The sequence below is a fragment of the Rothia mucilaginosa genome (assembly GCF_001061665.1).
Lineage (GTDB): Bacteria > Actinomycetota > Actinomycetes > Actinomycetales > Micrococcaceae > Rothia > Rothia mucilaginosa_A.
Map to the genome: position 1 here is coordinate 35,349 of NZ_JVSP01000001.1, position 57,671 is coordinate 93,019.

Sequence of the window (57,671 nt, forward strand, 5' to 3'; positions counted from 1 at the left end):
AATTTCGGTACCTCCCCGCCTCGCTTATCTACACTCCGTGCAACTCCGGTGGGCACCGATGCCAGCGGAGCCCCTATTGCTCTATTCTTTTCTTTCAGCCGAAAGGAAATTTGTTATTTTTTCATGCATAAAATCTCGTTCTCAACGACCACTCGCAATGCAGGCCTTCCGGCTCCGTGCGCCTCAGTTATAACACCCCCGAATCCCCCGCCGAATCCCCTGGACCTGGGGATTTATCTCCCAGATAGCCCTTCTCCCCTCCCTATTATGTGGGGTTGAAACCCTCTCATTGCAGATTATTGCGTTTGTGTGCATATTTTTTGGGTCCCCCAACCGCTAATCAACCTTATTAGATTGACGGTCACTTTTTTGTATGATGGTTTGCGAGGGTTCCCCTCAATTCACTTCACTTCAGCGAGCGCACGCCACCGGTACGAGCCAATAAGCCGACCAGCCACACCACTACCCACCGCCGGGGTGCGATGTCGCATCCCGACCCTACCCGCGCGCCATGGCTGGCGCGTACGACCGCTCATGATTCCCCATTCAGCATCAGAACACACCCCTGCGAGGCAGGCGAACTACTCCGCCCCCTCACCCGCGAGGCAGAGCTCTCCCACCCCGGTAACGGCTGACGCCCCCTCAACCGACACCCCGAGCCAGGACCAGCTCCAGCACTACCTCTCCGTCATCGGCGAATACATCCGCCAGGCGCGCGAACACGCTCAGACGCTCCACGATTCTTACACCAATGAGGTCTATGAGCTCTGGCACGAACACATCACCTACTCCGCCGCCGCTGATGAGGCCAGTATCGCCTCCGGCTCCCTGAGCGCCGCCGAGCTGGAGGAGCTAACCCGCAAGTGGGTGCGCCTCATGCGTGAGGGTCGAGACATGCTGCACCACGAGACCACCATTGCCGCAGACCGGGCAATTGTGCAGGACGGCTTCCCCCTCAACTAGCCCCCCCCGGAAAAGACCTCGGGCCATTCTCCTCCGTGGGCCTTCCGCGACCGGGGCTCCCGAGCAACGAGCTTTTGGTATAGTTTTCTGGCACCAGTTCAGCGCACAGAAAGGGCGGGAATGTCCCACCAAAAACGCGTCCTGCGGCCTATACGTAGCGATGTCGCTCCCCCAGTTACCTCGCCACCGGTCTACCGTGGTGATATTGACGCGCGCGGCACGGCGCAAAACCTCGTCCCACGCAGCTTGTGGGTCGATTTCTGGGACACTCTCTTCTTCATCTTTGCCGGTGTGGCCTCCGTCGTGCTGACCTTCATGATTCTGGCGAATACGGTTGGCCATTCTTTCTGGGGTTTCCCCATTGCCTTCATTTTCTGGGCAGTCACCGCGTACCTGACGCTACCGCGTTTTCATGCGATCATGACCCGCATATACGTGCCCGACTACTTTATTGGGCGCACCCGTACCCCGGACGGTCGGCTCGGTGACCCGGTCAATATCGGTCTGATTGGTACCGAGGAGCAGATTCATCAGGTCATGCAGGACGCCGGCTGGACCCGCGCTGAGAACGTCACCCTCGTCTCCTCGTGGAAGATTATTATCTCCACCATCACCCGCCGTTCCTACGCGGAGGCGCCCGTCTCCCCGCTGAAAATTTTTGGCAAGACGCAGGCTTTCGCCTACCAGAAGGAAGTGGACGGCAACCCCGAGAAACGCCACCACGTGCGCTTCTGGAAAACCCCTGACGGCTGGCTTCTGCCTGGCGGTCACCAGGTGGATTGGTTAGCGGCGGGCACCTACGACTCCGGTGTGGGTTTCAGCTTCTTCACTCTGCAGGTCACACACCGCATTGACGGTGAAACCGACTTTGAACGCGACTACATTGTGGAGTCCATTCAGTACGCTCACCCGGAAACTCACGTTGAGATTCTGCACGATTTCTCCTCCGGCTACCACGCCCGTAACGGCGGTGGCGACGCGATCCGCACGGACGGCGCGCTCCCGGTCATCGTGCTGAACAATGAAGGACTGGAGCCGCAGGAGCAGGAAGAAATTCACCTCTCCAGCGCGCACGACCTGGCGTACCGCATGCCGCTGAGTCTGCTGGTCGGTTCGGGTATGCTCATCGCCGTGACCCTCGCAGACATTATCAACAGCGTCATTCTGGCGCTCAGCCGCCCGGCTCTGCGTGCCAAGCTCCTGGAGGAAGGATCCGGCGACGATCTTGATTTGCTGAGCCTATTCGATCAGGTGGATAGCGACGTGCTGCTGACCATCACCAGCGCGGTGTTGGTGGGCTTCGTAGCCGTCTATTCTGCGGTCCACCTCTTCCTGCTGTGGAGCACGCTGCGCGGCTCGTCGAAGGCTCGTCGATTGGCTCTGCTGTTGACGGCATTGAACTTCGCGGCGATTACCGGCGGCGTGCTGTGGGGGCACCACTCCCTGCTGCTGTCCACGATTTTCTTCCAGCTGGGCGTTGCGGTGTTCGCAATGTTGGCGTTCACCTCGGACGAGGCGGTCCAGTACACCGCGACCCGCACCTTCCACATGCGCGACACGAAGATTGTGCAGCGCGCGACGCACCCGAAGGTTCTGGAGCGCAGGGCTCAGCGCAAGGCGCAGAAAGCACGAAAGACGGCTTCTGAAAACCGAAGCCGCCAAGTCTGACCCGCATCCGGCAATTCGGCACCGTTAGACAGAAAGTACCGCCCGGTCAGTGTGACCGGGCGGTACTTTTATGCTCTGTTGAGGCTCTATCGCCGAGGGGCTCTGCCGAACTCGGGGTTTTCGAGTCTTGGGGCTTCAGTCCCCGGCGTTTCGAGCCTCGGAGTTTCGAGCCTCAGTTCCCGCTGTGTTTAGGCTTCGCCGTCCTCGCCGTGGAAAATCGGGCCCACGGTGCGGGGGCGCTTCAGCTCGAAGAAGCCGGGGTAGGAAGCCAGCGCCAGGGCGCCGTCGAAGAGCTTACCCGCCTCTTCACCGGCGGGGCTTGGGGAGATCACCGGGCCGAAGAAGGCGGTGCCATTAATAGAAATCAGCGGAACACCGATGTCGGTGCCACCCACGGTCTTCAGGGCGAGGTCCAGGGAAGCGCGCATCTGCTCGTCGTACTTGTCGGTGAAGGCCACATCCGCCAGCTCTGCGGGCAGGTTGACCTCCTCCAGCGCCTTGACGATTGCGTCACGGTAGGAATCAGCCTTGTTCTTGTTGTGGTGAATCTGCTCGCCCAGAGCGTCGTAGAGGGGCTTGATGACCTCGTTGCCGTGCAGCTCGCGCACAGCGGTAATGAGGCGGGTCGGCGCCCAGGACCGGTCCATCGCTGCCTGGTAGTCGGCGGGCAGGTCGCGGCCCTGGTTGTGCATGGACAGGGAGAAGGGACGCCAGGTCACCTCAATATTGCGGACCTTCTGCACCTCGCCAATCCAGCGGGAGGTAATCCAGCACCAGGGGCAAATCGGATCGAACCAGAAATCAACCTGTGCGGGGGCGTTCTCAGCCATGGGTGTTCCTCTCTTGTACGGATGCGCGTACCGCCCGTGCGGCCCGGCACCCTGTATTCACCTTTGATATCTGCACCAGCCAAGCCCGCGGTCTCTAAGTGCGGCACCTGCTAGTGAGCCGTCACCCCGTATAACCGGGGCGACGGCTTCTTTATTCCCTGGCCTCTTCGGCCGGAAGTATTCGATTAGGCCACCTTGCGCCCGGCCTTCGCGGCCTTCAGGGAGGCGGTCTTCGCCTCGCCCTTTGCGGTGCGGGTGGTCTCGGTTCCCGGATCGGGGGCCTGCAGCACGTAACGGGGCTCCGCGCCGTTGAGTACGGTGTCCTCACCGATGACGATGGATACCACGTCGGTGCGGTCCGGAATCTCGAACATGACCGGTTGCAGGATCTGCTCCATCATGGAGCGCAGGCCGCGGGCACCGGTGCCGCGCTCGGCGGCAAGGCGGGCAATAGCTGCGATTGCCGCATCGTCAATAATCAGTTCCACGCCGTCCAGGGCGAAGAGGTGACGGTACTGCTTGAGCAGTGCGTTCTTCGGTTCGGTCAGCACTCGAGCCAGCTCCTCTTCGTTGAGCTCGCTCAGGGTCGAGATGACCGGCAGGCGGCCAATCAGCTCGGGGATGATGCCGTAGTGGGCCAGGTCCTCGGGCATAATCTGCTCGAGCGGGTCCCTCACCGTACCGCCCAGGTCGGCGCCGAAACCGATGCCGCCGGCACCCACGCGGGCCGCGATGCGGTCGTCAATATTGTCGAAGGCGCCGGCCACGATGAAGAGAATATTGGAGGTATCGATCTCAATATTCGCGTGGGCCGGGTGCTTGCGTCCGCCCTCCGGCGGTACGGTCGCCACGGTGCCCTCAATAATCTTCAGCAGCGCCTGCTGCACGCCCTCACCGGACACGTCGCGGGTGATGGAGAGGTTCTCGCCACCCTTGCGAGCAATCTTGTCAATCTCGTCGATGTAGATGATGCCGCGCTGAGCCTTCGCCACGTCACCGTCGGCGGCGTTGATGAGGCGCAGCAGAATATTCTCCACATCGTCACCCACGTAACCGGCCTCGGTGAGGGTGGTTGCGTCGACCAGGGCGAAGGGCACATCCAGCTTCTTCGCCAGGGTGGAGGCCAGGTAGGTTTTGCCGCAGCCGGTCGGGCCGAGCATCAGAATATTGGACTTGCCCAGCTCCACCTGCTCCCCCGCCGTCGCCGAGAGCGTGCGGGAGGTCAGCACCGGGTTGTCCAGGTCGTGAATACGCTTGTAGTGGTTGTACACCGCCACCGCCAGGGTGCGCTTCGCGGCGTCCTGACCGATGACGTAATCGTTGAGGTGGCTATAGATCTCGCGCGGGGTGGCTAGTTGCTTGGGGGATGCGGGGGCCACCGGAGCGTTTGCCTTCAGACGCTCGTCGGCCAGGATCTCTTCGCAGAGCTCCACACATTCATCGCAGATGGAGACATTCGGCCCGAGCACAATCTTGAATACTTGTGCGCGCGTCTTCTTGCAGAAGGAGCACCGCATGCTGGCGTTGGGCGGCTCGGGGGGCAAAGTAATGTCTGTTGCCACGAGAATCCCCTTTCATTCGTGTGGTCGTCTCTCGGAGCGGCGTGCGGAGGGGCCGGGCGCTCTTTCACGGTGAGAGATGATCTCTACCTCTCTAGGCTACCGGAGTTCACCCCGGAACTCAGAATTACGACCCCCGAAGAAGATAGTCGGTACCCATATGACGAACCGGGTCAAATATGACGTTTAGGGGCGTTCCTTGACCGACCCCGTTGCGCGGGGGTTTCGGCGGGACTAGAGGAGCCGCTCAACGGCTTAAAAGCATCCCCGTGTTACGTTGCGGCATCCGTCATAATGCGTCGCATAAAGCTAAGGGACGGAACGGCGCCCGAACCCCCACGCCTGCACGGCGCTAGGGTTTCGGGAACCGTTCCGTCCCTCTCTCACAGCGGTTACCGTTCATCGCGCCCGATACTCGTTTGGCGAGCCATCGAGCCCGGTGGCGGCTTAGGTGTGGGAAATAGCGGTGTTGGTCGCGGGCTTGCGCAGCTTACGAGACTCCAGGACCTTGTCGACCAGGCCGTACTCCAGCGCATCGGCGGCGGTCAGAATGTTGTCACGCTCGATGGAGCGGTCAACTTCCTCGTAGGTCTTGCCCGAGTGCAGTGCCAGGGTCTGGGCGGTCCACTCGCGCATACGCATAACCTCGTTCGCGTGAATCTCGATGTCGGAGGCCTGACCACCCTGCTGGCCGCTCAGGGCCGGCTGGTGAATCAGCACGCGAGCGTTCGGCAGTGCCAGACGCTTGCCGGGGGTGCCGGCAGCCAGTAGCACGGCCGCAGCCGAAGCCGCCTGGCCCAGGCACACGGTCTGAATCTCGGGGCGGATGAACTGCATGGTGTCGTAGATGGCGGTCATCGCGGTGAAGGAACCGCCGGGCGAGTTGATGTACAGGGTGATGTCACGCTCGGGGTCCTGTGCCTCCAGCACGAGCAGCTGAGCCATGATGTCGTCTGCAGAGGCGTCGTCCACCTGGGTGCCCAGGAAGATGATGCGGTCCTCGAACAGCTTGGCGTACGGGTCCTGACGCTTGTAGCCGTAGGGGGTGCGCTCCTCGAAGCTGGGGAGCACGTAGCGGTTGCTCGGCATAGCCGGCGCCGAGGTGGTGATATCGTTCGGCAGGTAGTTCATGTGCATCTCCCTTATGCGTTCTTCGACTCGGGCAGCTTACCGGCGGTGGTGGCAATGTGATCGAAGAAGCCGTATTCCAGGCCTTCTTCCGCGTTGAACCAGTTATCGCGGTCGTTGTCCTTCAGGATGGTTTCCAGGCTCTTACCGGTGCGCTCCGCGGTAATCTCCGCCAGGCGCTTCTTCATGTCCAGAATCAACTCGGCCTGGGTGCGAATGTCGGATGCGGTACCGCCGATGCCGCCGAGGGGCTGGTGCATCAGGATGCGGGCGTTCGGGGTTGCGTAGCGCTTGCCGATGGTGCCCGCGGTGAGCAGGAACTGACCCATGGAGGCCGCCATACCGGTCACCACGGTCACCACGTCGTTCGGGATGAGCTGCATGGTGTCGTAGATTGCCATACCGGCGGTCACGGAGCCGCCGGGCGAGTTGATGTACAGGTAGATGTCCGCCTCGGGGTCCTCCGCCGAGAGCAGCAGCATCTGCGAGCAGATGAGGTTAGCGTTCGAGTCGCGCACCTCGGAGCCGAGCCAGATGATGCGCTCCTTCAGGAGGCTGTTGTACACGTAATCTTCCTGGGCGCCAACGATGGGGGTTGCCATCGACGGCGAGGGCGCCACGCCGGCCGCCTGGGAGGCGCCGATGGGCAGAGGCATGTAGCTGGACATTCTTCCTCTTCTTCTCTTAGGGACTTCGCGGCATCTTTGCGCACAGTGCGCGCCGAAGCGCACGCGAAAAGTTTCGTTGCTACTACCTTACCGATAGTTGCCTCTCCCCCGCTCCCCGCGCGTCGCCCGTTCGCCAGGGGGTGAAGCTCACACCTGCCGGGACGGTAACCGGCCCGCCCCGAGGCCGCTCGCGGGAAGCACACGATTGCGGGGCAGGCGCAGAAACGCCTCGGCGGGCACCCACCGAAACCGGTGAGCACCCGCCGAGGCGATGCGATATGCGCGCCAACGCGCCCACGGAGGCTACCCCGCAAGCGCCACGCGCAAGCTATTCGTGGGAGGGATTAGGCAGCTGCCTCTTCACCCTGGCCCAGGAACTTGGACAGGTCAACGGTGTTGCCCTTGGAGTCCTTGACCACTGCGGTCTTCAGGACCTCAGCCAGAGCCTTGGAACGGCGAACCTCGCCGACCAGTGCGCCAGCCTGGCCGGAACCGTCCAGCATCTGTGCGAACTGGTTCGGATCCATACCGTACTGAGAGCTCATGGTGATGATGTAGTTAATCATCTCGGCCTGGTCGACGGTCACTTCCAGAGCGTCGGCGAGGGCGTCCAGAACCATCTCGTTCTTGAAGGCGGTCTCGGTGTTCTCGCGAACCTCGGCGCGGTGCTCCTCGGTGTCGTGGCCGGGCTCAGCGTTGGGAGCGTTGAAGTGCTGCTCCAGCTGATCCTCGATGACCTTCTCGGGGACGGGGACCTCGACCAGCTCAACGAGCTTGGTCAGGACCTTGTCGCGTGCCTGGGTGCCCTGCTCGGCAACCTTAGCCTCGGCAACCTGCTTCTTGATGTCTTCCTTCAGCTCTTCGATGGTGTCGAACTCGGAAGCCAGCTGTGCGAACTCGTCGTCAGCCTCGGGCAGCTCGCGCTCCTTGACGGCGGTCAGCTTGACCTTGATGACGGCTTCCTCGCCGGCGTGCTCGCCGCCGGAGAGCTTGGTCTCGAAAGTTGCGTCCTCGCCAGCGGACAGGCCGGTCAGGGCCTCGTCGATGCCCTCGAGCATGGTGCCGGAACCGATCTGGTAGGACAGGTCGTTAGCTGCGTCCACCTGCTCGCCGTCGATCTCTGCGGCGATGTCGATGGTCACGAAGTCCTTGTCGGCGGCGGGGCGCTCGACGGTCTTCAGGGTGCCGAAGCGCTCGCGCAGAGCGTCCAGTGCCTGAACCTCGTCCTCGGGGGTCACCTCAACCTCGTCCACCTCAACCTCGATGCCCTCGTAGTTGGGCAGCTCGATCTCGGGGCGGACGGTCACGGTGATGGTCAGCTTGATGTCAGCTTCGCGGTCCTCGGTGGTGGGCTGGGACTGAACGTCCAGCTCGGGCTGTGCCAGGGGGGAGAGGTCGTTCTCGCCCAGTGCCTGTGCGTAGTAGTCGTTCAGGGCGTCGTTCAGGGATGCCTCAACGATGTAGTCGAAGCCCGCGCGCTGCTCGATGAGCTGCTTGGGCAGCTTGCCCTTGCGGAAGCCGGGAACGCTAATCTGGCCAGCCAGGTTCTTGTAGGTGCGGTCCAGGTAGGGCTTGAATTCTACGAAGGGAACCTCGACCTCAATCTTTGCGAGGGTCGGGTTGAGCTTCTCGACGGCGGTCTTCACGTCCGTGATCTCCTCATATCGTTCGGTACGGCACGGGTCTCGGGCGTGCCGCTGTTGCTTAGTGGAAAGAGCGCCACGACCCTGTAGCGTCGCGGCAACCGTTTCACGTCGGGGCGACAGGATTCGAACCTGCGATCTCCTGCTCCCAAAGCAGGCGCGTTAGCCAAGCTACGCCACGCCCCGTGAAACTAACCGCGTTAAACACCGGAGCGTTTAACACAGTCAATGTCCTAGTTTACCTGTTTTCCCGCTAAATGCCCAACAGAACAGCGGATGCGGGCGCGGGTTCAAGCAACACTCTCACGCCTCGGGTTTGACAGGTTCCACCCCACACCGATACTATGGTCAGGTTCCATGCGGGGATGTAGCTTAATGGTAAAGCCTCAGTCTTCCAAACTGATTACGCGGGTTCGATTCCCGTCATCCCCTCGAGGTTTAGGGTCTCGACGCTTTCGCGTCGAGGCCCTTTTCTTTTTCCCTCGAGGGGATGACGGGAATCCCTTCCGCATGCGGATTTGTTTCCTCGCGCGCTCGGAATCCGCACGCTCCAGCTCGTCATCCCCTCCACAAATCCCGCTCAAGGTTGCCGGGAATCGCTTACGTCTAAAAGTTCCGAAAGCTTTCGAAACTTTTAGACTCCAGCCCGTCATCCCTCGAGAACTAATCTCCGGGAATCGCTTACGGGTGAAAATACATTCCCTCGCGCGCTCGGAGCCCCCGAGAAGATTCTCGGGGGCTCCTCACTTTTCTTTTTCTACAGCTGAGTTTTTAGAACCGGCGTTTCCTACACCTGGCAGCCGGGGCACCAGTAGAGCTTGCGTCCGGCGATTTCTTCCATGCGGATGGTGGTGCCGCATCGCGGGCACGCCTCGCCCTGGTGCTTGTACACGTAGTTCGCGTGCTCGGGCCAGGCCTCAGTTTCGGGAATACCGGGGCGGTCCTCGGGCTCGGTGGTGATGATGCGACCCACGCGCACGCCAATGACGAGCAGGTGCTTGTTGTCTTCCCAGAGGCGCTTGAGCTCGTCGTCGCTCAGGCTCTTGCCGGGGCGCAGCGGGTCAATTTCCTGGCGGTACAGCGACTCGGCGCGGAAGATATTGCCCACGCCCGAAATGGCGGCCTGGTCCATGAGGATCACGCCGATGGGGCGTCCGCTCTTGCGGGCCGCGCGGTAGAAGCGTTCGGGGTCGGCGTCGGAGTTGAGCGGGTCCGGGCCCAACTTGGAGCGGACGGTGCGCACCTCCTCCGGGGTGAGCACGCGGCAAATGGTGGGCCCAACCAGGTCGGCCCAGCCGTGCTCCGAAACGATGCGGCAACGCACGGTGCTCTTCGGTTCGGGAGGACCGGCGTAGGGCTGCTCCTCCCCCGCAGCGTATTCCTTCTCACCAATCTTGCGAGGCGCGCCGATGCTCGAAGCACCCGTGAACGTCTCGTCGCCCCCGAAGGTCCAGTTACCGTAAATACCCAGGTGCACGTTCAGGGTCAGCTCGTTATCGAAGGTCACGAACAGGTGCTTGCCGTGCGCGTAGGCGCCGGCGATAACGTGCCCGTCCAGCAGGGCCGCCCCATCGGTGAAGCGTCCCTGCGGGGAGCTGACGCGCACGCGCTCGCCGGTGAAGACGTCACTGATTTGGCGGGCGATACGGTGGATGGAGTGGCCTTCGGGCACGGGTTCTCCTCGAAAACTTGTCGGCTAGAAATAGTGCGGGTGGGCCCGATAGAAATCGGGGGTCGTGAAAAACGGGGCGTGAAAACGCCTTTGGCGCATAGCCTGCGCTATGTACCAAAGGCGTTCAAAACTTTAGGCGGCGTCAATCTGCTTGCCGGCAATCGCGCCGGTCTGCTCGTACTCGGCCAGCTGGCCGATGCGGCGTGCGTGACGCTCCTCGTTGGTCCAGGGGGTAACCAGGAAGATCTTGATAATCTCCAGGGCTTCTTCCTTGCTGTGCTGACGGCCGCCCACGGCTACCACCTGCGCGTTGTTGTGCTCGCGGGCCAAGGCCGCAGTGTCGTGGTTCCAGGCCAGGGCCGCGCGGATGCCCTCCACCTTGTTGGCGGCCATCTGTTCGCCGTTACCACTGCCGCCCAGCACGATGCCGAGAGAGTCCAGGCCGGCCTCACGGTCGCGCTTCACGCCCAGGGCGGCGTTGATGCAGAACGAGGGGTAGTCGTCCAGCGGGTCGTAGTCGGCGGGGCCGTGGTCAATCATCTCGTAGCCCTCGGCGGTGAGGGACTCGATCAGGTAGTGGCTCAGTTCGAGGCCTGCGTGGTCGGTTGCGATGTGTACGCGCATGGTGCTCTCCTGGTGTGGTGTTGCGTGCGGCTCGGGGCGGCAATGGCCGGGTCGAGGCACGCCTCGCATCCTCAATTGGGATGTTTTCCCCCGATTCGGTTCGGGGTTTCTCTTAGTCTGTACCTACTAACTGTAGCGAATTCGCGCGGGTTCGGGTAATGGGGAGCCCCGCCCACCCCGCCCGCATACGGTAAACTGTGGGATATGGCACTTTGCGGTGTCCCGATGCGTAGCGCCCGCGAGAAAACACCACCCGCAGCGCTCAGACGCAACCCCGGCAAGCCCTGACAGCATTGAGCGAGTCCAACGGCGCGGCGGATGCGCACGCCCGGGCACCGCGTCGGCGTGTCAGGACGGCACGCCGCGCCACCGTCCGCCGTGTCACTTCTATGGAGAGGGAATCCAATGCCCGGCCTAAACCTAACCCGCGATGAGGCGATTGAGCGCGCATCCATTATTAAGCGCGTTCACTCTTACCATATCTTCCTCGACCTGCGCACCGATCAGGATGTCTTCACCTCGAACGTTGAAATCCGTTTCGACGCTCAGGAAGGTGCCTCGACCTTTATCGACGCCATCACCTCCTCGGTCAAGTCCATTAACCTCAATGGCGAAGAGCTCAGCACCGACCTGGCTGACGGCGAGCGCATCCAGCTGCCGAACCTGGCCGCCGAGAACGTTCTGAAGATCGAAGCCGAGATGTTCTACACCAACACCGGTGAGGGTCTGCACCGCTTCGTGGACCCCGCCGACGGCGAGATTTACCTGTACTCCCAGTTTGAGGTGCCGGACTCCCGCCGCGTGTTCCCCGTCTTCGAGCAGCCCGATCTGAAGGCCACCTTCGAGTTTGAGGTGCGCGTACCCTCGCACTGGGTGGTTGTGTCGAACCAGCCCGAGGTGAAGGTTGAGCCGAAGGACTGCGGTTGCGGCCGCGCCAACACCTGGTACTTCAAGCCGACCCCGCGCATGTCCTCGTACATCACCGCAATCGTGGCCGGCCCCTACGAGAAGATCACCAGCGAGCTGACTAACTCCGAGGGTCGCGTGATTCCGCTGGGCGTGTACGCCCGTAAGTCCCTCATGCCCTTCGTTGATGCCGAGGACATGTTTGAGCTGACCCGCCAGGGCTTCGAGTTCTACGAGGAGCAGTTCAAGACCCCCTACCCCTTCGAGAAGTACGACCAGCTGTTCGTGCCCGAATTCAACGCCGGCGCGATGGAGAACGCGGGCTGCGTGACCTACCTGGAGACCTACGTCTTCCGCTCCAAGGTTGCGGAGGCTCTGCGTGAGCGCCGCGCCATCACCGTTCTGCACGAGCTGGCCCACATGTGGTTCGGCGACCTGGTCACCATGAAATGGTGGAACGACCTGTGGCTGAACGAGTCCTTCGCGGAGTTCATGTCTACCCTGGCCGCCGCGGAGAACACCCGCTATGCCAAGGAGGCGTGGGCTACCTTCTCCGCTTCGGAGAAGACCTGGGCCTACCGCCAGGACCAGCTGTCCTCGACCCACCCGATTGTGGCCGAGATTCGCGACCTCGCCGACGTTCAGGTGAACTTCGACGGCATCACCTACGCAAAGGGTGCCTCGGTGCTGCGTCAGATGGTGGCTTGGGTTGGTCAGGAGAACTTCATGGCCGCACTGAAGGTGTACTTCGATAAGCACAGCTGGGGCAACACCGTGCTGGACGACCTGCTGGTGGAGCTGGAGCGCACCTCCGGCCGCGACGTGCGTGCGTGGAGCGCCAAGTGGCTTGAGACCGCCGGCGTAAACACCCTGGCCGTTGAGGTTGAGAACGACGAGGCGGGCAACATTTCGAACCTGGGTATCCGCCAGTCCTACGCCGAGGGCTTCGAGACCCTGCGCCCGCACCGCGCCGTGATTGGTTTCTACAACCTGGTGGACGGCAAGCTGACCCGCACCGACCGCATCGAGCTGGACATCGACGGCGAGCTGACCGTGGTCGAGGAGGCTGTCGGCAAGAAGCGCCCCGACCTGCTGCTGCTGAACGATGAGGACCTGGCCTACGCCAAGATTCGCCTGGACGGGCGCTCCATCGAGACCGCTATCAAGCACCTGGGCGACATCGATTCCTCCGTGGCTCGCGGCGTGGTCTGGGGTTCGCTCTGGGACACCGTGCGTGACGCTCAGATGCCGGCCCGCAAGTACGTTGACCTGGTGCTGAACAACATCGGTAAGGAGACCAACTCCACCGCTCTGCGCACCCAGATTAACAACCTGTCCGTTACCCTGCACTCCTTCGTGGCTCCTGAGGCTCGCGAGGAGACCCGCCACCGTGCAGCTGACCGTCTCTGGGAGCTGGCCAAGGCCGCTGAGCCCGACTCGGATGCTCAGCTGCAGCTGCTGCAGGCGTTCATCAACCAGACCCGCACCGAGGAGCAGTACGACAACGTGCAGCGCCTCTTCGAGGGCGAACTGACCCTTGAGGGCCTGGACATTGACGCCGACCTGCGCTGGAACCTGGTGTGCCGCCTGGCAACCGGTGGCCGTTTCTCCGCCGAGCAGATTGCCGAGGAGCTGGAGAACGACAACACCGCGAACGGCCAGCAGTACGCCGCCCAGGCGTACGCGTCGATTCCGACTGCGGAGGCAAAGGCCGAGTACTGGAACAAGATCATGGTGACCGGCGAGCTGTCGAACATGATTCAGCGTTACGCTATTTCCGGTTTCAAGTCCGGCAAACCCGAGCTGATCGCCCAGTACGATGAGCCGTACTTCGAGCAGATTGAGGGCATTTGGCGTTCGCGTTCGCACGAGATTTCGATGCAGATCATTGGTGGCATGTACCCGAGCGTGCCGACCGCTGAGCTACTGGAGCGTACCGAGGCGTACCTGGCTTCCCTGCCCGAGGATGCTGCGGCTCTGTACCGTCAGATTGCGGAGGCGCGCGACGGCGTGGCTCGTGCACTGAAGGTTCAGGCCGCCGATATCTAGTCGTGTTGCTTTAGGCATCAACCCGTTGGCACGGCGGTGCGCGTGAGCGGCTCCCCGAGTCGCTCGGTGCACGCCGCACCCGAGACACCCCCTCTCCCCCCAGGCATCCGCACGATGCCGGGGCGGAGGGGGTGTTTCCGTGCCCGAGATATGCCCGAGAGAGCGTCGGCTCCCGGCACCCGAGCGGGGAAACGGGGCGGGGACCGAAGGGGTTCGAATCCGGAGGGAGGGATTCGGAGGGAGCCTGAACCTGGGCACACAAATTATCGGCACTCGGGTGCATATTTTTCAGTGTTTTTGCTTAAACCCCTCGGAAAAGCTCTCCACTTGGGGTTGAACCTACCGTACACTGTAGGTATGTCTTCTACCCGGCCCCATTTCAAACGCGTCACCACGGTAGGCGCCGTCCTCGGCGTCTTCGCATTAGGTTCCCTCGGCCTCTACGCCGTCGAGGGCTCCAGCGCCCCCGACGCATCCGCGGCCACCGCCCAGGCGCTCAACCCGGAATCCCCGGTCGTCGCCTCGACGGACCCGGTGGCAAGCCCCACCGAGAGCCCCTCGGCGGAACTCACCCCCGAAACCGTGGCGCAGCAGATGGACCGGGTCGCACAGGAGGCCTTCGGGGCGGAGGGCGCGCACCCGGTGGGCGAGGCGCAGAAGCCCTTTACCACCTCCCAGGATGCCGCCGACGTCACGGTGCAGCAGTACCAGGGCGGCGTGGTCATGCATACCGCAGCCCATGGCGCGGTGGCCATGCACTCCGGCGTCTACGCGCACTGGTGGAAGCAGCGCGAGTACAGCGATTTTGCCGGCCTCGAGGGGCTGCCGACCGGCTGGCGCTCCGAGAACGGAATCATCTACACGACTTTCGAGAAGACCGAACTCTACTGGGACACCGCGATGAACGTGCCCCGAAGCACCACGACTCTGGGCGCGCAGGACGCCCTCGTCATCGGTGACTCGCAGGTTCTGCCGACCTCGTGGGTTGGCCTGGGCCTTTCCGAGGCGGGCTTCACCTCCCACATGTTCCGGTGCGGCGGCGTTGGCTTCGTGGCCTCCCGCCCCGGCGCCTGCCCCTCCTACTACCAGGGCGTAATGGAGAGCGTCTGGGCCCTGCCCGGCGGCGCCCCCGGCGTGATTTATCTGGATGCGTCCGGCAACGACATGTACGTCGACGAGGATGAGGCGAAGGCTACGGAGCAGACGCAGGACCGCCAGACACGGGTCATCCAGCAGCTGCAACGCATGTACCCCTCCTCGAAGATTGTGCTCGGCGGCGTGGTGTCGATGAGCGAATCCGCCGCGCCCGATCCGCAGAAGGCCCACAAGCGTCACACGGCCAACGAGGCGGCGAAGGTCGTGGCTCAGCAGACCGGCGTACTCTTCATGGACACCTCGGACTGGCTGACCCTGTACCTGGCCGAGGGCGATATGGCCGACGGCCTGCACCTGAAGGACGAAACCCAGTACAAGATGGCGGCCCCCTTCGCCGCGCGGATACGCGAGTTGCTGGCTTCCTAACCCCGCATCTTCTTTTGCATAGCATGAGGCGCCGGAAAGAACCTATCTTTCCGGCGCCTCACGCTACGGTCAATTATTGGGAGGGTTCATGCAGGGCTCGTCAGGAGCCGCCCTCCGATGCGTCCGGGTTATGGCCGAGACCTATAAACCGAGGAGGTCTACGCAGCCAGGCGCTGGTCCTTCTGTGCCTCGGCGCGTTCGTGGGCGCGCACGCCGTCGGCCAGGCGGCGCTGCTGGCGCTCGCGGGCGGCCTGCTTCTCACGCTGTTCGGCGGCCCAGGCGACGGGGTCAATGCCCACGGGCTCGTAATGCCACTCACCCACGTAGTCGCGAATCGGGGCCACCCAGGTCACGGGGATGCCTCGGCGCAGGTACACCTCGTGCTCGTTATCTTCAAAGGCGTGGATGATGCGGTGGCCGTCTGCCTCCAGGGAATCCAGGATGGAGCTCTTCCAGGCGGCGGTGTCGGACTGGTCGCGGCCGGGCTTGGCAATCACGTACTTGGGGTTGATGCCGGCGCGGGCGATGAACTCGTTCAGTTCCTTCATGTAGGTGCCGTCGCGGCCGGTAATCACGGCAATCTGAGCGCCGGTCTGTTCAGCCATATCGCGTACGCTATCGGCCACCTCAACGTTCACGGTGGCGTGGCGGATGGCCTTGAAAAAGCGGCGGTAGCTGGTGAAGAAACCGCTCAGATACTTGTCCATCTGGTCTCGGTTGCTGGCAAGAGTGCCGTCAATATCGACTGCAATCAGGTCCATGAGGGGTCTCACTTTCAACCCGCGCGGGAGGATGCGCCCGGTGACGGCGCGGCGGAAGATTCCCGTGCGGTGTGGCTGGTTTATCGGTGCGTTTGCCACACCCCGGTGTGGGTGTAGCCTTTCTAGATTACCTCTTTCCGTAAAGTTTTGTCTCGTCAGCGGTCATATATTAAGCCGTGCTGATCGCTTTTTGGACGCATCTCACCCCCTTGCAGACCGGGGTCCGCGAGGGAGGTGAAGGACAGAAGCGGGCGCTACGGGCCCGAATACGACGATTATGCGCCCTAGAGCGAGGAACTAGAGCAGGGAACCGGAGCCACGGCGCACCAGCACCATGCCGGCCGGTGCCACGATGCGCAGCCACTCGTCCGAGCCCACGCGGGCGGCGAAGACGGGAAGCTCACCGGTAAAGCCCTCGGGGATGAAACCGTACACGCGCAGAGCAAAGGCGGCACCGGTGGGAACCTGCACGCCGTCAAAGGCAGGCAGGTACTCCAGCACCATGGGCGAGGACCAGATGCGAGAGCGTACCGTCGTCAGAACCGCAGCCCCCGGGTTCTCGGGCAGGGCGCGGTCCACGGCCTCCAGGCCCTCGGCGGTGGCTCGGGCAAACTCCTCGACCGGCACGGTGCCCACCTCGGACCAGCCGCGCACGGGGGTTGCCTTACCGGTCCAGCCGGCGTTGACGGTCACCGGGGGCATGTAGAGCACGAGCTCGGGGTTCTGCTGCCCCTCGGCGCTCTGCTGCTCGGCTCCCTGCTGTTCGGCCTGCTTCTGCAGCCGAGCCAGGCGTTCCTGCAGGGCCTGGGCCCGGACCGTCATGTCCAGGGCGGATTCGGCGGCGAGGTGCAAGGCGCGCATCCCCATGATGACGGGTGCGGTCGAGGAAGCGTCCTCGGGCTCCAGGGAGCAGGCGAAGACTGCCAGCACGCGGCCGCGGGCGGTCAGGCGGATCGCCGCATCCGGGTTTACGGCCAGAGCGCGGGAGATGTAGGTGGCCAGGTCCTTCACCACGGCGGCGCCGTGCGCGCCTCCGGGTAGGATCAGGTAGGGCTCCTCCACGCCTTCGTGGGGGTTGTACTTGAGCTCGATGGGGGCGCGGGTGCCGTCTTCAGCGGCGGGTGCGGGATTCTTCTCGGACGGGGTGCTCATCGTAGCTCCTTGGGTTATTCTCTATCTCTTCGCTCCGAGGCGGTCGGTGCAGGCCGCGCGCGTCTCAGAGTGTGCCTTCCCACTCTACGCCACCTTCGGCCCCTCTGAAAACGTGGGAAAATGAAAGCATGATTAAGCCCACTGTGACTCAGAACCTCATGCGGATGCTGGACCTCTCCCCCGTCGAGGCGGCGCCCGCCTCCTTCGGCAGCGATGAGGTACTCAGCGGCGTGACGCTCACCCGCGAGCAGCCTCGTACCTTTGGCGGCCAGGTGCTCGCCCAGTCGATTATTGCCGCCGACCGTACGGTTGAGGGGAAGGCCCTGCACTCCATCCACGCGTACTTCCTGCGCCCCGGGGATATTGAACGGGAGCTGTTCTTCTCCACGCAGCGCCTGAACGATAGCCGCTCCTTCTCGACCCGCCGCGTGCAGGTGTTCCAGGATGAGGCACCCATGTTCTCGGCGATTATGTCTTTCCAGGCTGAGAGCCGCGGCCCCGAGCACACCGCAGTGACCATGCCTGATGTCCCGGACCCCGAGTCCCTGCCGAAGGTCAGCGACTACCTGGGCGAGTTGCCGCATCCGATTGCGCAGGCGGTGGCGTGGGAGCGCCCGATTGATATGCGCCACGTGGATGCGCCCCTGTACACTCAGCCGGATTCCTCCTCGACGGAGCCGCGTGCCTGCGTGTGGTTCAAGACCTTTGACCGCCTGGTGCACGCTGATGGTTCTGAGGCCTCGGAGGCGGAGCACCGCGCCGCTATCGCCTATGCTTCGGATTATCTGCCGTTGGAGCCGGCTCTGCGCCGTCACGGCAAGTTTTGGCTGGAGCCGGGCCTCAAGAGCGCCTCACTGGATCACGCGATGTGGTTCCACCGTTCGGCGCGCGCCGACGAGTGGTTGCTGTACGTGCTGGATTCCCCGAGTGCCCAGGGTGGCAGGATGCTCGCGCAGGGTTCGATTTTCAATCGTTCCGGTGAGCTGGTGGCGACCGTGGCGCAGGAAATGATGTTCCGTCTGCCGGAATATCGATAAAGCGGAGCACCGCTAGAGTTTCGGCGCTACGAGAGCGTAAAACGTCAGAGCATACAGAAAGACCGTGTGAGGTGGTTGTCTCACACGGTCTTTCTTATGTTCTAGTGTACGTTCTAGACGGGGCGAAGAAGCTCTTATTTGGCTTCGACGTCAATCACACCGTCCGGGGAAATGTGCACGGTGCTCTTGGTGCGGCGGGAAACAAAGAAGTCACCCACGAATACCAGACCGGTCACCAGAAGACCCAGTGCTGCCATCCATACTGCCGCCACGCCGAAGAACATCGGGAACAGCACCACGAGCAAGCCCAGAATAAGGGTACCAATAGCAGAGAGCTGCAGGTGGCGTCCGGCGGCGTAGCTCAGGTATTTCATGGCCTGGGCAGTCATCAGACGAATCAGCGCCCACATAATCATCCACGCACCCACAATGGTCGGGATGAAGGTTGCCTGTTCACCCACCGAGGCAGTCAGCAGAATCAGGCCAGCCACCACGGTCAAGATGCCGTCAACCAGGTCCCAGCCGGTACGTGCCTGCTTTGGCGTGCCGAAGTAACGCACCAGTTCAAACACGCCACCAAGCCACACCGAAATGGAGAACACATAACCCAGAACTACCAGCGGAATAGCGGGATTGGCGAACATGTAGATTGCCGCTGCAATCAGCAACAGACCGGTAACCAAGGACATCCAGTTATATTTTGAAAGCATAATGCTCTTCTCTTCGTAATCACATGTGTCAGTTGCACTTACGTGCATACCCATTATAAACCGTGAATATGAAATCCGCCACGATATATCGGTCGCCACTGAGCGAACTATTTCTACCGACGAATAACCCACCACGTAGCGGAACAACACGTGAGATAGCAGGACTATACCCCTTCCCCAGCAGACACAGCGAAGCCCCGCCTCCTGCGTCATAACAGCATCAGGAGGCGGGGCTCACCACCAAACCCTATCGGGTCAGCTTGCGGTGCACCACGCGGTGCGGCTTGGCGGCCTCGGGGCCGAGGCGCTCAATCTTGTTCTTCTCGTAGGACTCGAAGTTACCCTCGAACCAGTACCACTGATCCGGGTTCTCATCGGTGCCCTCCCACGCCAGGATGTGGGTTGCCACGCGGTCCAGGAACCAACGGTCGTGAGAGACGACCACGGCGCAGCCGGGGAATTCCAGCAGCGCATTTTCCAGGGATGCGAGGGTCTCAACATCCAGGTCGTTAGTGGGCTCGTCGAGCAGCAGCAGGTTACCGCCCTGCTTGAGGGTCAGCGCCAGGTTCAGGCGGTTGCGCTCACCACCGGAGAGCACGCCGGCCTTCTTCTGCTGGTCCGGGCCCTTGAAGCCGAACGCGGAAACGTACGCACGCGAAGGCATTTCAACGTTGCCGACCTGGATGTAGTCCAGACCGTCAGAGACGACCTCCCAGAGGCTCTTCTCCGGGTCGATGTTCGCGCGGTTCTGGTCAACGTACGAGATCTTCACGGTCTCGCCGACCTTCAGCTCGCCGCCGTCCAGGGGCTCCAGGCCAACGATGGTCTTGAACAGGGTGGACTTACCCACACCGTTAGGACCAATCACACCGACAATGCCGTTACGGGGCAGGGAGAAGGACAGGCCGTTAATCAGGGAACGGCCGTCGAAGCCCTTCTGCAGGTTCTCAGCCTCGATAACCACGTTACCCAGGCGGGGTCCCGGCGGAATCTGGATCTCTTCGAAGTCAAGCTTGCGGGTCTTCTCGGCCTCCGCAGCCATCTCCTCGTAGCGGGCCAGACGAGCCTTCGACTTGGCCTGGCGGCCCTTCGAGTTCGAGCGGACCCAGTCCAGTTCCTCGCTCAGGCGCTTGGCGAGCTTGGCGTCCTTCTTGCCCTGAACCTCAAGGCGGGAGCGCTTCTTCTCCAGGTAGGTGGAGTAGTTACCCTCGTAGGGGTAGAGGTTACCGCGGTCGACCTCTGCAATCCACTCGGCCACGTGGTCGAGGAAGTAACGGTCGTGGGTCACGGCGATGACGGCGCCCTCGTAGGACTGCAGGTGCTGCTCCAGCCAGAGCACGGACTCTGCGTCCAGGTGGTTGGTGGGCTCGTCGAGCAGCAGCAGGTCGGGCTTCTGCAGCAGCAGCTTGCACAGCGCCACGCGGCGGCGCTCACCACCGGAGAGGTGGGTGACGGGCGTGTCGGCGGGCGGGCAGCGCAGCGCCTCCATAGCCTGCTCCAGCTGGGAGTCCAGGTCCCACGCGTTGGCGGCGTCGATAGCCTCCTGCAGCTGACCCATTTCCTCCATGAGGGCGTCAAAGTCGGCGTCGGGCTCAGCCATGAGGGCGGAAATCTCGTTGAAGCGGTCGAGTTTGGCCTTAATCTCGCCCACGCCCTCCTCAACGTTGCCCAGAACGGTCTTCTCTTCGTTCAGCGGCGGCTCCTGCAGCAGGATACCCACGGTGTAGCCGGGGGTCAGGCGTGCCTCGCCGTTGGAGGGCTGGTCGAGGCCAGCCATAATCTTGAGGATGGTCGACTTACCCGCGCCGTTCGGGCCAACCATACCGATCTTGGCGCCGGGGAAGAACGACATCGTCACGTCGTTAAGGATGACCTTGTCGCCCACGGTCTTGCGGGCCTTGATCATCTGATAAATAAATTCAGCCATAGTTACCTATTTTAGCGTGGATTCGCCGGGTGTTACGAGAGATTTGGCGAAGGGCACTAGACTCGAAAGTATGAGTACCCGACAGTATCGCCCCGAGAGCATCGACCGCTCCCCCGCTCGCACCCCGGAGGGGGTCACGGATTCCGTCCCCGGGGAGCCCGAAACCTTCGGAGCCCCCGGAGCAGGCGGAGCAGGTGGAGAGCTCACCGCCGAGTCCCTTCAGCCGGTTCTGCACCGCCTCGCGCTCGCCATGCCGTTGGCAACCTCCGACCAGCCGTTCGGGCCCGAACACACGGTGTACAGGGTAGGCGGCAAGATGTTCGCCATGTACACCGAGGGCATCGGCTACCCCATTGCGAACCTGAAGACCGACCCCGAGGAATCGGAGGTGCTGCAGCGCATCTACCCCTCCATCATTCCGGCCTGGCATATGAACAAGCGACACTGGATTTCGGTGAGTGCCGGTGAGGGCGTGACCGAGCGGGTGCTTGCCGAACTTGTGGAGGATGCCTACCTGCGCGTCATGTACTCACTGCCCAAGTCGAATCGGCCCATCGAATTTCGCGAGCGCCCCGTACCCGAAAAGCACTGACGGCCGGAGGCGCGTGCTGGGCAACCGGGCGCGCGCGGGCGGGGTAGAGCGGAGGGTTTAAAAAGCGGAACGGGTGGGCATCCAATCCGGACCATTGGATGCTCACCCGTAAGCATAGGTACTTTTACCCGCGCGACGGAGGGTCATCAACCACGATGAACGCTCGAACCACCAAGCTCCCATCCCATAAAGTGCGGGGTGCTTATACCATGCACCACTGATTAACACTGGGATGAATGAAGTTCTCAGACCGGGCATCCCATGCAGAGGATGCACCCGCGTGATGGCGTCATCTACCCCCGAGGTGAAACTCAGCCGAATCATGCAGTTCGACCGAGTGGGGATTACATGCTTCGCCCGCACTACCGGCACGGGAGAAGTCTGCTCTCGGGATAATCATAACCTTTTTGCATTAAAGTGTCATATTTTGATTGAGGATTCACGGAATCTTTCATTGAACGTAGATCAACTCGGTTGATTTTCTCGCGTCATACGTTGATTATTCCCTCAATCAAGCCTTGACCTGGGCTTTTACCGCGATAAGCGCCTCCGCACTCCGGGTGCCGACGGCCCGCAAAAACCCACCGCTCGGGTGCACTCCGTGCAACCGGGCTAGGATGCGGCGCCCGCTTCGGGAGCCGAAGCCTCAGACGATGCAGGCTCCGAGGAGGCAGCCTCGGCGGCATCCTTCTGCTGCTTCGTCTTCTTCTGAGCCGCCTTCGCGGGGTTCGCAAAATGCACCCCGCGCTCGGCCAGGAAGCGGCGGTCCTTCTTATCCCACTGCTCCACCGGGTACGCCTCCAGCAGGTCCGGGCGGCGCTCCAGGGTTCGCTCAATTTGGCGGTCACGACGCCAACGCGCAATCGCGCCGTGATTACCCGACAGCAGCACCTCCGGCACCTTGCGGTCGCGCCACACGGCGGGCTTCGTGTACACAGGGTACTCCAGCAGACCGCCCGTGTGCGACTCCTCCTCGAGGGAGGCGGGGTTGCCCATCGCGCCGGGAATCAGTCGAGTAATGGCCTCAATCATCGCCATGACCGCGACCTCACCGCCGTAGAGCACGTAGTCGCCCAGGGACACAGGCATCACGCGGAAACCCTCCTGCGCCCAGTCCAGCACACGCTCGTCGATGCCCTCGTAGCGCGCCGGGGCGAAGACGATGTGCTTCTCCTCCGCCAGCTCGTACGCCATCGCCTGGTCGAAGACGGCACCCGCCGGGGACGGAACGATGAGCAGCGGGCGGGTATCTGCGGCGGGGTCGGTACCCTCAGCAGAGTCTTCGGTGGCAGTCTGCAGCGGGGAGGCGGCCAGCACCTCGTCCAGGGCCAGGCCCCACGGCTCGGGCTTCATGACCATGCCCGCGCCACCACCGTACGGGGTGTCATCCACAGTGCGGTGACGGTCAAAGGTGTAATCGCGCAGGTCGTGCAGGTGCAGGTCCACCAGGCCCTTCTCGCGCGCCTTGCCCAGCAGGGACAGCTTCAGCGGTTCCAGGTACTCGGGGAAAATCGTGACCACGTCGTAGCGCACGGACTACTCCCCCGCCCGTTCGGTGGCCTGTTCGGCTTCCTCAACCAGGTCAATCAGACCCGCCGGAGGGGTCAACAGCACGAAGCCGGGCTCCTCCTCGGTGGAGGGAACCACCTCGGGCACGATCTCCTCGACGAAGGGAATCATGATTTCCTCGCCCGCGCCGGAGGCCAAGCGCGGCGAACGAGCCAGCTTAATGAGCAGCAGGTCCTGGACCGGCATGGTCTGCAGCCCGGTCACCTTGCCCAGCGGCTCGCCCACGGCCGGGTTATCCACGGGGCTCTCACCCTCGGGCACATCCGCCAGCAGGTACACGGGCAGGTCCACGAGCTCCTGCTCGTAGAAGCCCTCTTCCTCGCCGTCGTCCTCGGGAACCTCGTAGACCAGGCGGGTGCCGCGCAGCTCCTCCGCCTGGTTGCGGGTGGTCACCTCGTCAAAGCGGACCACCAGAATCTTCTTGTTCCAGCGGGCACCGGCAACCGTCAGCTCGCCGGCGGGGGCCACCGAAGCGGCAGCAGAGCCGGGCTTGAAATTCTCGATACCGAGCACCTCACCGCGGACAAAACGCTCCTGCGGGGCGTCGGTGAAAAGCTGAACCGTCACCTCGCCGCGAATACCGTGCGGCTTACCGATACGAGCCACCACAACCTGCATAATTTTCCTCCGCTGGGTACAAGTCGAACCTATGCCGCGCGTCTGCACGGCTCCCACTATTCTACCGGGCACTTAGGACGGGCGCATTCTGCCGCCTCGCTCCTCCCCCCTCGGCGACCGGGGTGAGCGCTCGCGAACAGAGTCCGGGTACGCGAACGCCCCCGCCTCCGGAAATCCGGAAGCGGGGGCACTTCAAACGTTACGAGCTAGCGTCGCTTCTTGTCGGTGTCGATAATGTCGATACGCATCGGCTCGCCATCAGAAATAGCGTCCATCACCAGACGGATGCTCTTGGCGGTACGACCAGACCTGCCGATAACTCGGCCCAGGTCATCCGGATGCACGCGAACCTCAAGGGTCTCGCGGTGACGCTGGGTGCGCAGGCGCACCTTCACGTCCTCCGGACGATCGACAATCCCTCGAACCAGGTGTTCGAGTGCGTCAGCCAACATGATTACTCAGCTGCTTCCTCAGCCTCAGCCTCGGGAGCTGCTTCCTCAGCAGCCTCTTCAGCCTTGGGGGTGATAGCCTCGGGCAGGATCACGGAACCCTTCTCGGGAACAACGAACTCAGCCTTAGCCTCGACGGGCAGAACCTTGGACTCTGCCTTCTCGCCCTTGAATGCAGCCCAGTCGCCCGAGAGCTTCAGCAGAGCCAGAACCTGCTCGGTCGGCTGTGCACCGACGGAGAGCCAGTACTGAACACGCTCAGAGTTGATCTCGATACGCGAGGGGTGCTCGGTCGGGTGGTAAATACCAATCTCCTCGATGGTCTTACCGTCGCGCTTGACGCGCGAATCAGCGACCACAACGCGGTAACGAGGATCGCGGATCTTACCCATACGCTTGAGACGAATCTTAACAGCCACTTTAGTGGTTACTCCTGTTTCATAATTTGGTGCGAGGCACGCGGTTCAGCACCCGTGGGGCGGGCCATTCACGGCGCCTCTATGGACACAACGGCGCGCGAAGAGAGGGGTCGCGCGTCGCCGGGTACTCAGTTAGGGTATCAGAGCCCGAGATTTTAAGCTAGCGGCCGTGCACATTTAATTGCGGTTAATCGCCGCGGGCCCCTCCATTGCCCGCAAAAGGCTGACGGAGGGGCCCGCAAGCCCCGCTAGTCGAGGTTGCTCATCTCCAGGGTCTCCCCCGTATCCAAGGCCCGGTAGCACTCGCGCAGGCGGTGCACCATCGAGGGGCGCACGTAGCCCTCCAGGTTCTCGGGGGCCACCCACTCGTAGGTCACCAGCTCGGCGTCCTGCAGGGTAATCTTCGTATCCGCCGCAATCACGCCGCCGTCATACATGTAGTAGGTGGAGTCACCCCACACGCCCAGGGCCAGGCCGTGGAAAATCAGCAGCACGCGGCCCAGCTTCAGGTCCAGGCCCAGCTCCTCCACGATTTCGCGCTCGCATCCGGGCTTGGGGGCCTCGCCAGCCTCCACAGTGCCGCCGGGCAGAATCCAGCCGTCCTTATAGTTCGGCTTGACCAGCAGCATCTCGCCACGCTCGTTGCGGATTAGAGCACCAGCCGCCAGGCGGCGCGTGGGCAGGGTCGCGATAAAAGCCTTCAGCTCTTCATCGCTCAGGTAGGTATCCCTCATCGTAGTTCTCCTTAACGTTCTTTCGGCGCGCGCACGCGACGCACCATGTTCCGGACTCGCTCGCGCAGGCTCGGGTTCGGGCTCGATTCTTCCCCGGGTTCTTCCGCGGTACGGTAGTTGCCCTCGCGCAGCTCGTCAATCAGGGTGCGCTTGGCGGGGTGATGTTCCCGCCCGCTCTCACCAGGATGCACGACCTCCGCGGGGGTCGCGGCGGGGCGACCCTCGTGGCCGTGCTTCTCCAGCTGGGTACGTTCGAAGGAACGCACGACGGCCGGAATCAGCGCGGATTCAACCGTGGCGTTCAGGGCAAAGAGTGCCGCAGCTACCGAGAACTTGCGGCTCGCCCTACCCTGAGCGCGGCGGCGGCGCGCCACGGCCGCCAGGGTCATAGCGATAGCGCTCTGAGCGGTAACGTCCGCACCCAGGGCAAGCCCCACGCGGCGGGTCTTCGCGCGAATCTGCTCCGGGGTCAGACGCTTGCGGCGCGAACGCGGAGCAGAGCCCTGTACGAAAGGGCCCTGCGGCGCAGGGGGCTGGGGCGCCGGGTCTTGGGGTGTGCTCGGCGCAGGCTCATCGCTCGCCGCGGCATCATTCGCGAGCGCGGCGGAACCCTCGGAAGCCCGCTGGATTACCGATGCTTCGTGCGGCTCCTCGTGCGACACGGGGTCGGCCTCGCGCAGGGCGCTGTCGAGGGACAAGCGTCCTTCTTCAGCCTCCACGAAAGAGTCCGGGACCGATCCCTCCGGCGAACCCATATGGGTGTACTCGTAGGGAATGTGCCCGTTATTGATGGCGTCCATCCACTCGGCGAGGGTCACTCGGCGACCGGTCGCCACCAGCTGATAGCTACGCTCCAGAGGCGAGGTGTAGCCATCCGGGTAGGGTTCAATCTCCTCGTCGTCCTCGAAGGAATCATCCTCCGCGGCAGTGTCCTTAGAGACAGGGCTCCCAGAGATAGTGTTCTCGGAGAAGGTAGCCTCGGCAACGGAGTCTTCCAGCGGGAAGGTAACGTCCACAGCTTCAGATGCCTGCGCCTCATCAGTAGCTTCAGCCGCATCAGCTGATTCAGCAGAACCGGCGGGCTGTGCGAGCTCCTCATCCTCGGAGCCGAAGATACGGGCCGTGCTAATCGAGGCCACGTCAAAGCCGGCGGTCGGCACCAGCGCCAGCTCGGTGGGCACGTCCAGAAGCTGCAGGACCGATTCCAGAGCCAGGGTGTTGCTCGTATCGCGAAGGTACGCGTTCAGGCGGCGGCCGGTCGTAGACTCAGCCTCAACACCGAACAACGCCATCACATTGGCGATGCTCTGCGCAAGCTCTTCCTCATCGGAACCAAAAATTTTCGAGCCGGCAAGCTCCGGAGCCGTTCCGGGAAGACCCGCGAGCAAATCCTCCAGCAGGCCGTCGTAACGGGCCAGCTCCTCCACGCTGAAGGCGCGGTTCAGGCGCTTGGGCACGCGCTGCCAGCGGAACTCCTCCACGATGCTCTCGCGAGGCTCGCCGAAAGCCTCCAGGTACCACTCGTCATCGGAGTAGGGCTCGAGGGCGGGTTCTTCGCAGACCACCAGGTGCTGCTGGTTCACGTTACCCTCAACGATCAGGGCGTTGCAGCTCAGCAGCCCCAGCAGGGCCATAAGGTCCACCGGGTCGGCCGAGATGAGGGTCCACTCCCCCGCCGGGGCGGCCACCACCTGCCGGGTACCGGCCGGAAGGTAGGCCAGGAGAAGGCCCGTAATCATGTCGATGGGCAGGTCGACGAGCATGGCGGCGTCGCCGTCCACGTAGAACTCCAGCTCCTGCACGGTGCCGGGCAGCGCCTCCCATTCGGTCGCCTCGCCCTCCATGGCGGCACCGGTGACAGGGAGCTTCTCAACCAGCTGGGCCACGTAATCCTCGATGGGGGCGCCCAGGCTCAGCGTGCCGTCTGCCACCTCCAGAACGTTCAGGTACCCCTCGGGGTCCACCGCGCAGAGCACGTGGAGCTGCACCTGCGTCTCACCCAGCTCGTAGGCGATGAGCTCGGAGTCGCCGGCCGTGGCCTCGATGAGGGCGGCAATCAGTTCCTCGTCGGTGGTGGAGCGCGCCATGATGCGGCGGCGCTGAATCTTTTCCTCCAGCTCAAGGTTCCGGTCGCTAGGCTCCTCGCCCTGCGGCTCGGTTTCGCCGCCCTCGCCCGGGCGTTCAGGGCTCACGGAATCGTCCGGGTCGGAGGGCGCGGGGGCGCTATCCCACAGGCCCGAGAGCTTGTCGACGGTCCACTCCTCGCTCTCCAGGTCGGCGGCGATGCGGTCCACCCGGCTGCGGTCCTGCCAGGAGTCCGCCGCGGAGTCCCGCATGCTGCGAGCCTCGCGGATAAGCCGCAGCAGGGTAGCGGTCACGTCGTCGACGGCCGGTTCGTCGCTCTCGCTGGAGTAAACGAGATCGCCGGTGACGTCGGCGGAGTTCTCACCGTAGTCCAGGGCAAGACGCACCCAGAGAGGAATGTATCCGGGGAGCCCGGGCAGCTGTTCGTCGTGGTCGTCAAACAAGGGCTCGAGCACCGCTCCGAGTTCCGGCTCCGTCTCGTCCGAGGCGACCTCCCCCGCGGTATCACGAGCCGGGACGCTTTCGGGCAGGGAGCCTCCGCCAGACAGTCCTCGCACCTCGCCGTGCTGGGCTTTGTCAGGCTGAATCTCGCCGTACTGGGTCTCATCGTGCTGAGTCTCGCCGGTACGCGGGTTCTCGCGCTTCCCGTTCTGCTCGTTCTGAGTCATTGTCCCTCCCTTCGGCCCCCTCATCGGGCGCCATACCGGTACGGGTGCGCACCGTAAAGTCGATGCGCACCCGTACCGCCCCTTGCGGGGTTGCGTCTGCTACTACTGCAGGAACTTCTCAAAGCCCTTCGGCAGGTTCATGCTGGACAGATCCATTTCCTGGTTCTGAGCCTGCTGACCGAAGGCAGCGCCGGCGCGTGCCTGCTGCGCCTTAGCTGCTGCCGCCTCCTGGGCCGCACGCTTCTGCGGGTTGCCGGAGCGGGCCTTCTTCTTCTTGTTGTTCTTCGCGTTCTTGCGAGCACCACCCGCTGCAGCCGCCATACCGGGCATCTGCATACCGCCGGGCATGCCGGGCATCTTGCCCGAAGCGAGCTTCTTCATCATCTTCTGAGCCTGGGCGAAGCGCTCCATCAGCTGGTTCACCTCGGACACGGTCACGCCCGCACCCTTAGCGATACGGGCACGGCGGGAACCGTTAATGATGCGCGGAGCCACGCGCTCGTGCGGGGTCATGGAGCGAACAATCGCCTCCACGCGGTCAATCTCGCGCTCGTCAAAGGCCTCGAGCTGCTGACGCATCTGAGCCGCGCCGGGCATCATCATGAGTAGCTTCTTCATGGAGCCAAGCTTACGAATCTGCTGCATCTGAGCCAGGAAGTCCTCGAAGGTGAAGTCTTCCTGGTCGATGAACTTCTTCGCCATACGGTCGGCTTCGGCCTTATCCCACTGAGCCTCGGCCTGCTCGATCAGGGTCAGGATGTCACCCATATCCAGGATGCGGCTTGCCATACGGTCCGGGTGGAACTGCTCAAAGTCGGTCACGTTCTCACCGGTGGAGGCGAACATAATCGGCTTGCCGGTCACCGAAGCCACCGACAGGGCCGCACCACCGCGGGCGTCGCCATCCAGCTTGGACAGGACAACACCGGTGAAGTCCACGCCCTCGTTGAAGGCGTTGGCGGTGTTCACGGCGTCCTGACCGATCATCGCGTCGATGACGAACAGAACTTCGTTCGGCTCAATGGCGTCGCGGATATTGCGTGCCTGCTGCATGAGCTCGGCGTCAACACCCAGACGACCCGCGGTATCGACAATCACCACGTCGTGCAGCTTGGCACGAGCCTCGGCCACACCGTCACGCGCCACCTGCACGGGGTCGCCGGTGGGCACGTCAAACTCGCTGGTCACACCGGGGTGCGGTGCGTAGACGGGCACGCCCGCGCGCTCGCCGACGACCTTCAGCTGGGTCACCGCGTTGGGGCGTTGCAGGTCGGAGGCAATCAGCATGGGGGTGTGACCCTGGCCCTTGAGCCAATAGGCCAGCTTGCCAGCCAGGGTGGTCTTACCGGCACCCTGCAGACCCGCGAGCATGATGATGGTCGGGCCGCTCTTGGCCATATTGATGCGGCGGGTAGAGCCGCCCAGGATGCTCACCAGCTCGTCGTTCACGATCTTGACGATCTGCTGGGAGGGGTTGAGCGCCTCGGAAACCTCCGCACCGAGGGCGCGCTCCTTCACGTGGGCGACGAACTCGCGGACCACGGGCACCGCGACGTCGGCGTCGAGCAGGGCGCGACGGATTTCGCGGACGGTTGCATCAATGTCTGCCTCGGAGAGGCGGCCCTTGCCGCGCAGGTTCTTAAAGGTTGCCGTCAAGCGGTCGGAGAGAGAATTGAACACGATCCGTGATCACTTTCTTAACGTTGAGGTGGCCCCCACCGCGGGGGCGTGCGGGGATGGTTAGTCAGTCCTTAAGGATACAGGATGCGCGCTTTCTCCCCCGCTTATGCCTGTGGATAACGCGCGGGGTTCACCGCGAGCTCAGCAAAGGGCCGCCGGCGAGCGCATCCGAGGCCGTCTTCGGCGTGCGGGTTGCCAGACGTTCACCCGGTGCTCGGGACTGCCCGCAATGAGGTCGGGGCTGCTCTTTTCCGCTCCCCCGCGTCCCGCTAATGATTAGATTTTCTAGACCGCCTGGGTTAGAATCTTAGAAGTGTCGCGCTCCGCGTGCGATGCGCCCGAGTGGCGGAATTGGCAGACGCGCCTGACTCAAAATCAGGTTCTTCGGAGTGTGGGTTCGAGTCCCACCTCGGGCACCAACGCAAAAGCGGCGGGAAAGTTTGAAGCTTTCCCGCCGCTTTTTCTATACCCGCGCATCCCAGCGTTGCCGCGCAAGCTACCTCATCCCCATAACAAAACCGCCGCCCGGCCGTGACAGTTCACGACCGGGCGGCGGTCTCTATGCACCGAGTGTACAGGCTGAGGATTACCCTCAGCTACGCATTGGAAAGAATGGTCAGCGGCTTAGCGCTTGACCTCGTTCTCCTCGTAAGGACGCAGAGTTTCGCGCTCACCGTCTGCACCGGAAACGCGGTGTACCTGAACCATGTTGGTGGTACCGGCGCGACCCGCGGGAGCACCGGCAGCCACGACGACCAGGTCGCCGGCTTCTGCCAGGCCGTTCTTGAGCAGGTACTCGTCCACGAAGGTAAAGATAGCTTCCTGATCAGTAATCATCTCAACCTGCTCAGCTTCAACACCCCACAGCATGGACAGGAAGGAACGAACCTTCGAGCTGGTGGTGAATGCAACCACGGGGGTCTCGGGACGCAGACGTGCCAGACGGCGTGCGGAGTCACCGGACTGGGTGAAGGTTACGATGAGCTTCGCATCCAGCTGGTCGGCGATGTTCACTGCAGCACGGGTGATTGCGCCGCCGCGGGTGCGGGGCTTGCGGTCCAGTTCGGGCACGCGGTACAGGCCGCCCTTTTCGGTGTCCTTGACGATCTCGGCCATGGCCTGCAGGGTCAGGATCGGGTACTTACCGACCGAGGTCTCACCGGAGAGCATCACGGCGTCTGCGCCGTCGAGGATTGCGTTAGCGCAGTCAGACACCTCTGCACGGGTGGGGACGGGGTTGTCGGTCATGGACTCGAGCACCTGGGTTGCCACGATAACGGGCTTTGCCCAGCGGCGTGCCATGTCGATAGCCTTCTTCTGAACGAGGGGGACCTCGGAGAAGGGCAGCTCAACACCGAGGTCACCACGAGCAACCATGATGCCGTCGAACTTGTCGATGATGTCCTGCAGGTTGTCCACTGCCTGGGGCTTCTCGATCTTGGCGATGACGGGTACGCGGATACCCTCTTCCTCCATGATCTTGTGGACGGGCTCAACGTCTGCACCGGTACGAACGAAGGAGAGTGCAATGATGTCCGCACCCATCTTCAGGGCGAAGCGCAGGTCGTTGGCGTCCTTCTCGGTCAGTGCGGGCAGAGAGACCGCAGCGCCGGGCAGGTTGATGCCCTTGTTGTTGGAGATGGGGCCGCCCACGATGACGCGGGTGCGCACGCGGGTGGGGGTCACCTCGATAGCCTCGAGGCGAATCTTGCCGTCGTCGAGCAGGAGCTTGTCGCCGAGCTTTACGTCGCCAGGCAGACCCTTGTAGGTGGTGCCGCAAATTTCTGCGGTACCCTCAACGTCTTCGGAGGTAATGGTGAAGTCTGCGCCGGGCTCAAGGTATTCCTTGCCGTTTGCGAAACGCTCGAGGCGAATCTTGGGGCCCTGCAGGTCGGCGAGGATAGCAACGTCCTTACCGAGCTTTGCAGACTGGTCACGGATGGTGTCGTAGCGTGCCTGGTGCTCGGCGTGATCACCGTGGCTCATGTTCAGACGGGCGACGTTCAGGCCAGCCTTGATTGCCTCGGAGATCTTCTCGGGGGACTCGATTGCCGGACCGATGGTTGCAACGATTTTTGCGCGCCTCATGTACCTAACCTTTGTGTGTTGTTTCGCGCACCCCATGAGGGGAAACGCCGGTTTTTCGGGGAAGGTCACTACTGATTTCCCACTCATTCCCACGCTTTCCAACAAAATGGAACATGCCGAAGGCGTAGGATTCTTTCTCAATTATAGGGGTTTTACAGCCTCTTGGGTATGCCTATTTCGGTCTTTCTGCCGGGGAATTAGTGTTTCACCTCGCACCCCAAAATCTTCTCCCGCACACCCCCGGCATCCCTTCCGCGCAAAGTCGCGGTATACGGCATTTGAGGCACTCCCCACCAAGAGAAGATAAGCAATGTAACAATTGGTCACGCCCATTAACCTTCGGGCGTGTTTGTGAGCTCAGGGTCCCTTCTTGTGAGGACCTATGAGAAAATATATGAGGCTTCCAAGGCTAGGCGATTTCACATTTTCGCGCGCCTAGCATATATTGGAAGCAATAATTAGTATTTGAAATGCGAAATATATCTGGAAGGTTCACAGATGACTACTCGCGTGCTGATTATCTTCGGCTCCACCTACGGCTACACCGAGCAGTACGCCACCTGGCTGGCAGAAGATCTGCGTGCACTCCCGCAGGCCCCCGAAGTTGAGACTGTCCCCGCCTCCAAGGTCACCCCCGAGCAGGCAGAGGCATTCGATGCCTTCGTGATTGCCGGTAGCGACTACGGTGGATTCCTCAACGGTGCCCCGGCCCTACGCAAGAAGATTCTGCCGGTTATCGCCCCGAAGAAGAACCGCACCGCGTTCTTCACCGTGTCCTTCACCGGCGAGTACTCGAAGAAGCTGCTGGACAAGGCCGTAGCCAAGAGCTACACCCCCGAGCTGACCGAGGGTCGTCCCGTTTACCACCTGCGTGGCGGCATCGACTTCGATAAGATTTCGCTGGCTCACAAGACCGCCCTGAAGGGCCCGGTCCGCGCATGGCTCATGGCGAACCCGAACCCCAACGAGGGCATCAAGCAGATGCTCGAATGCTATAAGACCGGTAAGGCAGAGTATATCGACCGCGAGAGCCTCAAGCCTCTGGTCGAGGACATTGCCAAGTTCCTCTAGGATTGCGCTAACGTAGCCGTTCTGAGGAATCGCTTAGCTTTCGTGTGTACCCCGCTCGAACGCACCGGGTATCCCGTTCAACGATTGAGACGGATGCGTTCGGGTGAGGGATACGCGATTCAAAACGTGCCGATTGGCACCATAGAGTGGTCGATGACTTCATCTCTCCTGCATCGACCATGAAACTCCGGGTACCGGTGCGAGGCCGCGCCAAAAAACAGTACCCGGAAACCGAGGGGTGGGTCTTTGTGTGTGCGGCCCACCCCTTCTTTCATGACCCAGTCACAGGCCCGATGCACCCCCTCCTCCGCACGACGCCGAAAAATGCGCACGGACGAAAAAATAACCGTCCAAAACCCCTCGGAAACATTGCGTTTCGCGGCGCGCGTACCGTACCCTTTTAGCTGTGCCCGTCGGCGCCTGCCACCCCATCACCGGCCAGCCACCCCGCGGTGGCGCATCTTCTTCCGGTGGCAAAAATCCAACCACGAATCCACGAGGGACCACTGTGCCTTCAACGGATTGTCGCGCCCGAACGCGGCCGCCATTTCACTCACATCACCGGCGACCGTACCCGAACGCACACTACAGAACGATTCGTTCGTTCCGTGTCATGCTGTTCTACCGTGCGTCGGAACCACACCATTCACAGTCAACTCAAACACAGGCATAAATATGAAGATATTCCAGACTGCCGGGCGCTCCGCGGCAGCCCGCTCCCTCATGGCATCGGCCGGTGCCCTCTCCCTCCTGGCGTCCTCTCTGACCGCAGTTCCGGAGGCCTTCGCGGCCCCCGAGGCTTCCACAAGCCCCGCGGCTACCGCCAGCGCACAGCCCGTCGATGCGAACACCTCGTACGAGAACCTCACCTACGCACCCGCCCCGGACCCCGCACAGGTTGAACGCGACAACCCCGCCATGGGTGCCGGCGAGCGCGAACGCATGGGCACCGCTAATGCCCGCACCGGCGCAACCTCCGCCCCCACGGCAACCCTGAGTGGGCTCGCCGCGGGTAGCTCTTCAGCACAGGCGCTGGCCCTGGGCCGCTCCGCCTGGACCCCGAGCGGCGGCACCCTCGGCATGGACGTCTCCTCGCACCAGCAGAACGTGGACTGGGCAAGCGCCTGGGCGGCCGGTTCCCGATTCGCCTACGTGAAGGCCACCGAGGGCGCGTACTACACCAACCCCTACTTCGGTCAGCAGTACAGCGGCTCGGCCTCCGTCGGCATGGTGCACGGCGCCTACCACTTCGCCAACCCCCGCACTTCCTCCGGTGCCGATCAGGCCCGCTACTTCGTGCAGAATGGCGGCGCGTGGACTGCCGACGGCAAGACTCTCCCGGGCCTGCTGGACATCGAGTTCAACCCCTACCCCACCTACGGCAACACCTGCTACAACATGACCGCGGCGCAGCTGACCGCCTGGATCCGCGACTTCGTGGACACCTACCGCGCGCTGACCGGTCGCGCGCCCATGGTGTACACCGCAACCTCTTGGTGGTCCCAGTGCGTGGGCTCGCAGGAGTTCGGCTCCCTGCCGCTGCACCTGGCCAGCTACTCCACGGTCGTGGGTCGTATTCCCGCCGGCTGGAACGGTTACGACATCTGGCAGTTCACCGACTCGGGCCCGTTCGTGGGTGACTCTAACTTCTTCCCCGGCAGCGTCGAGGACCTGAAGGTTCTGGCGAAGAACCCGAAGGCTGAACACCGCAACTGGGCCAAGGACAACCAGCCGACCCAGAACCCGAACGTGGTCGTCACCCCGACCGGTTCGATTGATATTCGCACCGGCATTGGCGTGGCCTGGAACCGTAACCGAAGCTTCTACGGCAACCCGGTCGGCGGCGAATATAGCCTGGGCTACGGCGTGTACGCCCAGAAGTTCAGCAACCGCAAGACCATCTACTGGACGAACGCGAACGGGGCCCACTGGGTGGTGACCGACGGCGGCCTCGATCACAAGTTCCGCTCTAACGTGGCCCGCTACCGCGGCCTGACCACCGATGAGGGGGGACGCTTCCAGACCGTGGCGGTCTCTTTCGCCAACGGGGAGGGCGCCTACTGGACCGAGAGCACCGGAACCCATACGCTCAACGAGCGCGGCGGCATCTATTGGGCCTGGCGCAATTCCGGTGCCCAGGGTGCCCCCACCACGGATGAGGAGAACCTGGGCGGCGGCATCGCCAAGCAGGAGTTCTCCGGCCGTCGCACCTTCGTGTGGAGCGCGAAGACCGGCACCCACCTTCTGCGTACCGGCGGCGCGTTCTACTACCGTTTCCTGGAGCACCGCAATGCCTGGGGCGCCCCGGCGACCGACGAGACCGCTAACTCCACGGGCGCGCAGGTGCGCTTCGCCTCCGGCAAGATGCTGCTCTGGTCGGATGCGTACGGCGCCTACGAGACCAACGGTAACGGCGCGATTTACAACCACTGGGCTCGCAACACGGCTCGTTACGGTGCGGCTCGCGGCAACGAGTCCTACGCGAACGGGGTGTACTACATGGATTTTGAGCGCGGCACAATCCGCTGGACCGCTCAGCGCGGCATCTACTAGGCCTACGCCCTAGCAAACATCACGGATATAGAGAACGAGGGGCACCTTCTGCCACAGAAGGTGCCCCTCGCCGTTTCCGCTCCGAGGATGCTAAGCCTCTGCCGAGTGTGGGCAGAAGGGTTACACACTGCCGCGAGCGGGGTGGGTTACCGAGTGAGTAGAGAAACCCGGTCATGTTACCCGTGCCGGCAGGTAAGTTTATGTCGTACCCGAGAAGGTAGTTGAGTCATCTCGCGAGGCGGGCCCTGGATTAGTGTGGCGAACGCAATCCCCCTTGACTACGTCCGTGGGGCCCACACTAACCGCTGTGAGGCCTAGTCCCAGGAGGTGTCTAGAGGGGCAGCCTGACCGGAAGTAGGACTCATGGCGAATGACGGCACGGTACGAAGATGCTGAAATTCACCCGGGATGCGGCGTTCCGGGGAAGGAACCGATATCTAGGAGGGCGGTTCCTTCACACGCCGTGTCCCTCATTCAAGGATAGGTCGAAGGAGGGCTTTCCGCCCATCATTTCGGAAAATATTACGTCTCAACCGTTGATTGAAAGTTTACCTGATAAAAATATATTTTGAATTCTTTGGATGTCTAATAGTGCATATTTTTCGGGTGATTTACTGGAGTTTTTGAGATAATCCTCGATTATTTCAAAATAATTTTATGGATATATTACGTTTAGGTGTTTCGCACTCTCAGCGGTAACGCCGAGCTTTTCCATCCAGAAATCTCTCTTGCGGAAACCCTTGCCACAGGCTGCGGAAAGCCCGGAGCGCAACGCACACTAGGGCGCACCCCGTGCCGTATGCACCGCGAGAAAGTACCCTTACTCCCCCGCTACACGGGATGCGCCCTAGACGCTTCATCGCCCGATCAGCCGCGGCTCACGCCGCACGCACCGGGCTCGCACCTCCTAGAGGCTAGCGAAGTCCAGAACCATACGGCCGGTAATCTTACCAGCAGTCATTTCCTCGAAGACAGCCGGTGCCTCGTCAACCTCACGCAGCTGAACCACCGGAACCACGAGGCCGTCAGCACCGAACTGGAACGCCTCCGCCAAATCCTGACGGGTGCCCACCAGGGAACCCACCACGCGGATACCGTCCAGAACGATCTTCACAATGGACAGCTCCATCATCTCCGAAGGCAGACCAACAGCCACCACGGAACCGCCCGCACGAACCGACTCGATAGCCTGGTTGAACGCAACCTTCGACACAGCAGTCACCACAGCAGCGTGAGCGCCGCCGCCGGTCAGCTCGCGAATACGAGCCGGAACGTCCTCAACCTCACGGCCGTTGATGACGTGATCAGCACCGACCTTACGAGCCAGAGCCAGCTTGTCGTCGTTGATGTCGACAGCGATAACCTTGGCGCCGAAGACCTTCTTAGCGTACTGAACGGCAAGGTTACCCAGACCGCCAGCGCCGTAAGCAACCAGCCACTGACCCGGGCGAACCAGCGACTCCTTGGTTGCCTTGTAGGTGGTCACACCAGCGCAGGTAATGGAGCTGGCCTGCGCCGGGTCAAGGCCCTCGGGAACCTTCACAGCGTAATCAGCGGGCACCAGGGTGTATTCGCTCATGGCGCCGTCGACGGTGTAGCCGGCGTTCTTGACCGAACGGCACAGAGTCTCACGACCCGAGGTGCAGTACTCGCAGTGGCCGCAGCCCTCGAAGAACCAAGCCACCGACACGCGGTCGCCTTCCTTCAGGGACTCAACACCCTCGCCGACCTTGACGACACGACCAACGCCCTCGTGGCCCAGAATACGGCCCGGAAGCTCACCGAAATCACCGGCAGCCACGTGCAGGTCAGTGTGGCACACGCCCGAGTATTCAATCTTCACGAGCGCCTGACCGTGACCGACGGCCGGAACGGGAACCTCACGGACAACAACCGAACCGTCAACATTCTCAGGGACAACAACAGCCTTCATGGTTTCCTTGCACATGACCTAAACTCCTTAGTCATTTGTGGTCGCGCTCAAGCCGCAATCTGCAATCTGCGATCTGCGCTTTGCAACCTAGCGGAGTGAGCGCGCATATTCTTTACATTTCCACCGTAAAATGACGAGCTGCCAATCGGAAGGACCCTTCCCAAATATGACGAAGGGGATGTTTAGGAATCTGCAAACCAATGTTGATAAGTTTTCGATAAGGTCCATTCCGACTAATGCGCTAAACCGCCAAAGGTTGAAATGACGCTATGACAAAGCAACACAGAAGATGAGAATGCCTCCCAAACCAGCGGTCTGGGAGGCACTCAGAAAAAATTTAAATATTAAGTTTGGTGCGCACAGTACCCTAAAGGTAGGGTTCAACCCGCACCTATACGGTTCCTAGCGGCATTTAGAAGCAGAAAGCAACCTCGACCGAACCGGCACCGCGCTCACCCGAGGCGCTCGGGGCGTTCATGGCCCAGCCCAGGTCACTCACGTACGCGGTCGTATCCATGTAGGTTCCACCACCGGCGCCGCCGCCGGCCAGCTGCACCGTACCCACCGCGTAGCGGGAACGAGCCGGATCGTTATTCCACTTCTGCGAGACCACGCGAGCCGAGACGCTCAGCGCCGCACCCGAACCGCCGCCGCCGTACCCGGCACCGCCGCCTCCGGATACCACCGACTGGTAGCCATTAAACATCGCGCCCGCATTCGAGGGGGACGCGTCGGTGCCCGCGGGGGTCTGATCCCACTGGTACGAATAGCTGACCACGCCGTCCGCGCCCTTCGCACGGAAGCCGCTCGGGCCGGTCTCGCCCGCCGCCGCGCTACTCACCAGCTTCTGCGTGGAGGTGCTCGAGAAGCCAATCACGGAACCGTCGGAAGTCGGCGGATCCAGCTTCTCACCGCCACCACCGCCCATGCCGTTCATAGCGCCCGAACCGGGGTTCACCTTCAGCAGCGGCACCGACTGCGCCGTGTACGAGGTGAAACCCACGAAACCCGGGGAACCGTCGCCGTCGCTGGAACCGGCGCCTCCGCCGGTGCTGAACTGGTGGCGGCGACCGGAGCTATCCAGGGAGTAGTAAGCCGTCGCCTGCAGCGCACCCGGCTTCGCGGGGCTCGGCAGATCCGTCGCGTACGTGGCCAGAGTTCCCGCGCCGCCGCCACCGCCGGCGACAATCATCGGCACGCCGTCCACCTCAATCGCGGAAGAACCGCCGCCCGAGGAGGAATAAAGCACGGCGTTCATGCCGCCATGTCCCATCACACCACCGGTGCGGCCGGTCAGGCTCTCAATCGCGGCGACCACATCCGCAGGGACCGGGGAGGAAGCCTTCGAGGAGCCGCCCACGCCGTAGCCGTCACCGCCCTCGGCCGGGGTCAGCTCACCGTTACCGATGCCGCCCGAACCGGCCGTCAGGGTAATCACCTGGCCGCCGCGCACCGGCATGGATCCCTCTACCAGGGCGCCCGAACCGGCGTCCGCAACGGCGTAGTTCGTGCCGCCGGCGCCGCCAATCACGGTGAAACGCATGCGTCGGGCACCCGCGGGCACGGTCAGAACGGCAACCTTCTTCACGCCGTCACCGGCGGTAATCAGGGTGGAATCCTCGTAGGGGCCGGTACATTCGCCTTCCTCGGGGGAGGCGGCAAAAGCGGGAACCAGGGTCGAAGCCGCGACGGCGGGGGCAGCCCAGGCCGCACCGGCCACGAGACGACGACGGGTCAGGCCCGAACGGGAGGAGGGAGAAATTGGGCGTGAAGAATCGCCGGAAGAAGAGCTCACGATATGTGTCCTGTAGTTGAGTGAATAATTCTGAGCGCGGTGCGTGCCGCGCGGAAGGGGCCGATTCCCAGAGGCTATGCCCCCACGCGAGCACGTATTACCGTGGTTCCTCTATTATGCCTTCTCAGGCCCCTGTTTTCACAAGTCGCCGAAAACTCTCTGCGGTGTGGAAGCCGAGTTGGGAACTCCACGAGAGCAGAACGCCGGCACGGGGCCCAAAACGGGGTCAGGCACGGGAGCTGAAAGACAGAAAACCGCCGGACGGGGTGCTCCCCCATCCGGCGGTTTTCAGCATGAATTATCGGTTACCGAGAGCATCAGCTGGACGCGGTGTCCTCCGACTTCCCGGCCTTTTCGGTCTTTTCGGCGCCCTCCGACTTCCCCTCGGAATCGTCGGAGTCTTCGGCGCTCGCAGAGTCCTCGGCATCATCGGCCTTCTTCTCCGAACGCTTCGGAGCAACCTCCACGGGGCCGGGCTCAACACCCGCGGCGGCCTTCGCCGCCGCGCGACGACCGGCCACCACAAAGCCCGCGGCACCCAGCAGAACCAGCAGCAGGGCCGTCCACACGTGAATACGAACACCCCAGAGCATCTCCGAAGTATCGATGCGCAGGAACATCTCGATGAAGAGGCGACCCACACCGTAGTAGAACACGTACAGCCACAGGGTCTGACCCAGCTTCAGCACGCCCTTACGGCCCAGCCACAGCAACAACGCCACACCCAGCAGGTTCCACAGCGACTCGTACAGGAACGTCGGGTGGAACAGCGTGCCGGCCGGATACTGCGAGGGAAAATTACCGCTCGAGGTGCTAATCTCCAGACCCCACGGCAGGGTCGTCGGCTTGCCGAACAGCTCCTGGTTGAACCAGTTGCCCCAGCGGCCAAAGGCCTGGGCCAGCAGGATGCCGGGGGCCACCGCATCCGCAAAAGCAGGGAAATTCATGCCGTAGCGGCGGCAACCGTACCAGGCGCCCAGCGCGCCCACCGACACGGCACCCATGATGCCGATGCCGCCCTCCCAAATCTTCAGAAAGGCCCACGGATCAGCGACATTCGGGCCGAAGTAGCTGCCCGGGTCGGTAATCAGCACGTGGTAGGCGCGGGCACCCACGATGCCGGCCGGGATGGCCCACATCGCCACGTCAAAGACGCGTTCAGGGGTACCACCCGCCGCCTTCCAGCGGCGGGCGCCCAGCCACAGGCACACCGCCATACCGGTCAGAATGCACAGAGCGTAGAAATGCACACGAAACGGGCCCAGCTGCAGGTACGAGACGCTCGGGGAAGGAATCGACAGCGCCGGCAGGGCCACCGCCGAAAGCAGGGCCGACATTAAGCCTCACGCCCCGCCAGCTCGCGGGTCAGGCGGGCTACCGCATCCACGCCGCCGGAGGCCAGGGCCTTCACCAGCGCGGTACCGACGATCACACCGTCCGCGTAGGCGCCAATCTCCTCCACGTGAGCGCGGGTCGAAACGCCCAGGCCCACACACGCGCGCTTGGCGCCGGCGGCCTTGATATCCGCCACCAGGGTGCGGGCCGCCTCCGACACGGAGGTGCGGGCACCGGTCACGCCCATGACCGACACCGCGTACACGAAGCCGCTCGAGGCCTTCGCCACGGTTGCCAGACGCTCCGGCGAGGAGGACAGCGCGGCCAGGAAAATACGATCCAGACCGTACTCGTTCGACGCCTCAAACCAGGCCGATGCCTCGTCGGGCACCAGGTCGGGGGTAATCATGCCCGCACCACCGGCGGCCGCCAGGTCACGCGCAAAATTCTTCACGCCGTACGCCAGCACCGGGTTCCAGTAGGTCATGACCACGACCACCGCGTCGGTGGCCTCGGTAATGCGGCGGACCGCCTCAAAGAGCTGGGAAAGCTTGAAACCGTTCTCCAGGGCCTGGCCGGTCGCCTTCTGAATCACCGGACCGTCCATCACAGGGTCGGAGTAGGGAACGCCCAGCTCGATGATGTCGGCGCCATTGTTGCCCAGGGCAATCGCCGCGTCAATGGACTCCTCCAGGGTGGGGAAACCCACCGGCAGGTAGCCAATCAGGGCCGCACGGCCCTCGGCCTCGCACTGCGCGAGACGAGCGGCCAGGGGCGAATCGGAGTTAGCGGGAGGGAAGGTACCGTCCACCACCTCGTAGGGGGCGGCGTGGGGAATGAAGTCCTGGTAGCTCATTACTTAGCCTCGCTCTCGGTCTGGGCGTTCTTTTCAGCGGAGGCGGCGGCCTCCTTGTTACCGGTCATCAGGGTCGAGGACGGGATGGCCTTACCCAGGCCGAACCACTTCTGAGCGGTCTCCATGTCCTTATCGCCGCGGCCCGACAGGCACACAATCATGGTCTTCTCGCGGGCGGCCTCCGGGTCCTCGGCGGCCCAGCGCTGGCACACGCGCAGTGCGCCGGCCAGGGCGTGCGAAGACTCAATCGCCGGGATGATGCCCTCGGTGCGGCAGAGCAGGCTCAGCGCATCCATAGCCTCGGTGTCGGTCACCGGCTCGTAGGTCACGCGGCCAATATCGGAGAGGTACGAGTGCTCCGGGCCCACACCCGGGTAGTCCAGGCCAGCCGAAATCGAGTGGGACTCGATGGTCTGGCCGTCCTCGTCCTGCATCAGGTAGGTCATCGCGCCGTGCAGCATGCCCGGGCGGCCCAGGGTGATGGTCGCCGCGTGACGGCCGGTCTCCACGCCGTCGCCGCCGGCCTCAAAGCCGTAAATCTCGACCGAAGGGTCGTCCAGGAACGCGTGGAACAGGCCAATCGCGTTCGAACCGCCGCCCACGCAGGCGGCCAGGCCGTCGGGCAGGCGACCGGTTAGCTGCTGAATCTGCTCGCGCGCCTCCGTGCCGATGGCGTCGTGGAAGAAACGCACCATCGCCGGGAACGGGTGCGCGCCGGCGGCGGTACCCAGCAGGTAGTGGGTGTTCTCGACGTTCGCAACCCAATCGCGCAGCGCCTCGTTAATGGCATCCTTCAGGGTGCGGGAGCCGTTCTGCACCGCAATCACCTTCGCGCCCAGCAGCTGCATGCGGGCAACGTTCAGGGCCTGGCGCTCGGTGTCTTCCTCACCCATGTACACCACGCACTCCATGCCGAACAGGGCTGCGGCGGTCGCGGTGGCCACGCCGTGCTGGCCGGCACCGGTCTCAGCAATCAGGCGGGTCTTACCCATGCGCTTGGCCAGCAGAGCCTGGCCCAGCACGTTGTTGATCTTGTGGCTACCGGTGTGGTTCAGGTCCTCACGCTTGAGGAAGACGCGGGCACCGGCGTGCTCCGAGAACTTCGGAACCTCGGTCAGCAGCGACGGACGGTTCGAATACTCAGCAGAAAGACGCTTGAACTCGGCCAGGAACTCGGGATCGTTCTTCGCCTCGTTAAAGGTGGTTTCCAGCTCATCCATGGCGGCAATCAGCGACTCGGGCATCCACCGCCCGCCGTACTCACCAAAGTAGGGGCCGGGGGCGTTCTTCAACGACTTACCGTTGAGGAAAGCATCTGCCAGGTTTTCGCTCATCACTATTCCTTCCCTGGATGGTTGATGCCGGATGCGCGAATCTCGCGAGCCCGCGGGGGCGGGGGCGGCGCATCGGGCCTGAACGGGGCGAGCCCGGCCGGCGTGTACGGGTTTTCCCGCGCCGTTTTAAGAAATGCGCGAAAAAAATCCGAAATGCTTAAAGAAAGCGTGCCGGCGGGTGTTCACCCATAATTTTCAATAGTACCCCGGGCGTGCCTGCCCGAATGTCGCCGAGGGGCGTGATAAAGCCCCAAGCGGGTCCATTCCGAAGGAAACCTAGAGCAATTCGCGCAGCTCTTCCATATCCTGAGACAGTACGGCGGAGACACCCTCGCGCATCGACACCCCGTACAGGGTCTGCGCCATCTGCATCGTGCGCTTCTGGTGCGTCACCACAATCAGCTGGGAGCGCTCCCCCAGCTCGCCCAGCACCTGCAGCAGGCGCGAGAGGTTGCGGTCGTCCAGGGCGGCCTCCACCTCGTCGAGGGCGTAGAAGGGCGAGGGGCGCGACATATAAATCGCAATCAGCAGGGCCAGCGAGGCCAGCGAGCGCTCGCCGCCCGACAGCAGGGAAAGTCGCTTGACCTTCTTGCCGGCCGGGCGGGCGTGAATCTCCACGCCGGCGTTCAGCGGGTCGGCGGGGTCGTCGAGCTCCAGGTGGCCCTCGCCGCCGGGGAAGAGCGTCGCGAAGATGCGGCGGTAGTGGGTGTTGATGTCCTCCAGTGCGGCGGTGAAGACCTCGGCGATGTGGGAGCTCACCTCGTCCATGACCGTGTTGAGGTCGCGGCGGGTCGCCTTCAGGTCGTCAATCTGCTGGTTCAGGTAGGCGTGGCGCTCGGAGAGGGCCTCGTACTCTTCCAGGGCCAGCGGGTTGATGGCGCCCAGGGCGGTGAGCTCGGCGCGGGTCGCCTCCAGGCGGGCACGCACGACGGCGGTGGGGACCTCGCGTTCGGAGGGCTCGTCCTCGGGGTTTTCCGCGCCGTCGGCATTTTCTACATTCTTTGCGGCGCTTTCGGTATTTTCGGTCGCGTCCTTTTCCGCGGTATTTTCGGGCGCCCCGGCGAGGCTTTCGATATTTTCGGAGACGTCCACGGGCAGCTGTTCGGAGTAGTCCTCCCCCAGCTGCTCCAGGCTCACGCCCGTCTGCAGGCGCACCCGCTCGGCCAGGGCCTGCAGGCGCTCCTGCACGCGGGCCGCCTCGGTCTGGGTGCAGGCCAGCAGGGTCAGGGCCGCGGCGTGGCTCGACTGCAGGTCGCGCACCTCCTCATCGGCGGCGAGGGCGCTCTCGCGGGTCTTCTCCAGCTCGGCGCTCAGCTCGCGCAACTGCCCCTCGCGCTCGGTCACCTCGGCGGAGAGCACCTCGAGCAGTCGGCGGGCACGGCGCTCCACCGTGGCGGCGGGGGCTTGCTCCCCCGTGCCGGCCAGGTACTCGTCCTCGCGGGTACGGGCGGCGCGGTAGGCGGACTCCGCCTCGCTCACGGCACGCTCGGCGGCGGCCAGTCGCTCGACGTGGCGGGCGCGCTCGTTCTGAACGTTCAGCGCGGAGTCCTTCAGGGACTCGGCCTCCGCGCGGGCGCGGGCGTGCTCGGCGGCGGCCACGCCGGCGGCCTTGGCGGCCACGCGTTCGTCCTCGACCGCGGATTCCGATGCGGCGCGGGCGCGGGCCACGGCGGCCTCGGCATCGTCCAGGGAGGCGCGGGTGAGGGCCACTGCGCGCTCGGCCTCCCGGTGGGCCGCGGCCAGCTCCAGGGCGCTCACGCCCTCGGCCGGGTAGAGCAGGCTGTAGCGGGTGTACTCGACTCCGCGTGCGTCAAAGACGCGCCAGAAAACGTCCCGGCCGGCGGTTTCTCCCTCGGGGGTCGAGGTGTCACTCTCGGAGCTTTCGAGGTTTTTGGAGTCGTTGGAGTCTTCGGGGGTTTCGGGGTACTCGGCGGTCAGCAGGCGCAGGGCGACCTCGGCCGCCTTGGGGCTCGGGGCGAAGAGGGTCCCGGCCAGGCGCTCACGCAGGGCGGCAACCACAACCCGCAGGGTCTCGCCGTCGATGCCACTCAGTGCGGCGGCCTCCTCGTTCAGGGGCTCGACGACCTCGAGGGCCGCGCGCACGCCCAGCTCGGCCAGGCGCTCCGCGTGAGGCTCGGGAAGCGAAGCGGCGGGGACTCGCTCGTGCGAGGGGGCCTCCCCGCGCAGGTGGGAACGGCCAGGGCCAGCGGAGGACTCGGTGAGCGCGGCCGTGGCCAGGGCGCTCAGGGCGCAGGCCGCCGCGCGAGCGTACTCGGGGTCAATCTGCACGGCGTTGAGCACGCGCAGGGCACCCGCGGCGGGCGCCCCGGAGTCGGCCGGTTCGGCGTGCTCCAGCAGCTCGCCGGTTTCGGGATCGAACTCGTCCTCGCCCGAAGCGGCGGAATTCTTCGCAGGATCCCCGGCCGCGGAGGCCTCGGTCACGGTCCCCCCGGCAGGATCCTCCCCCAGGCTCTGCCCCAGCGCCTCACGCAGGGTCGCGGCACGCTCGGAGGCCGCCGCGTAGGCGCGGGTCGCCTCCACGGCCTCGGCGCGGGCCGCATCCAGCTGTTCCTGCGCGCGGGCCCGGCGGTGCGCTGCCTCCCCGGTGCTCCGCTCGCAACCCTCCACGGCCTCGGCGGCACGCTCCACCCGGGCGAGGGCCTCCGCGTAGCGCTCCTCAAAGCCGGCGTACTGCTCGGTGGCGCGCTCGGACTCCTCGCGGCGCTCCTCCAGCACCTCCAGGGCGCGCTCGTACCCGGCGCGGGCGGCGGCGGTCGCCTCCGTCAGCTCCACGCGGTAGGTGCGCACGCGCTCGGCGGCGATGGACTGCACCGAACGGGTGCGCGCCGCAGACTCGCGCAGGGAAGACACCGCGGCCTGGGCCGCCGTCACCTCTGCGGTGAGTCGAAGCTGCCCCTCGCGATGCGCCTCGGCCGCCTCGCGGGCCGCCCGCAGCTGCTCGCTCAGACCCTCGGCACGGCGGGTGCCCTGCGCCTCGGCGGTGGCGACTTGCTCCTGCTCGGCGCGCAGAACGCCCAGCTGACGGGCCAGAAGCACCGACTCCAGCTGGCGGATGCGCCCCTGCAGCTGCCGCGCGGTCGCGGCGGACTCGGCCTGGTCGCTCAGCGGCTGAAGCTGCGAGTCCAGCTCGCTCGCCAGGTCGCTCAGGCGCGTCAGGTTAGAGGCCACCGACTCCAGTTTGCGGCTGGTCTTCTCCTGGCGGCGGCGGTACTTCACCACTCCGGCCGCCTGCTCAATCATGTCGCGGCGTTGCTGCGAGGTTGCGTGCAGGACCGCATCCAGCTGGCCCTGGCCCACGAGCACGTGCATGTCCTGACCCAGGCCGGCCTCCGACAGCAGGTCCTGGATATCGGCCAGGCGCGCCGGGGAACCGTTAATCTCGTACTCGCTGCCGCCCGAACGGAACATGGTGCGCGAAATCTGCACCCGATCAGCGGGAATACTGAGGGTGCCGTCCGAATTATCGAAAGTCAGGGTGACTTTGGCGCGGCCCAGGGGTGCACGCTGGGCGCCGTCACCCGAACCAACCTCGCCGGAGCCCGCGAAGATAACGTCCTTCATGCTGCCGCCGCGCAGGCTCTTAGCGCCCTGCTCGCCCATAACCCAGGCGAGCGCATCCAGCACATTGGACTTGCCGGAGCCATTGGGGCCGACCACCGCGTTAATGCCGGGGGTGAACTCAAAAGTGGTGGCGGAGGCGAAAGACTTGAACCCGCGCAGGGTCAGCGACATCAGGTGCACAAGGGGCCTTTCTGCAGAAGAACTGGTGTGTGCCGGGCACGTTCTGTGGTGCGTGGCGGCATCCCTCTAGTGTACGCGGTGCGGCGGGCGGGCGGCGTGAACGTGCACGGGGTGAAAAGGGTTCAAAGTTCCTCATTGTGCATCATCTTACGCGCGGGGTGAACGGGCGCGTTCATAGTGGGTCTACGGATACGGGTTCGCCCGGTCGGTGCGGTAGATTGGAATGAGCATCACGAATTCTGCGGGGCCGCTGTTCGCATCCCCGCGTTTTTCTATGTATCCCACTGACTTCTATTTTCAAAGGCCACACCATTGTTGAATGCATCCGCCGATAAGGTCGGCACGAACTCTGACATTCGCCACGCTAATGCAGCTCTGCTGTCTATTACCCATGAGCTGCCTCCGGAGGTCGTCACGAGCGATTACTTCGATGAGCAGCTGGCCGGTACCTACAAGCGCCTGAAGATGCCCAAGGGCCTGCTCGAGCGCCTTGCCGGCATTAGCACCCGCCGCGGCTGGGCCGAGGGCCAGACCTTCGAGGACGGCGTGGTCGCCGCCGCAGAGAAGGCTATCGAACAGGCGGGTATTGACCGCTCCCAGATTGGCCTGCTGATTAACGCCTCGGTCACGCGCGATAACTTCGAGCCCGCCGTATCGGTGGGTGTGCACGACCGCCTGGACCTGCCGCGTCACGCCCTAAACTTCGATATTACGAACGCATGCCTGGGCTTCGTGAACGCGATGACCGTCGCCTCCACCATGATTGATGCGGGCGCTATCGACTACGCCCTGATTGTCGCTGGTGAGGACCCCTCCCCGTGGCACCGTACCGCGGTGCGCATCCTGAATAACCCCGATTCGACCCGCGAGGACGTGCTGGCTCAGTTTGCGACCCTGACCCTCGGTTCGGGTGCGGCGGCGGCTGTGATTGGTCGCGCTGACCGCCATCCGGAGGGTCACCGCATCATCGGTTCGGTGTCCCGCGCGGGCACCGAGCACCGCAACCTGTGCATCGGCGGCGAGGCGGATCAGGGCATGAACACTGACGCCGAGGGCCTGCTCAGGCACGGCCTGGAGCTCGTGGCGCAGGCCTGGGAGCAGGCGCATCAGGACGGCTGGGAGTGGAACGACATGACCTCCTACGTGACCCACCAGATTTCGAACGCCCACACGAACGCCATTATCGAGGCGGTCGGCATCGAGCGCGACCGTATCCCCCTGACTTTCCCGAAGTGGGGCAACGTGGCCGCCGCGGCTCTGCCGATGACCCTGGCCGAGTGCGCGCCGACCTATAGGGAGGGCGACCGTATTCTGTGCATGGGCGTGGGTTCGGGCCTGAACACCGCCCTGCTCGAGATTCAGTGGTAGCGACTCACCCCCGCGGGCCCTTCAGCCCGTTCGCCGCCCCCAACCCGGCATCCCCTCACCGATTCCGCTAACCGCCGAAGCCCTCGGCCGGAAGGACCCCCAGTATGCGTCACCTGAACTTCCCCAAGACCCAGCCTCCCTACAACCCGGAGGAGTGGGCGGGCGTGGACCCGCGCTACTCCCACCGGCTGGAGGTGCCCACCACCGCCCCCATTGAGCGGCGGGCAAAGCAGGCGGACGCGCGCCGCTGGCACTACCTGGACAACCTACCGGTGCTCGCCGAACGCGGACTGGAGCCCATCGGCACGATTCTGTGCGTGCACGGCAACCCGACCTGGTCGTACCTGTGGCGCACCGTGCTGGATGCGGGCGTGAACGAGCGCACCCCGTGGCGCGTGGTGGCGGTCGACCAGATTGACATGGGCTTCTCGGAGCGCACTCACCTGGACCTGGAGAGCGAGCGCCGCAGCCTGGAGGACCGCATCGCCGACCTGGGCGACTTTACGAAGGCCCTCGGCCTGGATCAGACCGATCAGCCGGTCGTGACCCTCGCCCACGACTGGGGCGGCCTCATTTCCTTTGGCTGGGCCCTGGAGCACCGCGACCTTCTCTCGGGCGTGCTGCTGACCAACACCGCGGTGTACCACGACGGCATTGAGAACATTCCCGCCGCCCTGCGCCTGGCGTTGGGCGTGCACGAGCTGGGCACCCGTGATTCCACCGCGTTTATTGATGTGACACTGGGCCTGGCTCAGAACGAGGGCCGCCTGCCCGAGCCCGGAACCCCCGGCGCTGGCCCCGCGGGCGGTCCCCTGCCGCAGCCGATGGGTAAGCAGCCCAAGCGCCTGTACCCGAGCCCGCTGAACGAGGCGATTTACCGCACCTACCGCGCCCCCTACGCCCACCCGGCCTGGCGCGAGGGCGTGCGCAACTTCGTGGGCGATATTCCGACCGGCACCGACGTGCCCTCGTACGCGCCCATGCAGCGCATTGCTGAGCAGATTCGTGACCTGGATGTGCCCGCGTTCTTCCAGTGGGGCACGAAGGATCCGGTGTTCCAGCGCCGCTACCTCTTCGACCTGATGGAGCGCATGCCGCAGGCTAAGGTGCACCGCTACGAGAAGGCTTCGCACCTGGTGGCCGAGGATTACGATATCGCCGCGCCGATCATGTCCTGGCTCGCGCAGACCTTCGGAACCCGCGGCGAGGACGGTTCCCTGGTTCCGGCGCGCAACGCTGAGGCCGAGCACCGCGCCGCCCGCGCGCGCCGCCACGGCCTGGACGCCGAAACCTCGGCGGGAGCCGCCGGCGAGGGTACCGCTGCTGAGGGCGCTGTTCCCGAGGCGTTCCGCCCCATGCTCGCGGCCCTCACCGAGCGCGCCGACGACACCTCCGTGGCCGTGGTCGATATGGATCCCAAGGGCGATGGCACCACCGTGAGCGTGACCCTCACCTGGGCCGAGCTGAACCGCCAGGTCAACGCCGCCGCGGCCCGCCTTCACGCCCTGGGTGTGCGTCCGGGTGACCGCGTGAACCTCATGGTGCCGCCCGGTGCACGCCTGACCACCCTGATCTACGCCTGCCTGAAGCTCGGCGCGGTCATCGTCGTGGCCGATACCGGCCTGGGCCTGGCGGGCCTGACCCGCGCGCTGAAGGGCGCCAACCCGAGCTTCCTGATCGGTATTCCCGCCGCGCTGACCGCCGCCCGCACCCTGCTCTGGCCGGGCAAGCGCATCTCGGTGGAGCCGCTGGGTGCCGCGCAGGAGAAGGTGCTGGGCGTTGCCGGTTCCGTGTTCGCCGCCTCCGCCGAGGGGCGACTCGGCGAGCCCATCCCCACCCCGACCGTGGTGGAGTTCCCCTCCCCCGTGCCGGATGCTGACGCGGCGGTGCTGTACACCTCCGGTTCGACCGGCCCGGCCAAGGGCGTGGTGTACACGCAGCGGCAGCTGGCGGGTATGCGCGACGCCATCGCGAACACCTACGGCTTCGCGCCCGGTAGCGGCCTGGTGGCCGGCTTCGCGCCCTTCGCGCTGCTGGGTCCGGCCCTGGGCGCGACCAGCGTGACCCCGACCATGGATGTGACCCGCCCGAAGACCCTGACGGCCTCTGCCCTGGCCTCGGCCGCGGCGGCCATCGACGCTTCGGTCGTGTTCGCCTCCCCCGCCGCCCTGGTGAACGTGGTGGCGACCGCCGACGAGCTGAGCGGCGAGCAGCGCGCGGCCCTGGCGAAGGTTCAGACCGTGCTGAGCGCTGGCGCGCCGATTCCCGTGCCCCTGCTGGAGGCGCTCTCCGCCCTGGTGCCGAACGCCTCCCTGCACACCCCCTACGGTATGACCGAGGGCCTGCCGGTGACCGATGTGTCCTTCGAGATGATTCGCCAGGCGATCGCCGAGGGCACCCCGAACGCCGCCGGTGAGGTGCTCGACCCGTTCGCCCGCGACGGCGTGTGCGTGGGCTTCGCGGTGTACGGCGCGGCGGTGGCTATTGCACCGCTGCTGCAGGACGGTTCGGTCGATTCGCAAATGACCCACGAGCCCGGCGTGACCGGCGAGATTCTGGTCTCGGCACCGCACGTGAAGGACCGCTACGATACCCTGTGGGTGACTGAGGAGCAGTCCATTAGCACCCCGGGTTGGCATCACACCGGTGATGTCGGTCACCTGGATGCTTCGGGCCGCCTGTGGGTTGAGGGCCGCCTCGCCCACGTGCTGCTGACTTCGCAGGGTGTGCTGACCCCGGTGGCCGCCGAGCAGTCCGCCGAGTCGCTGCCGGAGGTGCGCCGCGCCGCCCTGGTTGCGGTGGGCCCCGCCGGAACCGCCGCCCCCGTGCTGGTCATCGAGGCTTCCGCGAACACCGCCGTACTGGAGGCGCGCCAGTCGGCCTCCGCGTTCAAGCGCGCCCTGCTCGACCGCGTGCCCGGCGTGGGCCGCTTCCCCATCGCGGAGGGCGTGGCACCCTTCGAGCTCTCCCAGCTGGTGCGCCGAAAGGTCGCCGAGGATACCGGCGTGGAGGTGGCCGCCGTGCTGGTGGTGCACGAGCATCCGACCGATATTCGCCACAATTCGAAGATTGACCGCCCCGCCCTGGGCGAGTGGGCGGCAAATGTCCTCGCCGGGGCGTAAATCCGCCGGGTCTTTACTTTCTAAGGAGCATGATGTCCCCTCATTCTTCGCACGGGTCCTCTTCTCGCGAGGCTGCGCCCCGCCTGTCGACCGCGCACACGGCGGCCTCCCCCACGGCTCGTTTCCGTAAGCCGGCGCGCCCCCTGGCCGCCCGCTACAGCGATCCCGCGCCGCGTTCCCTGCGCGCCGTCGAGGAGTCGGACTTCGCGCCGCGTATTGGCGAGCGTATCCTCTTCACAGGCGCGTCGGGCCTGCTGGGTCGTGAGAGCGTGCTGGAGCTGCTGCGCGTCGGTTACGATGTGCGCGTTCTGCAGCGCGGCGACTCGGGCATCGCGGCCCTGCTACCCGATTCGATTCGCCCCCGCTTTGAGCAGGTGCGCGGCGACATCACGAACGAAAAGGTCGTCGACGAGGCCATGACCGGCGTGGACGGCGTGGTGCACGCGGCCGCGAAGGTTTCGGTCAGCGGCGAGTGGGCCGACTACGAGCGCATTAATATTGGCGGAACCCGCGTCATGCTGCAGGTTGCCGTGAACCACTCGGTGCGCACCTTCCTGTACATTTCTTCGCCCTCGGTGGCGCACGCGGGATCTTCCATCGTGGGTGACGGCGCCGGCGAGGCGTCCCCGGAGCACGCGCGCGGCAACTACGCCCGTTCCAAGGCGGCCGCCGAGCTGCTGGTTCTGGAGGCGAACGGCACGCCCCTGCCCTCGGGCGGGGTCATGCACACCGGCGCGTTGCGCCCGCACCTGATGTGGGGTCCGGGCGATACCCAGCTGGTGGAGCGTATTCTGGAGCGTTCCGCCGCGGGCCGCCTGCCGCTGCTCTCTGGCGGTACGGGCCTGATTGACACGCTCTACATTGATAACGCCGCGGATGCGTTGGTGCGCGGCTATCAGCGCCTCGACGCCTTTGCGGGCCGGGCGCTGGTGGTCACGAACGGCCAGCCGCGCACTATCTCTGAGCTACTCGGCGGTTTCTGCGAGGCGGTCGGCGTTCCCGCCCCGCGCTTCTCGGTGCCGGCGAAGGTTGCGGCCCTGGCCGGGCGCTTAATCGAGCGCGTGTGGGAGCGTCTGCCGAAGAACGTGACGGCCGGCGATGAGCCGCCCATGACGGAGTTCCTCGCCGAGCAGCTCTCGACGGCACACTGGTTCGATCAGCGCCGCACCCGCGAGCTGCTGCAGTGGGAGCCTGCCGTGTCGATTGAGGAGGGCTACGAGCGCCTGGGGGCTTTCTACGGAGACAGGTACAGCCGCTAGGTGCAGGCGATAGGTACAGCCGCGGCTAACATTGGTTAACTCGGGTAGCTTTCTTCAACCCTGCGAAGTAGATCCAACACCGCCTCGGTGCTTATCACCATGAGTTTTGGGTACCCGCATCCATCACTTACCGTGCTGAATCCGTAGCGCCCTTCGTAGTACTTTTCGAGTTCCTCGTTCCGCACGTGTAAGCAAAGGAAGCGGCTTCCAGAGATAGCAACCACATCACGATATTTACGGAAGACCTCCAGCATGAGCAATTCCCCCATGCCTTTACCTTGACCCTCAGTACGTAGGGCGAATTTTCCTAAAAGGTGTGCGGGATGGGTCTGGCTCGGCTCAATGCCAGAGCGCAGACGCTTCGTGAGGGACCCACCTGTAATCTGGTAACCACTTAGCGTAAAGTATCCAATCACGTCCTCCGGATCATCTGCGTCCCCCATGATCCATACGACGCTCCGGTGGAGTTTCTGGTACTCCCGAGCTTTGGTTTGCAACCAGTCGCCTAATTCGGTGCCTTCTCCCAAGCTCGTGGTAGTCTCAAAAAATTCCAGGTAGTGTTCCTCGTCAAGCTTTCTAACGGAGTAGTTCATGACGCTCGTCGTTAGTTAACTCGCGCCATGAGACGCTCAAAGAAGGGGGCGTGAGCGACGACAGGAACGGCTTCCAGATGTGCCCATTCACCCTCGGTAAGACGTTCAACGAGGGGATCAGGTAGCTGGGCACGCAGGGCTTCAGGAATATCGCGCTTCAAGGCAAAGTAATCAATAATATCCGTTGCTTCCAGAGGAGCACGTCGGGAGCCCTCACGTCGGGAATCCCAAGCGTCCCGCCAAACCTGCTCCTCATGGGTCATATCGACCAGTTGCCAACGCGAAAATTTACCGTAGTACCCCCAGACGGCCTCAATAATCTGGATGTAGTAGGGATCTTCAGGCTGAGGCTCGTCCTCCAAAAGTTCCCGACCCATCTCTAAAACATCACGGTCAACATCGAGCCGACGAGCGTGAGCGGTCAGCAACTCACCTACCACGGGCCCCTTGGGCATTGCGTAGAAAGACTGCTCGAAAAGCCGTGAACCGGTCAGGTGAGCGTACCACCCGTAGGTGTAGAAGACCAGCTTCTGCAGGGTGAGCGTCGGCAGGCTCTCCTGTCCGGAGACCTTTAGGATGTCGAGTGAGACATCAAAAACAGAGCGCATGGTTTTCACATCCTTTCGGTGCTGAAGTTCAAAAATATCAGATAATCTGGGCGGTATGCTCTGCCAGCCGTCCGTTTATATTTAGCGTACACCAGTTAATATTTTGGTGTATATGTACTCGTCATTTCCATATCGTCCGTCTTAGACAAGACTATTGGACGTGCGAGGTTAGCGTGAGCGCGGCGCCCGCTGGCAGTGCGGGCAACGGTAGGATGAGCGGTTCTGGAACGGCTCGCGCACGATCAGGGAGGTGCGGCCCGCCTCCGCGCAACGGTGGCAGGGCTCCCCCGCCCGCCCGTAGGCGTTCAGCGAGCGCTCGAAGTACCCCGACTCGCCCAGCACGTTCACGTACAGGGCGTCGAAGCTTGTGCCGCCCGCCGCCAGGGACTCGCGGAGCACCTGGGTGACCGCCTCCAGCAGGTCGCGGGTCTGCGCGGCGCTGAGGGTGCGCGCGGGCTTCGCGTAGTGCAGCCGCGCACGCCACAGCGCCTCGTCGGCGTAGATATTGCCCACCCCGGAGATTACCGACTGGTCCAGCAGCACCTTCTTAATGCCGCTGGAGGTGCGCAAAAACTTGCGGCGCACCGCCGCGGGGTCGAAGAACTCATCCAGCGGGTCGCGGGCAATGTGCTTGACCGCTTCCGGTACTAGAAAATGCTCCGGTACTTCGCTCTGCCCCATTTCATCGGGCGCTACTTCATTCGTTGCAACCGCCGCGGGGACATCCGGCACGAGCGGGCTGAGGAACATGCCGCCGAAGATGCGCTGGTCCACGAAGAGCAAGCGCTGCCCGGCGCGTCCCTCCCCCTCGGAGGTTTCTTCGGGCCTGGCTTCCGCCGGTCCTAGTTCCAGTGCCACGCGCAGGTGCCGCGGCTGCTCATCAAAGGCCGCGCGAGCCTCCGAATCATTACCCGAATCCTTGTCTAATTCGCCGCCCGGCTCATCGCGCACGAGCAGCTGACCGCTCATGCCCAGATGCACCACGAGCGCCTCATCGGCGAGCGCGCCGTCCGGCTCGCTCAGGGTCAGCCACAGGTACTTGCCGCGGCGGTAGGCGCCGCGCAGCGCCCTGCCGGTGAGCGCCGCCTCGAAGTGGGCGGGACCGGGCAGGTGTCTACGTAGCGAACGCGCATCCAGCACTCGCACCGCCTGCACGGGGCGGCCCAGCGAATGGTCGGCTAGACCTGCGCGAACGGTTTCTACCTCGGGCAGTTCGGGCATGAATCTCTCCAATCAGCGGGGCTACAGAATCAAGAGCCCGCAAAGCTAACAGACCAGCAGGATGCTTGAATGAGCCTAAACCAGAACCCGGTACGCCTGCTCGGCGGCCAGGCGTTCCGCTTCCTTCTTGCTCGGGCCCACGCCGGTGCCCGTCTTCTGGTTCGCCACGATTGCGACCGCGGTGTACACGCGCGCGTGGTCGGGACCCTCACCGGTGACTTCATAGCTGACGTCCCCCCAGCCGCGGGCGGTGGCGAGGTTCAGCAGGTCGGTCTTCCAATCGCGGCCGGAGTTCAGCACCTTCTCGTCGTCGAGCAGCGGCGCGATCAGGCGCAGAACCAGCTCGCGGGCTGCCTCGCGACCGCACTGCAGGTAGGTCAGGCCGAAGATTGCCTCCATCGTGTCCGCCAGGATCGAGTCCTTGTCCGCGCCACCGGTGTGCAGCTCACCCTTGCCGAGCCGAATGTACCGGCCCAGGTCCAGGTCGCGCGCTACCTTCGCCAGCGCCACGGTGGACACCACCACGTGGTGCAGCTTCACGAGTTCACCCTCGGGTAGCTCGGGGTAGCGCCGGTACACTTCTTCAGCGATCGCCAGGGAAAGCACCGAATCGCCCAGGAACTCCAGGCGCTCGTTATGCTCCACCCCGGGGTTCTCGAAGGCGTAGGAGCGGTGGGTTAGGGATAGCAAAAACGTCTCGGCGTCGATATCGACCCCGAGACGTTTACGCAACTCCCTAGTATCAACACTAGGAAATTCAGTCATAAGGATTCACCGCTTCTTAGGCGTCTGCAACCTTACGGCCCTTGTACTCCAGGAACAGGGCGTTGCCTGCAGCGTCGGTTACAACCTTTGCCTGGTGGGGCAGGCTGTAGGTCACGCGACCGTTTTCAACGGTCTTAACCAGCTGGGGCACGGATGCCTTCCACTGGGAACGGCGTGCGCGGGTGTTAGCGCGGGACATCTTGCGCTTGGGAACAGCCACAGCTATCTCACAATCTCTAGTAACAACAATTTAGTTTTCGGTATCTGCACCGAGCAGGCCCTGCAGGGCCGACCAGCGCGGATCCAACACCTCGTGATGATGCCCGGGGTCATCCTCCAGGCGCGCACCGCAATCGGCGCACAGACCCTGGCAGGTGTCCCTACAAACAGGCTGGAACGGCAGTTGAAGGATTACTGCGTCCCGCAGAGCCGGTTCAAGGTCGATGGAATCATCCTCAACGGCGTACTGCTCATCTACTTCGTCTTCGGGGCCGCCAGCCGGGGCCTTCTCAAAGACGAAAAGCTCTTGAATATTGGCCGACATCTCGTAATCAATCGGATCCAAGCAGAGGCTACACTCGCCGTGTACATCCACGACGACGGAGCCGGTAACTAGGATACCATCAACAACAGACTCCATACGAATATCGAGGTCAATATCCGAACCCTCTTCCACGCCGATGAGCGCGTTACCCAGGTCTGCCGGTGCGGGCACGACCTCGGTGAGGGTTTCCATGGTGCCGGGACGGTGCATCAGGTTAGTGACCGATACCACCAGCGGCGATGCGTCTGCACGTGAAATGGCGTTTCTCCTTACGAAATGTATAAACCAAAGTCCCATTTTAGGGGTGGTTCGCGCGGTTAATCAAGATTAAGGCTCTTTTAAATCCAATTAAGTGGCGCTCACCTCTTAAATATCTCCTCAAGGAGGCGCCGCGCGGCGCTTAACCGGCCGGCCGGGAGGCTGCAGAGGCGGTTAAGTGCCCGGTCGGCGGTGCGGGAGCCGTACCGATGGGCATGTCGGCGGGCGTGTCGGACGGGTGCGCGCCCGGTGGTGTGTGCCTGGGTTGATTAGGCGTTTTTCTAGGCGTTTTTCAGCGCGCGGGCCACCGCCTCCGGCACGAAGGGGGTCACGTCACCGCCCAGCGAAGCCACCTCGCGAATAATGGTCGAGGACACCGCCCCGTAGCGGTCCTCACCCGCCAGGAACACGGTCTCCACGCGCGCCAGGTGACGATTCATGCTCGCCATGGGAGCCTCGTAGCTGTAGTCCGTGGCCGAGCGCAGGCCCTTGACCAGCACCTTTGCGCCGCGTTCGGCCGCGTACTCGGCCAGCAGCACGCCCGGCGGAATCGGTTCCACGCTCACGCCCTCAATGCCGAGCTCGCGCAGGGACTCTTCCACGAGCCGCACGCGCTCCTCGAGGGAGAAGCGGTACTTCTTGGCGCTGTTATGGGCCACGCCCACGATGACTTCATCGAAGAGCTCGGCGGCCCGGGCAATGATTTCCAGGTGACCGTGGTGCACGGGGTCGAAGGATCCGGGGCACAGGGCAATCATGCGGTAACCTCCGCGGTGTCGAAGTGGTGAGGGGTTGTTTCGTCGGCAGAGTCGTCGGCGGGATCGTCTCCGTCGGCCGGCTCTTCGGGCTCAACGTAGTAGAGCACCGTCTCGCCGTGCTGGCGGGTCGAGAAGCAGTGCAGCTCGCCGCCCCACTCGGGTTCCGCATCGCGCGAGGAGCGTTCCACCGCCACCACGGCACCCGGGGCGAGCTTGGGGGTCAGCGCCCGCATGAGCTCGCGCACCTGCTCGTTCGGCATGGCGTAGGGCGGGTCAACGAACACCAGGTCCCACGGGCCCGATGCGGCCTGCACGTAGCTCAGCGCCTGAGACTGCTGCACGCGAGCCACAGAACCGGCAGCTTTGCCGCCCATCGCCTTCTGCACCGCCTCGACGTTGCGACGAATCACCGCAACCGCCTTCGGGTAGGTGTCCAGCAGGGTCACGGAGGCGGCACCGCGAGAGAGCGCCTCGCATCCCAGCGCGCCGGAGCCACCAAAGGCATCCAGCACGCGGGCGCCGCGCAGCAGGTCGTAGCTCTCCAGCTTGGAGAAGAGGGATTCTTTCACCCGGTCCGTGGTGGGGCGTGTGTTGTCCCCCGGCACCGAGGCCAGGCGCACGCCTCCGGCGGCACCGGCAATAATGCGGCTCATAGGGTCTCTCCTCTGAAGTAGTTGACTAACTAGGTAACGGCGGTGTGGTGCAGTTACGGTTTGGGCGGGCACGGTTTTAGCGAACAGTGGGCAGAGTGTGCTCCCCATTCCCCGAGCACCTATCCCCTGCCGAGGAAGGCCTCGCGGTCAGCGTCCAGGGCAC

45 protein-coding genes and 3 tRNA genes (1 of these 48 only partly in view) are annotated in these 57,671 nt (G+C 63.8%); 13 read left to right on the forward strand and 35 right to left on the reverse strand.

Going from position 1 to position 57,671, the window contains the following annotated elements; all coding sequences use genetic code 11:
- Window positions 1-534 precede the first annotated feature (534 nt).
- Window positions 535-963: a hypothetical protein gene (locus tag ADJ95_RS00100; RefSeq protein ID WP_049331331.1), complete on the forward strand. Its 429-nt coding sequence runs from the start codon at window positions 535-537 to the stop codon at window positions 961-963.
- A gap of 120 nt (window positions 964-1,083) precedes the next feature.
- Complete coding sequence (locus tag ADJ95_RS00105) at window positions 1,084-2,631, forward strand: LssY C-terminal domain-containing protein (RefSeq protein WP_049331334.1); 1,548 nt, start codon at window positions 1,084-1,086, stop codon at window positions 2,629-2,631.
- A gap of 188 nt (window positions 2,632-2,819) precedes the next feature.
- Here ADJ95_RS00105 and ADJ95_RS00110 read toward each other — a convergent pair whose 3' ends face one another.
- From ADJ95_RS00110 to ADJ95_RS00135, 6 genes are all read right to left on the reverse strand, one after another.
- Complete coding sequence (locus ADJ95_RS00110; RefSeq protein WP_049331336.1) at window positions 2,820-3,461, reverse strand: DsbA family oxidoreductase; 642 nt, start codon at window positions 3,459-3,461, stop codon at window positions 2,820-2,822.
- 185 nt (window positions 3,462-3,646) lie between these two features.
- Entirely contained in the window at window positions 3,647-4,978 is a 1,332-nt protein-coding gene (gene clpX, locus ADJ95_RS00115; RefSeq protein WP_049331414.1) for an ATP-dependent Clp protease ATP-binding subunit ClpX, read from the reverse strand.
- Window positions 4,979-5,467: 489 nt separating this feature from the next.
- Window positions 5,468-6,157, reverse strand: a complete 690-nt coding sequence (locus tag ADJ95_RS00120) for an ATP-dependent Clp protease proteolytic subunit (protein WP_080974895.1) — start codon at window positions 6,155-6,157, stop codon at window positions 5,468-5,470.
- A 5-nt stretch (window positions 6,158-6,162) separates the two neighbouring features.
- Window positions 6,163-6,816, reverse strand: coding sequence for an ATP-dependent Clp protease proteolytic subunit (locus tag ADJ95_RS00125; protein WP_049331339.1), 654 nt, complete (start codon window positions 6,814-6,816; stop codon window positions 6,163-6,165).
- A gap of 344 nt (window positions 6,817-7,160) precedes the next feature.
- Window positions 7,161-8,462, reverse strand: a complete 1,302-nt coding sequence (gene tig / locus ADJ95_RS00130; protein ID WP_049331341.1) for a trigger factor — start codon at window positions 8,460-8,462, stop codon at window positions 7,161-7,163.
- Window positions 8,463-8,570: 108 nt separating this feature from the next.
- A tRNA-Pro gene (locus ADJ95_RS00135) sits at window positions 8,571-8,645 on the reverse strand.
- A gap of 175 nt (window positions 8,646-8,820) precedes the next feature.
- Here ADJ95_RS00135 and ADJ95_RS00140 point away from each other — a divergent pair.
- A tRNA-Gly gene (locus tag ADJ95_RS00140) sits at window positions 8,821-8,891 on the forward strand.
- A gap of 355 nt (window positions 8,892-9,246) precedes the next feature.
- On the opposite strand, the gene ADJ95_RS00145 is transcribed toward ADJ95_RS00140, so the two are convergent.
- Window positions 9,247-10,131: an Fpg/Nei family DNA glycosylase gene (locus ADJ95_RS00145; protein WP_049331342.1), complete on the reverse strand. Its 885-nt coding sequence runs from the start codon at window positions 10,129-10,131 to the stop codon at window positions 9,247-9,249.
- A 132-nt stretch (window positions 10,132-10,263) separates the two neighbouring features.
- Entirely contained in the window at window positions 10,264-10,755 is a 492-nt protein-coding gene (locus ADJ95_RS00150) for a ribose-5-phosphate isomerase (RefSeq protein ID WP_049331344.1), read from the reverse strand.
- Between the two features lie 405 nt (window positions 10,756-11,160).
- Between ADJ95_RS00150 and pepN the strand changes: the two genes are divergently transcribed.
- Window positions 11,161-13,710: an aminopeptidase N gene (pepN, locus tag ADJ95_RS00155; RefSeq protein WP_049331347.1), complete on the forward strand. Its 2,550-nt coding sequence runs from the start codon at window positions 11,161-11,163 to the stop codon at window positions 13,708-13,710.
- A 357-nt stretch (window positions 13,711-14,067) separates the two neighbouring features.
- Window positions 14,068-15,231, forward strand: a complete 1,164-nt coding sequence (locus ADJ95_RS00160; RefSeq protein WP_049331349.1) for an SGNH/GDSL hydrolase family protein — start codon at window positions 14,068-14,070, stop codon at window positions 15,229-15,231.
- Between the two features lie 158 nt (window positions 15,232-15,389).
- On the opposite strand, the gene ADJ95_RS00165 is transcribed toward ADJ95_RS00160, so the two are convergent.
- Complete coding sequence (locus ADJ95_RS00165) at window positions 15,390-15,992, reverse strand: peptidase (protein ID WP_049331353.1); 603 nt, start codon at window positions 15,990-15,992, stop codon at window positions 15,390-15,392.
- 297 nt (window positions 15,993-16,289) lie between these two features.
- A complete protein-coding gene (locus tag ADJ95_RS00170) occupies window positions 16,290-17,144 on the reverse strand; it encodes a hypothetical protein (RefSeq protein WP_053088793.1) in 855 nt (284 codons plus the stop codon).
- Window positions 17,145-17,272: 128 nt separating this feature from the next.
- Between ADJ95_RS00170 and ADJ95_RS00175 the strand changes: the two genes are divergently transcribed.
- Complete coding sequence (locus ADJ95_RS00175; RefSeq protein ID WP_049331359.1) at window positions 17,273-18,181, forward strand: acyl-CoA thioesterase; 909 nt, start codon at window positions 17,273-17,275, stop codon at window positions 18,179-18,181.
- Between the two features lie 134 nt (window positions 18,182-18,315).
- Here the strand turns inward: ADJ95_RS00175 and ADJ95_RS00180 are convergent, their stop codons facing one another.
- Window positions 18,316-18,891, reverse strand: a complete 576-nt coding sequence (locus tag ADJ95_RS00180) for an HdeD family acid-resistance protein (RefSeq protein WP_239662735.1) — start codon at window positions 18,889-18,891, stop codon at window positions 18,316-18,318.
- 247 nt (window positions 18,892-19,138) lie between these two features.
- Window positions 19,139-20,818 carry an energy-dependent translational throttle protein EttA gene (gene ettA, locus ADJ95_RS00185; RefSeq protein ID WP_049331362.1) on the reverse strand — a complete coding sequence of 560 codons (1,680 nt, stop codon included), beginning with the start codon at window positions 20,816-20,818 and terminating at the stop codon, window positions 19,139-19,141.
- 70 nt (window positions 20,819-20,888) lie between these two features.
- Here ettA and ADJ95_RS00190 point away from each other — a divergent pair, with 70 nt between their 5' ends.
- Window positions 20,889-21,410, forward strand: coding sequence for an MmcQ/YjbR family DNA-binding protein (locus tag ADJ95_RS00190; protein WP_239662736.1), 522 nt, complete (start codon window positions 20,889-20,891; stop codon window positions 21,408-21,410).
- Between the two features lie 612 nt (window positions 21,411-22,022).
- On the opposite strand, the gene trmD is transcribed toward ADJ95_RS00190, so the two are convergent.
- The 7 genes from trmD to ffh all read right to left on the reverse strand — a co-directional run bounded on the left by trmD (window position 22,023) and on the right by ffh (window position 29,632).
- The gene (trmD, locus tag ADJ95_RS00195; RefSeq protein ID WP_049331365.1) at window positions 22,023-22,943 is read right to left on the reverse strand and encodes a tRNA (guanosine(37)-N1)-methyltransferase TrmD; all 921 of its coding nucleotides are present in this window, start codon (window positions 22,941-22,943) and stop codon (window positions 22,023-22,025) included.
- A gap of 3 nt (window positions 22,944-22,946) precedes the next feature.
- Entirely contained in the window at window positions 22,947-23,597 is a 651-nt protein-coding gene (rimM, locus tag ADJ95_RS00200; RefSeq protein ID WP_049331366.1) for a ribosome maturation factor RimM, read from the reverse strand.
- Between the two features lie 206 nt (window positions 23,598-23,803).
- Window positions 23,804-24,049 (reverse strand): RNA-binding protein, encoded by a 246-nt coding sequence (locus ADJ95_RS00205; protein WP_005505691.1) that lies wholly within the window; start codon window positions 24,047-24,049, stop codon window positions 23,804-23,806.
- A 2-nt stretch (window positions 24,050-24,051) separates the two neighbouring features.
- Window positions 24,052-24,465 (reverse strand): 30S ribosomal protein S16, encoded by a 414-nt coding sequence (gene rpsP / locus ADJ95_RS00210; RefSeq protein WP_049331370.1) that lies wholly within the window; start codon window positions 24,463-24,465, stop codon window positions 24,052-24,054.
- Window positions 24,466-24,713: 248 nt separating this feature from the next.
- The gene (locus ADJ95_RS00215; RefSeq protein ID WP_049331372.1) at window positions 24,714-25,199 is read right to left on the reverse strand and encodes an NUDIX domain-containing protein; all 486 of its coding nucleotides are present in this window, start codon (window positions 25,197-25,199) and stop codon (window positions 24,714-24,716) included.
- Window positions 25,200-25,210: 11 nt separating this feature from the next.
- Window positions 25,211-27,952, reverse strand: coding sequence for a hypothetical protein (locus ADJ95_RS00220; RefSeq protein WP_080974896.1), 2,742 nt, complete (start codon window positions 27,950-27,952; stop codon window positions 25,211-25,213).
- A gap of 102 nt (window positions 27,953-28,054) precedes the next feature.
- Window positions 28,055-29,632 (reverse strand): signal recognition particle protein, encoded by a 1,578-nt coding sequence (gene ffh, locus ADJ95_RS00225; protein ID WP_049331374.1) that lies wholly within the window; start codon window positions 29,630-29,632, stop codon window positions 28,055-28,057.
- Between the two features lie 336 nt (window positions 29,633-29,968).
- Here ffh and ADJ95_RS00230 point away from each other — a divergent pair.
- Window positions 29,969-30,051 (forward strand) — tRNA-Leu (locus ADJ95_RS00230).
- A gap of 205 nt (window positions 30,052-30,256) precedes the next feature.
- Here ADJ95_RS00230 and pyk read toward each other — a convergent pair.
- Window positions 30,257-31,720, reverse strand: coding sequence for a pyruvate kinase (gene pyk, locus ADJ95_RS00235; protein WP_049331376.1), 1,464 nt, complete (start codon window positions 31,718-31,720; stop codon window positions 30,257-30,259).
- Between the two features lie 498 nt (window positions 31,721-32,218).
- On the opposite strand from pyk, the gene ADJ95_RS00240 reads away from it, so the two are divergent.
- Entirely contained in the window at window positions 32,219-32,791 is a 573-nt protein-coding gene (locus ADJ95_RS00240; protein ID WP_049331378.1) for a flavodoxin domain-containing protein, read from the forward strand.
- 675 nt (window positions 32,792-33,466) lie between these two features.
- Window positions 33,467-35,344, forward strand: coding sequence for a GH25 family lysozyme (locus ADJ95_RS09205; RefSeq protein ID WP_053088794.1), 1,878 nt, complete (start codon window positions 33,467-33,469; stop codon window positions 35,342-35,344).
- A gap of 907 nt (window positions 35,345-36,251) precedes the next feature.
- Here the strand turns inward: ADJ95_RS09205 and adhP are convergent.
- From adhP to ADJ95_RS00280, 6 genes are all read right to left on the reverse strand, one after another.
- Window positions 36,252-37,292 carry an alcohol dehydrogenase AdhP gene (adhP, locus tag ADJ95_RS00255; protein WP_080974898.1) on the reverse strand — a complete coding sequence of 347 codons (1,041 nt, stop codon included), beginning with the start codon at window positions 37,290-37,292 and terminating at the stop codon, window positions 36,252-36,254.
- Between the two features lie 397 nt (window positions 37,293-37,689).
- Window positions 37,690-39,072: a hypothetical protein gene (locus ADJ95_RS00260; protein ID WP_049331382.1), complete on the reverse strand. Its 1,383-nt coding sequence runs from the start codon at window positions 39,070-39,072 to the stop codon at window positions 37,690-37,692.
- Window positions 39,073-39,389: 317 nt separating this feature from the next.
- Window positions 39,390-40,409, reverse strand: a complete 1,020-nt coding sequence (gene lgt / locus ADJ95_RS00265; RefSeq protein ID WP_049331384.1) for a prolipoprotein diacylglyceryl transferase — start codon at window positions 40,407-40,409, stop codon at window positions 39,390-39,392.
- Window positions 40,409-41,263, reverse strand: coding sequence for a tryptophan synthase subunit alpha (trpA, locus tag ADJ95_RS00270; RefSeq protein ID WP_049331386.1), 855 nt, complete (start codon window positions 41,261-41,263; stop codon window positions 40,409-40,411). Before trpA ends, lgt begins: the two co-directional genes overlap by 1 nt.
- Complete coding sequence (gene trpB, locus ADJ95_RS00275) at window positions 41,263-42,597, reverse strand: tryptophan synthase subunit beta (protein WP_049331388.1); 1,335 nt, start codon at window positions 42,595-42,597, stop codon at window positions 41,263-41,265. Before trpB ends, trpA begins: the two co-directional genes overlap by 1 nt.
- Before the next feature lie 276 nt (window positions 42,598-42,873).
- Window positions 42,874-46,359, reverse strand: a complete 3,486-nt coding sequence (locus ADJ95_RS00280) for a chromosome segregation SMC family protein (RefSeq protein ID WP_414706031.1) — start codon at window positions 46,357-46,359, stop codon at window positions 42,874-42,876.
- A 312-nt stretch (window positions 46,360-46,671) separates the two neighbouring features.
- Here ADJ95_RS00280 and ADJ95_RS00285 point away from each other — a divergent pair, with 312 nt between their 5' ends.
- The 3 genes from ADJ95_RS00285 to ADJ95_RS00295 all read left to right on the forward strand — a co-directional run bounded on the left by ADJ95_RS00285 (window position 46,672) and on the right by ADJ95_RS00295 (window position 52,108).
- Window positions 46,672-47,727 carry a 3-oxoacyl-ACP synthase III gene (locus ADJ95_RS00285; RefSeq protein ID WP_049331390.1) on the forward strand — a complete coding sequence of 352 codons (1,056 nt, stop codon included), beginning with the start codon at window positions 46,672-46,674 and terminating at the stop codon, window positions 47,725-47,727.
- A 104-nt stretch (window positions 47,728-47,831) separates the two neighbouring features.
- Window positions 47,832-50,849, forward strand: a complete 3,018-nt coding sequence (locus ADJ95_RS00290; protein WP_049331392.1) for an alpha/beta fold hydrolase — start codon at window positions 47,832-47,834, stop codon at window positions 50,847-50,849.
- Window positions 50,850-50,881: 32 nt separating this feature from the next.
- Window positions 50,882-52,108 (forward strand): NAD-dependent epimerase/dehydratase family protein, encoded by a 1,227-nt coding sequence (locus ADJ95_RS00295; protein ID WP_049331395.1) that lies wholly within the window; start codon window positions 50,882-50,884, stop codon window positions 52,106-52,108.
- A gap of 35 nt (window positions 52,109-52,143) precedes the next feature.
- On the opposite strand, the gene ADJ95_RS00300 is transcribed toward ADJ95_RS00295, so the two are convergent.
- The 9 genes from ADJ95_RS00300 to ADJ95_RS00340 all read right to left on the reverse strand — a co-directional run.
- Complete coding sequence (locus ADJ95_RS00300) at window positions 52,144-52,701, reverse strand: hypothetical protein (protein WP_049331397.1); 558 nt, start codon at window positions 52,699-52,701, stop codon at window positions 52,144-52,146.
- Between the two features lie 11 nt (window positions 52,702-52,712).
- Window positions 52,713-53,309 carry a Panacea domain-containing protein gene (locus ADJ95_RS00305; protein WP_049331399.1) on the reverse strand — a complete coding sequence of 199 codons (597 nt, stop codon included), beginning with the start codon at window positions 53,307-53,309 and terminating at the stop codon, window positions 52,713-52,715.
- Window positions 53,310-53,477: 168 nt separating this feature from the next.
- Window positions 53,478-54,530 (reverse strand): bifunctional DNA-formamidopyrimidine glycosylase/DNA-(apurinic or apyrimidinic site) lyase, encoded by a 1,053-nt coding sequence (gene mutM, locus ADJ95_RS00310; RefSeq protein WP_049331400.1) that lies wholly within the window; start codon window positions 54,528-54,530, stop codon window positions 53,478-53,480.
- A gap of 75 nt (window positions 54,531-54,605) precedes the next feature.
- Window positions 54,606-55,295 carry a ribonuclease III gene (gene rnc / locus ADJ95_RS00315; protein ID WP_049331402.1) on the reverse strand — a complete coding sequence of 230 codons (690 nt, stop codon included), beginning with the start codon at window positions 55,293-55,295 and terminating at the stop codon, window positions 54,606-54,608.
- Between the two features lie 16 nt (window positions 55,296-55,311).
- Window positions 55,312-55,515: a 50S ribosomal protein L32 gene (rpmF, locus tag ADJ95_RS00320; protein ID WP_005505656.1), complete on the reverse strand. Its 204-nt coding sequence runs from the start codon at window positions 55,513-55,515 to the stop codon at window positions 55,312-55,314.
- A gap of 30 nt (window positions 55,516-55,545) precedes the next feature.
- A complete protein-coding gene (locus tag ADJ95_RS00325) occupies window positions 55,546-56,136 on the reverse strand; it encodes a YceD family protein (RefSeq protein ID WP_080974899.1) in 591 nt (196 codons plus the stop codon).
- Between the two features lie 242 nt (window positions 56,137-56,378).
- On the reverse strand, window positions 56,379-56,855 hold the full coding sequence (gene coaD / locus ADJ95_RS00330; RefSeq protein WP_049331404.1) for a pantetheine-phosphate adenylyltransferase: 477 nt from the start codon (window positions 56,853-56,855) through the stop codon (window positions 56,379-56,381).
- The gene (gene rsmD, locus ADJ95_RS00335; protein WP_049331407.1) at window positions 56,852-57,508 is read right to left on the reverse strand and encodes a 16S rRNA (guanine(966)-N(2))-methyltransferase RsmD; all 657 of its coding nucleotides are present in this window, start codon (window positions 57,506-57,508) and stop codon (window positions 56,852-56,854) included. Before rsmD ends, coaD begins: the two co-directional genes overlap by 4 nt.
- A 119-nt stretch (window positions 57,509-57,627) precedes the next feature.
- A protein-coding gene (locus ADJ95_RS00340) for an ATP-dependent DNA helicase RecG (RefSeq protein WP_080974900.1) crosses the window boundary here: on the reverse strand, window positions 57,628-57,671 show its end. The gene runs 3,112 nt beyond the window's last position; the window shows 44 of its 3,156 coding nt (coding positions 3,113-3,156); the start codon falls outside the window, past its right edge — the gene reads right to left on this strand; its stop codon occupies window positions 57,628-57,630.

Bases quoted from the DNA above. Each gene is read 5' to 3' on its own strand.
- ADJ95_RS00100 (WP_049331331.1), top strand. From the start codon at position 535: ATGATTCCCCATTCAGCATCAGAACACACCCCTGCGAGGCAGGCGAAC.
- ADJ95_RS00105 (WP_049331334.1), top strand. From the start codon at position 1,084: ATGTCCCACCAAAAACGCGTCCTGCGGCCTATACGTAGCGATGTCGCT.
- ADJ95_RS00110 (WP_049331336.1), bottom strand. From the start codon at position 3,461: ATGGCTGAGAACGCCCCCGCACAGGTTGATTTCTGGTTCGATCCGATT.
- clpX (WP_049331414.1), bottom strand. From the start codon at position 4,978: ATGCGGTGCTCCTTCTGCAAGAAGACGCGCGCACAAGTATTCAAGATT.
- ADJ95_RS00120 (WP_080974895.1), bottom strand. From the start codon at position 6,157: ATGCACATGAACTACCTGCCGAACGATATCACCACCTCGGCGCCGGCT.
- ADJ95_RS00125 (WP_049331339.1), bottom strand. From the start codon at position 6,816: ATGTCCAGCTACATGCCTCTGCCCATCGGCGCCTCCCAGGCGGCCGGC.
- ADJ95_RS00150 (WP_049331344.1), bottom strand. From the start codon at position 10,755: ATGCGCGTACACATCGCAACCGACCACGCAGGCCTCGAACTGAGCCAC.
- pepN (WP_049331347.1), top strand. From the start codon at position 11,161: ATGCCCGGCCTAAACCTAACCCGCGATGAGGCGATTGAGCGCGCATCC.
- ADJ95_RS00160 (WP_049331349.1), top strand. From the start codon at position 14,068: ATGTCTTCTACCCGGCCCCATTTCAAACGCGTCACCACGGTAGGCGCC.
- ADJ95_RS00165 (WP_049331353.1), bottom strand. From the start codon at position 15,992: ATGGACCTGATTGCAGTCGATATTGACGGCACTCTTGCCAGCAACCGA.
- ADJ95_RS00170 (WP_053088793.1), bottom strand. From the start codon at position 17,144: ATGAGCACCCCGTCCGAGAAGAATCCCGCACCCGCCGCTGAAGACGGC.
- ADJ95_RS00175 (WP_049331359.1), top strand. From the start codon at position 17,273: ATGATTAAGCCCACTGTGACTCAGAACCTCATGCGGATGCTGGACCTC.
- ADJ95_RS00180 (WP_239662735.1), bottom strand. From the start codon at position 18,891: ATGCTTTCAAAATATAACTGGATGTCCTTGGTTACCGGTCTGTTGCTG.
- ettA (WP_049331362.1), bottom strand. From the start codon at position 20,818: ATGGCTGAATTTATTTATCAGATGATCAAGGCCCGCAAGACCGTGGGC.
- ADJ95_RS00190 (WP_239662736.1), top strand. From the start codon at position 20,889: ATGAGTACCCGACAGTATCGCCCCGAGAGCATCGACCGCTCCCCCGCT.
- rimM (WP_049331366.1), bottom strand. From the start codon at position 23,597: ATGCAGGTTGTGGTGGCTCGTATCGGTAAGCCGCACGGTATTCGCGGC.
- ADJ95_RS00205 (WP_005505691.1), bottom strand. From the start codon at position 24,049: ATGTTGGCTGACGCACTCGAACACCTGGTTCGAGGGATTGTCGATCGT.
- ADJ95_RS00215 (WP_049331372.1), bottom strand. From the start codon at position 25,199: ATGAGGGATACCTACCTGAGCGATGAAGAGCTGAAGGCTTTTATCGCG.
- ADJ95_RS00220 (WP_080974896.1), bottom strand. From the start codon at position 27,952: ATGACTCAGAACGAGCAGAACGGGAAGCGCGAGAACCCGCGTACCGGC.
- pyk (WP_049331376.1), bottom strand. From the start codon at position 31,720: ATGAGGCGCGCAAAAATCGTTGCAACCATCGGTCCGGCAATCGAGTCC.
- ADJ95_RS00240 (WP_049331378.1), top strand. From the start codon at position 32,219: ATGACTACTCGCGTGCTGATTATCTTCGGCTCCACCTACGGCTACACC.
- ADJ95_RS09205 (WP_053088794.1), top strand. From the start codon at position 33,467: ATGAAGATATTCCAGACTGCCGGGCGCTCCGCGGCAGCCCGCTCCCTC.
- adhP (WP_080974898.1), bottom strand. From the start codon at position 37,292: ATGTGCAAGGAAACCATGAAGGCTGTTGTTGTCCCTGAGAATGTTGAC.
- lgt (WP_049331384.1), bottom strand. From the start codon at position 40,409: ATGTCGGCCCTGCTTTCGGCGGTGGCCCTGCCGGCGCTGTCGATTCCT.
- trpA (WP_049331386.1), bottom strand. From the start codon at position 41,263: ATGAGCTACCAGGACTTCATTCCCCACGCCGCCCCCTACGAGGTGGTG.
- trpB (WP_049331388.1), bottom strand. From the start codon at position 42,597: ATGAGCGAAAACCTGGCAGATGCTTTCCTCAACGGTAAGTCGTTGAAG.
- ADJ95_RS00290 (WP_049331392.1), top strand. From the start codon at position 47,832: ATGCGTCACCTGAACTTCCCCAAGACCCAGCCTCCCTACAACCCGGAG.
- ADJ95_RS00295 (WP_049331395.1), top strand. From the start codon at position 50,882: ATGTCCCCTCATTCTTCGCACGGGTCCTCTTCTCGCGAGGCTGCGCCC.
- ADJ95_RS00300 (WP_049331397.1), bottom strand. From the start codon at position 52,701: ATGAACTACTCCGTTAGAAAGCTTGACGAGGAACACTACCTGGAATTT.
- ADJ95_RS00305 (WP_049331399.1), bottom strand. From the start codon at position 53,309: ATGCGCTCTGTTTTTGATGTCTCACTCGACATCCTAAAGGTCTCCGGA.
- mutM (WP_049331400.1), bottom strand. From the start codon at position 54,530: ATGCCCGAACTGCCCGAGGTAGAAACCGTTCGCGCAGGTCTAGCCGAC.
- rnc (WP_049331402.1), bottom strand. From the start codon at position 55,295: ATGACTGAATTTCCTAGTGTTGATACTAGGGAGTTGCGTAAACGTCTC.
- ADJ95_RS00325 (WP_080974899.1), bottom strand. From the start codon at position 56,136: ATGGGACTTTGGTTTATACATTTCGTAAGGAGAAACGCCATTTCACGT.
- coaD (WP_049331404.1), bottom strand. From the start codon at position 56,855: ATGATTGCCCTGTGCCCCGGATCCTTCGACCCCGTGCACCACGGTCAC.
- rsmD (WP_049331407.1), bottom strand. From the start codon at position 57,508: ATGAGCCGCATTATTGCCGGTGCCGCCGGAGGCGTGCGCCTGGCCTCG.